Genomic DNA, 57,671 nt, shown 5'->3' on the forward strand with positions numbered 1-57,671 from the left:
TGATGGCAAATAGTGTTTCTAAGAACAGAATAAGCCGAGCAGAGACAGCACTACTGCTCGGTATCAGTCTCCTGTTTTTTGTGTACGGCATGGCGCAGTGGACGAACACTATTACTTATACTCCGCCCCCCTTTGCCTATTTTCTTGCAGGGATTCTCGCCCTGCTTTGGAGTGTGTCGCTCCACCGTCGAACGTAAACTGACTCACCTCTACTGACCATCTCGAAGGTCCGAAGACCGGGCATGAGAACCGTTGTATGACACCTTCACCTATAGTAACAATTGAAACGATACAGGCGGTTAGCGTTCGTTCGCGTCGATGCGTTCCAGCAGCCGCTCAGTTTGCTCGATGAACGCGTCGTCGGTCCTGTCGCGCGGTCTGTCGAGGTCGATCCTGATACGGTCCCGGACCCAACCGGGCGAGCCGTTCAGCACCAGTACCCGGTCGCTCAGCGCGACCGCTTCCTCGATATCGTGGGTGACAAACAGGACGGTCTTGCCCGTCTCCGCCCAGATGTCGAGGAGTTCACCTCGGAGGTGGCGGCGGGTCTGGGCGTCAACGCTCCCGAACGGTTCGTCCATCAGGAGGACCGCAGGATCGACGGCCAGCGCCCGAGCGAGCCCGACACGCTGTTTCATTCCACCTGATAGTTCAGATGGGTAGGCGTCGGCGCGGTCGGAGAGCCCGACGAGGTCGAGCATCTCCGCCACGCGGTCGGCTCGCTCGGACTCGTCGATGTCCTGCTCGACGAGTCCGAACTCGACGTTCTCGCGCACCGTCAGCCACGGGAACAGGTGGTACTCCTGAAAGACCATCGCCCGGTCCGGGCCGGGACCGGTTATCGGGGTCCCGTTCGTGCGCAGTCGACCGCTTGTCGGGGTTTCGAGGCCGCCGATAAGCCGGACGAGGGTCGTCTTGCCACAGCCCGACGGCCCGATGACGGTAACGAACTCCCCGGACTCAACGCGGAGAGACACGTCCGCCAGTGCGGGCGTTGTTTCACCGGCTGCCGTTTTGTAGCGTTTGCTGACGTTCTCGACGACGATTTCCGGTGTCGATGTGGTCAGTTCTTCCGTCATTGCCACGCCAAGAGATAGGTTTCGAGGCGGCGGACGCCCCAGTCGCTGACGAGGAACACGGCGCTGATCGCCAGCATGTAGGCGACGCTGCGCTCCATCGCCAGGTTGTTCGCGCTGGTGATGATCTCGTATCCGACTCCCGGTGCGCCAAACAGCTCCGCCGCGATGACCATCATCCAGCACTGTCCGACGCTCGTTCTCAGTCCGGTCAGGAGTTCGGGGAGCGCGTCCGGGAGGACGACCCGCCGGACCAGCCGTCGGTCGCTGTCCACGCCGAGCGTCTCCGCCACCTCCATCAGCTCCCGTGCGGCGTTCTCGACGCCGCTGTATGCGTTGTAAAACGTGATCCAGAACGCCCCGATGAACACGATGAACGCCGCACCGAGGTGGCCGAGGCCGAACCAGAGGATCGCGAAGACGATCCAGGCCAGCGGTGGAATCGGCCGCAGTACCCGTGTTACCGGCGTGAGAGTGTCATCCAGTCGGCGGCTCCAGCCCATCGACACGCCGAGGACGGCCCCCGCTGAGACGCCCGCGGCTACCCCCGGGACGTAGTGGGCGAGGCTCTGGCCGAGATGGACGAACAGTGCGCCGCTGGCGAGTGCTGTCCAGAGCGCCGTTCCGACTTCGATGGGGCCGGGGAGGAGATACGCGGGGCGCGTACTCGCGGCGAGCCACCAGAGTGCGAGGAACGCGCTCGTTCCGAGCGCGCCCCGTACGAACCGAGCGAGGTCCGCCCGTCGAGTGACCGGATTCCCCCAGGCTCTCTCGGCAAACTCCGCGAAGATCGAAGCGGGGTCGAGCTCGGTAGCCATCCTATTCAGATACGTCCTGATACAGCGAGGGTTCGAGGACAGTATCGGGTTCGACTGGATCCGATAACTGCCCCAGCTCCCGCATCCGCTGGATACACACCGCCGTTCCGTTGCGAATGGCCCTCGGATCGGAAACGTAGTTCGATGCGTCTGACTGGACGGCCCGCGTTGCCACGTCAGTCGACAGTCGGTCCCCGAGCGCCGCGCTCACGGCCGCAGCCGCGTCTTCCGGACGTTCGGTAATGAGTTCGGTCGCACGCACGTGCTGTTCGAGGACACTCCGGGCAACAGCCGGGTTCTCGTCCCAGAGTCGGTCGTGCATGAACATGATGCCACCGGGTGCCCCGTCCATGAACGATCCCGACGTAGTGAGGCGGCTGAACGGGGCGTCCTCCGCTTCGAGGGCGGTCGGAATCGGCTCCATAATGAGTGTCCCGTCGGCGTTTCCGGACAGCAGCGCGCGCCTGACCGGCCCCGCCCCGGCCAGGTTCTCGATTTCGACGGGGTCGGTCCCCACGCCGAGTTCTTCCTCCAGCCAGTGTCGCAACAGCACGTTCGCAACGCTTCCCTTCGGGAACGTGCTGAATTTGAACGGCCGGCCCTCCTGCTCGCGGAACGCCTCGAACGCCTCGGCGCCGCGGTCGTTCCACAGGTCCGCGAACGGCTCCGTCGTGAGTACGACGAAGCCGCCCGTCTGGTTGGCGGCCGTGACCTTCCCGGGAAGTCCCTGGTGTTTCATCCGGATCGCCGGTGTGATTCCAATGAAGGCGATATCTACGTCGCCGTCTGAGTACGCGGAAACAATGTTCAGCCCCTGGTTTGCGAAGTTCGTCGATTCTACGTCCGGGCCGATGTCGTCCAGGTACCCGCGCTCGTTCATCACGAGGTACTGCAGGAACGGAAAGATTGGCTTGTACGCGACCGAGAGCGTTTCGAGCGAGGAGCCACCGAACACTGACGTACAGCCCGAGACGCCGCTCAATGCTGCCCCGCCCGTGAGAGCCAGGAAGCGCCGTCTTGTGGTTGCAGCTCGGTTCCCCGTTTCTTTAGGCTGGCCTAAATCCATCATCGGGAGTCGGATGGCCTCCCAAATAAATCTAGCTCCGAATATGGTTCAGTACCGGGCCACGATGGGGACACCGGGCGGGTTTCAGTACCCACGGCTTCGCTCACCCGCGACAAAGCACTTACAACCGGCTACGGAACCGTCATCTATGGTCCCTTCCCGTCCCGCCCGCGATCAAATACCCGCCCTGTTGCTGGTGCTGGCCGGTCTCGGTAGCGTGTTGTTCGCCGGCGTCCAGATGTACGACCTCTCTCGGACGCAGTACACGTACTCGATTTCCGACCCGGACCGCGAGATCTACCGGTACGGAGAACTCTCGGCGGGCGGACAAGAGTTAGTCCGGACAGCACACAACGCCTCTGGTGAAGTGGCGGTATCCGGCGACGGCCTCGATGCGGCGACGGCGTTTCCCGCGAAGTACGGCCCGACTATCGTCGCATACGAGGGGAGATACTACTGCATCGATGTCGACAGTACCGAGCGCGGCGATGGGGGTACGGTGACCAGCGACAGGGAGTGTGAACGGCTCACGTTCGGAAACGGACCCGCCGTACACGACTTCGGCTCCCTGTCACCGGAAGCCCAGGACGTGGTCGAGCGGACGCTTGAAGCCCCGGACAACGAGGTTTCTATCTCCGGTGAGTCGCCGCCGGAGTTCGAGAGCGGTGCCGATGCACCCTCACTCAACAACGGCATCTACCTGATCCAGTACCAGGGCGAGTACTATCGACTCAATGTCTTCAGCAGGGGCGGCTTGGGCGTCGCACTCCTGTTTCAGCTGCTGTTTTTCGGCGGCTTCCTCGGACTGTGTCTCGCTGTCGTGGGCGCAGTCAGCTACACCCGCCGGCAGGTGTGGCTCCCAACCATCCTGCTGGTCGGCTTGGCGCTGGTTCTCGGGCTGTTCGCTTCCCGAAACGCCGACCTGCTGCCCCTGGAGTTTGTCCTGTTCAACCTCGGTATTGGTTTCGTCGTCATCACCGGTGGGGCCGTGATCGTCTGGTTGCTATACACCCGCTTGCGGTAATCCATTTGCGAACGGTGATTCCATCGCGGTTTCCGAACAACTTTTCCTGATTAGTATCGGTACTGGGGTATGGACCGTCGTACTGCGAGGGTACTAAACGGCGTGCTAGCGCTGTGTTGTCTCACGCTCATTGTCGCCGCAGTGTACCCGTTCACCACCGCGAGCCCGCACTCGGCAAACCCGTCGGACAGCCGGTTTACAGTGCCGGAGTCCGACGAATACCGGACGACGGGAGCGATCGTAGTGGACGGAGAGACAGCGTTCGGATTCGAGGGCGCTGTGGCCGCTGACGGTGGGCGCTACCAGTTCGTGGACGAAGGTGACGTGCGCACCGAACAGTACCAGGCGTCGGCGGACAGCCCGGTGTACAGTCGGATTGTCGTCGAAGATGACGGTCGTATCGCCCACCGTCGACAGCAGATCCAGAGCGACACCGACCACGAACTCCTTCGAGAGAACCGGAGTGAGGGGACCGTCACGTTCATCGTCAAGGGGGGCGCTGAGGATATCGCGGACGATGTCGCCGGCACGGCATCGGTGGTCGTCAGGAGTTTGTACGTTACCGGCTACGAACGCACAGCATCCGAACAATCCGGAACGGTCGTCTATGAACCGAAAGACGGGTGGTACGAGGGTGCAGAGCCGTATCGGGTAACGGCGGCTACGGGCGAAGTGCGGACGGCCTCGAACACGACCGCCGTTCGCTCGGCGACAGTCACGTGGGACCAGACGATTCCCGCGGGAACGTACGCGGAGTTCGCCATGGTCAGACTGACGAGCGACGCCCCGCGGTCGTACGACCTCGCCTTCGAGTTCGATCCCGGCGAGACGACAGTACAGGAGCCCGCCTGGGTCCCCGACACGGGAACCGAATCGTAACACGACAGACTGGTGAACGGGTCTTGGCTCCAGGATTGGATCGTATCAGTCTAGATGGAACTGGCACAGGTCATATATTCAGTAGCGACTGCTGTCTGCGAAATCTTTTTACCAGATATAGATGAATATTATATTCAATTATGTCAAATAGATCTGGAAACCACGACGGGTCCGCGGAGTCACGCAGCGAGACACGGACCATAGACCGGCGGACGTTGCTCGCGTCGGGGTCTGCCATCGTCGGTAGTACGATGCTAGCGGGCTGTAGCGGTGACGGTGGCGGAGGCGACGGCGGGGATACTGACAGTAGCGATGGCGGCGATAGCGACGGCGGCGGCAGCGAAACGACGAACATCGCAATCGTATCGAGCCCGGCGGGGTTCGACGACAACGCGTTCAACGACCTCGCGCTGGAGGGGCTCCAGACAGCCGCCGAGGAGTACGATATCTCCATTAATCAGGTCGAAGAGACCGAGCAGTCCCAGTACCAGTCCGTCCAGGCCGAACTCGCACAGAGCGGCGACTACGACCTCATCGTGCTGGTGTCGTACAACCACACGGAGGCGCTGTCCCAGAACGCGCCGGAGTACGACGACCAGTACTGGATGCTCATCAATGACCACGTCGACGAGCCGAACGTGGCGGGGTACACCTGGGCGAACCACCAGATGTCCTACCTTGCGGGCGTGCTCGCAGGGACGATGACCACGGAGGAACTGTCCCACGACGACAGTTCGACGACGCCGGACAGCGCTCAGGTCGGGTTCGTCGGCGGCGTCGACGGGTCGCTCATCAACGCGTTCGAGCGGTCCTACGTCGCCGGCGCGGAGTGGGTCAACGAAAACGTCGACGTAAACGTCGGGTACATCGGCAACTACACCGACACCGACACCGCGGCCGACATCGCCAGTTCGCAGTACAACGACGGTGCGGACATCGTCTATCACGCCGCGGCCGCTGCTGGCCGGGGCGTGTTCGAGGCCGCACAGGAGAACGGCCGCTTCGCTATCGGCGTCGACGCCGACCAGTCACAGACGCTCCCGGACTTCCAGGACGTGATTCTCGGCTCGGCGGTCAAGTATATCAACGAGGGGACCCGCGAGGTGGCCATCGGCGTCGCCGAGGACAACTGGTCGGAAGTCTCGGGCGCGAACACGCTGGGCCTCGAAGACGAGGCCGTCGACTGTGTCATCGGGCAGGCCTTCCAAGACCAACTGCCGGACGCCGTCGACCAGAACATCTCAGAGGCCAAGCAGGCTATCATCGACGGCGATATCGAGGTGCCCTGTACCGCCGCCGGCTGTAACTAATCACCCCTTCTCCCATCCGATGGCAACTCATTATCACCATGGCAGAGAGTGAGCAGGACGACGACCAGACGGTGCCGGATGTCCGACTGCGCGGGATAACCAAGCGGTTCGGCGATGTCGTTGCCAACGACGGCGTCGACCTCACGCTCGAAAAGGGATCTGTCCACGCGCTGCTCGGGGAGAACGGGTCGGGCAAGACGACGCTGATGAGCGTCCTCTACGGCCTGTACGATCAGGACGACGGCGACATCTTCGTCCGCGGGGACCGCCAGGCGTTCGACTCGCCCCGGGACGCCATGGACGCCGGCATCGGCATGATACACCAGCATTTCCAGTTGGTGGAGCCGATGACCGTCCTCCAGAACATCGTCCTCGGCCACGAACCGACCGAGCGCGGGCTGGTCGACATCGAAAGTGCCCGCGCGGATGTCGAAGCGATAACCGAGCGTTACGGGTTCGACATCGACGAGTATCTCGACGTGCCCGTCCGGGACCTCGACGTGGGCGTTCAGCAGCGCGTCGAAATCGTCAAGAGCCTTTATCGGGGCGCTGAGATCCTGGTTCTGGACGAGCCCACGGCCGTCCTCACGCCCCAGGAAGTCGAGGGGCTGTTCGACGTGATGGCTGAACTGACGGCCTCGGGCCACTCGCTCATCTTCATCACGCACAAGCTCGACGAGGCGCTGACTGCCGCCGACGACATTACCGTGTTGCGCGATGGCGAGGTCGCCGGGACCGTCGACGCCGCCAACGCCACCGAACAGGAACTAGCCCGGCTGATGGTCGGCCGCGAGATAGATTTCGACCGGAAGCCACGCGAGACCGCCATCGGCGACTCCGTCCTCGAAGTCACGGACCTGCATGTCAGCGGCGACCGGGGGCTCAAACAAGTCCGCGGCGTCGACTTTGCCGTCCGCGAGGGCGAGATACTGGGGATTGCGGGCGTCCAGGGCAACGGCCAGACAGAACTGGTCGAGGCGCTGACCGGGCTTCGACCGGTCGAGTCGGGTACCGTCAGATTCGACGACGAGGACATCACTGGGACGAGTCGCCGGGACCGCATCGAGAAGGGAATCGCCTACATCCCGGAGGATCGTCAGGAGGAGGGCATCGTGATGGACTACGACCTGATACGGAACTCACTTTTGGGCTTCCAGACGACTGAACCGTACGTCGAACGGGGCGTCATTGACTGGGCCGCCGTCCGGGACCACGCCGAGGGCATCGTCGAGGAGTACGACGTACAACCGCCGGATGCGACGACGGAGGCAGCGTCGCTGTCGGGCGGCAACCAGCAGAAGTTCGTCGTCGGCAGAGAGATAGAACACGAGCCGACGGTGATGGTCGCCTCCCACCCCACGCGGGGCGTGGATATCGGGTCGATAGAGTTCATCCACGACCGCCTGCTGGAACTGCGAGACGCCGGTCTCGCGGTGGCGTTCGTCTCCTCGAAGCTAGAAGAGATTCAGACGCTCTCGGACCGTATCGCCGTCATGTACGAGGGGGAGTTCGTCGATATCGTCGACCCCGAGGCCGTCACCGAGGAGGACATAGGCCTGCTGATGACAGGGGCTGCCCTCGACGGGTCGGCGGACCGACCGGCTGCCAAGGACGGTTGGAGCGACGGCGGGAGGCCGGCCAGTGACCGGGGTGATGAGTCGTGAGCGGTGCCGGCTCGAATCGGGCTCGCGCTCTTTTAGATCGGATCGCTGACCAGATGTTGAACGCCTCAGTCGGTGAACGCATCGCCATCGCGGCCGCGTCAACGACGCTGGCGATACTGATCGGCCTGCTGGTCGTCGCATTTGCGGGCTACGACCCGGCGCAGTTCCTCGGAAACGTCGTCGTCGGAGCGTTCGGAGACGCGAACGCGCTCGCACGGACGCTGAAGTTCACGACGCTGTTCATCCTGACGGGGGTCGCCGTCGCCATCGCGTTCCGGGCGGGCGTGTTCAACATCGGCGTCCAGGGCCAGTTCGTCGTCGGCGGATTTGCGACCGTCGTCGCCATTCTCCAGCTAGCGCCGTTTCTCCCGACGGGGGCCACCGGCGGCGTGTTGCTGATGCTCCTCGGGACCGTTGCGGGCGTCATCGCGGGCGGCGCATACGGCGCACTTCCGGGAATTTTGAAGGCCTACGGCGACGCCAACGAGATCGTCACGACCATCATGCTGAACTTCATCGCGACCGGCGTCGTCGGCTATCTCGTCGACGGGCCGTTCCGCGGCGAGGGCAACCGTGCGCCCAACACAGCACGAATACCCGAGTACGTCTCGCTCCCGCGAGTCGTCTTCGACGTGCCCGACTTCTCGGTCGTCGGCCTCGCGGTGACGCTTGCAGTCGTGGTCGGCATCGCGTGGGTGCTGGCACGAACGCGGTTTGGATACGATATGGTGACCAGCGGTCATCAGGTAGCCGCCGCGGCGTTCTCGGGGGTGAACGCCAAGCGGACCGTCGTCGCGACGATGACCCTCTCCGGGATGGTCGCCGGCGTCGCGGGCGCACTCTTTGCCATCATGATACAAGGCTACTACAGCGACCCCGCCGGTATCGGGACGTACGGGTTCGATGCCATCGCAGTGAGCTTGCTCGCAGCTAACAACCCACTCGGTGTCGTGCCCGCGGGCTTTCTCTTCGGCGCACTCGATTCGGCCGGGAGCCACATCCGGATCAACAGCGACGTGCCGGTCCAGCTGATCGACGGCATCATCGGTCTCGTCGTCCTGTTTGTCGCCGTGCCGGAACTGTTCCGCATGGCCGCCGAACGCACGGGGCTGGGTGGTGAGAACTGATGGATCTCAGTGACCGCGGGACGCAACTACGGCTCGGAGCGGCAGTCGGGACAGTCCTGCTGGTGCTCGCAATCGCACTCGCGCGTGGCTGGCCGCTTGCGGATATCGTGACTGTCGGCTTCGTCGAACGGACGCTCCAGGCGGCGACGCCAATTGCGCTGGCGTCTATCGGCGGCCTCTATGCCGAGAAAAGCGGCGTGTTCAACATCGGCCTCGAAGGGTTCATGATATTCGGGGCGGCCAACACCGGCGCACTCGTGTGGATTATCGGCGGTGAGTCACCAACCCAGGCGGACCTGTGGGTAGCGATGGGACTCGCCGTCGCGCTCAGCATCGCCTACACGGTGCTGTTTGCCGTTTTGCTCATCCGGTACAAGGCCAATCAGATCGTTGCGGGGCTGGCCGTCTGGTTCATCGGGCTTGGGTTCGGCCCGTTCACGGCTGTCCTCGTCTGGGGGAACCGCAACAGTCCAGGACTGGTGAGTATGACCGACGTGACCGTGCCGGGCCTCGCCGAGATACCGGTCGTCGGCCCGGTCCTGTTCGACACGTCGCCGCTCGTGTTGCTCACGATACTCGTCGCGGTCGCGGCCTGGGTGTTCCTGTATCGGACCCGCTACGGCTACTGGCTACAGGCTGCCGGCGAGAACCCGGAAGCGCTGGACACCGCGGGTGTCAATGTCAACCGCGTCCGGTACGCAGCGGTGATTTTCTCGGGCGCGATGGCCGGGCTTGCCGGTGCCGTGTTGCTCGCTCACGCGGGGTCGTTCACGGGGACCGGCCAGACGATGGTCAACGGCCGCGGCTGGATCGGCATCGTCGCCTATCTGTTCGGGAACTACAACCCCCTCGGAGCGGCCGCCGCTGCGCTGCTTTTCGGCGGTCTCGATATGCTTCAGATTCAGTTCCAGACTGTCGGGATTCAGTTCCCGAACCGGCTCGTCAATCTGTTCCCCTATGCCGCTGTCGTCGTCGTGCTTACGGTCTGGAGTTCAACGCGGATGCCGTCGGCGCTGGGCGAGCCATACGAGAGTGAAGACTAAGCGGTGCAGAGACCGGGCGGTGCGGGACGTGGGGTCGAGTCCCACAGCTACAGTAACTCCCTCGACGGCCTGAAAGTACCACGTCTGACGTGTGTATGGCCGGTTTTATTTCCGTCGGTGCGAACGTTCCGGTAGCATGGCAACCTACGACGCGTTTGACCAGAACGTCGAAATCAACGGGCAAACAGTCCTCACGATAGTCGAGGAGGCGATGGGGACGTTCTCAGACGAGTACCGTGACCGGGCGCTGGCGGCTCTCGCTGCGGAGGGGATCACCGACCCAACGGCCGACGAGTGGTATCCCCAACATGCCTGGCTGAACGCGTTCGAAACGATTGCCGAGGACCTGCAACCGCACGTCCTCGACCGGCTCGGCGAACAGATACCACGCGTCGCCGACTGGCCGAACGACTTTGATACTGTCCCGGAAGGCCTCCGGTCTATTGACGAGGCCTACCAGCGCAATCACCGAGGTGGGGAAATCGGTCACTACCGGTTCGAATCCGTCGGCGAACAGACTGGCGAGGTGACCTGCGAGAATCCCTATCCGTGCCCGTTCGACCGCGGCCTCATCCGCGGTGTCGCCCAGCAATACGCTCCGGTCGACGCGTTCGTCTTCATCGAAGAAACGGGCGAGACATGTCGCCGTAACGGGGCCGATACGTGTGTTTACACCGTGTACTGGTAGGCCAGCACGGCATGGTACTGGGGCGAGACTACCGCTCGTAATTCTCAAGCGCTTCACGGAGTTCCCCGGCGGAGTACTCCGACGTGAGTTGGACGATCTCTTGTAGGTCTTCGTACGTCTCACGGAGGTTCCGAACACGCTCTTGCTCACGGGCATCAGCCGGCAGCTGCTCTTCCGCTCGGCGAACCGTTCGGAGCGTCGTCTGTATTTCTCGCTGTATGTACTGCTGGAACACGTCCTGTAAGATGAACCAGACCTCGCGTTCGGCCTCGAACCGGACTCGCCTGCCACCCCCCTCCGACGACCGGCGATGAATGAGACCGATACGTGACAGCGTCCGCGTGACGTTGCTGACCGTTGATTTCGCGTATCCCGTTTCCTCGACGAGTTCAGGGATAGAGAGCGGGGCCGCGGCGAAGTACAGTACGCCGTAGATGCGGCCGGCGCTTCGGCTGAGCCCGTACACTTCGGCTGATTGCTCCAGCGATTCGATGATGCGTTCGCGTGCGACCGCACTGTCATCATCACTCATGTGTCCGAGATGTGGTCCCTGTTTGCCGCGTGCCCTGCTGGGTCATATCTTCGTCTATACGTTTCGTAAGTATTAAATCGTTTGATTGGTTTGTTCGGAATGAGCCGAACAAACGACACCGCTCGGTCACACCCTCCACACAACCCATGGCAAGTGTCTTTCCTCACCACCCGCCGGTCGATTACGCGCCTCGACAGCAGACGGATATCGTAGTCGATGGAACCGAACCGACTGACGTGCTTCAGAGCCTCTCCTCGGAGGCCGCCCAGGAAATACTGGGTGCGCTCAGCGACGAACCGCAAACCGCATCGGATATCGCCGACTCCGTCGACCGGTCACTCCAGAGCGTGTCCTATCACCTCGACCGTCTCTGCAAGGCTGACCTCATCGAGCCCGCTGAGACCTGGTACTCCGAAAAAGGGACGGAAATGACCGTGTACGCCCTCGCAACGAAACGCCTCGTCGTGGAGTTCGGTGACACCGCTGACCAGTCCATCTGATGGCACAGGCTGTGACGAGCGTCGCCTGGAGCGGGTCCTTTCAGCCAGATTGGGCTACTTCGGCTCCGCTGCCGAAGCGGAGACAAACAGACCTATTCGAATCCCGGGTGTACGCCGAATATGGACGAGAATCCGGGCATGGAACAGTCGACCGCCGCGGTGCTGGACCGAGTGTCGAAGGCCCTCGGTGCCGATGCCCAGGATGTGACGGAGCTCGACGGCGGGCAAGTGGGGTCGGTTTACCGTGTCTCGTTCAACGATCAACAGGACGTAGCCGTGAAAGTCGACGACTCGCCGCTCGGTATCGAAGCGGGGATGTTGCAGTACCTCGACCGTGAGACTCGACTCCCCGTTCCGGCAGTGCTACACATCGAACAGGACCTACTCGTGCTGCCGTTCATCCGCGGCGACGAGCAGTTCGACGAGCGGGCCGAACGCGACCTGGCGCGCCACGTCGCGGCACTCCACGATATCTCGGCACCCGCGTTCGGCTTCCCGTTCGATACTCTCTCGGGGCCGTACAGCCAATCGAACCCGTGGACGGATTCGTGGGTCGAGTTCTTCCGCGAGCGTCGACTGCTGCCGTTCGCGAGAGCTGCGCGGGACGAGGGGAGTCTCCCCGAAACCGAGTTCGACCGAGTACGGACACTGGCGGACACGCTTGACGAGCGGCTCGTCGAACCGGACTCGCCGTCGCTACTGCACGGCGACATTCACCCCGGAAACGTCATCGTGTCAGATGGGACCGTCCAAGCGGTGCTCGACCCCGCGATTTACTTCGGTCATGATGAAGTCGACCTGGCATACCTGGAACTCTCGGAATCCATCAGTGACGCCTTCTACGACGAGTACCGCCGGCATCGCGATATCTCGGACAGCTACTTCGCGGAGCGGCGCGACGTATATACTGCCTTTCACGCCCTGGAGAACGTCCGGTTTTTCGGCGACGATGTGGGTCCGCGCCTCGACCGGGCGCTAGACCGGCTCGGACTGTGAAGATGTCCGTCCGTATCCGTGTCAGTCAGTGAGTGAGATGTTCTGCCGGAGATCGTCTTCGACTGCTTCCAGCGTCCGGCCCTTGTCTCGGGGACGAAACGATGGACGAACACCAGTCCGACGAGACTGCAGAGACCGAACAGCCAGAACGTCGCAGATGTGCCGCCCCCAATTCGGACCGTCGGAGTGGTACCGGGCAGTGTCGGTTGCTCGGTTATTCGTCGACCCCGTCGGTGATAATCGTCGCAAGCTGATCGCGGTCGAACAGTTCCGCTTCGGTGAACTCCTCTGGGAAGTACCGCTTCGCGTACCGCTCAATCATGAAGAGATTGTGCAGCGGGCCGGTGTAGATCGGCCCGCCGCGAAACACCCGTTCATTCTGAACTGCCGTCAGCTGGCTCCCCACTTCGTGGTCTTTCATGTACGCGAGGACGGATTTTTCGAACTCCTCGCGGGATTTCCCTTCGCGGTGATAGCGAAGCAGGAGTGAGTCCGGGTCGATCTCCAACAGCGTCTCATAGTCAAGCGACTCGGACCCGGAGTAGCCCTCGATTCCGGTGTCAGAGAACGCGTCGGAGATACCGAGGGTGTGGAAGTGCTCCTTGTTGGCCCCGTTCCCGCTGATGCGATACGGCGTGAACTCCTCCGGTTCCTCGCCGGCGAACATGAGCGCAGCGTTCGGTCGCTCATCCGGTGCCGGGAGACGGGACTGGACCGTCTCGACCATCTCGTCGTGGATCGAGCGGATCGCCTCGAAGCGGGCCTGTTCCTGCACCACTTCGGCCACCTTCTCGAAGGCTTCGTACAGGCTGTAGTATCGGTAGTCGTGCCAGTCGTCGGTCCGTCGGAAGATGAGGTTGCCGAAAAACGGCGCGACGTTTTCCCGGACTTCCGTGAGGTCCGACTGGTCCCACGCGCCGAGCCAGTCTATGAGTGCGTGTGGGTCAATGAGATGCAAGTCGGCGTCCATCTCGTAGAACGGCTCCTTCGAGACGCCGTCGTTCCAGAGCTGTGTGAGGTCGTCGAGGTCGATGGACACCCCATCGAGTTCCTCGTAGTGCAGCGTCTTGTACCGGCCGCGGTACCAGATCGACTGCACCGCGTCGCCGTGACCGAGCGCGACAAGCATGTCGATGTAATCAGCGGTGAACGGGGCGATTGTCTCGGGCACGGTGTCGAACTCGACAGTCCCGACCGGTTCCATCGTTACCGAATACGAGCCGTCAGAAGTCACAGCCTCGGTGTCAGTGGCGCTGGCCTCGGTGTCGGAATCAGCTTCGGTAGCGTCGGTTGTCTGGGACTGTTGACCGCTCTCGCCCGCACACCCAGCGAGCAAGCCACCACTGACGAGTGTTCCGGTGCCTTTCACGACTTCTCTCCGCGTCGGCCACTCGAACGTCTTCGTCTCCGGGTCGCTCATTCGAAATCACCCGTGACGATGTCGGCGACCCGCTGCCGGTCGAAGAGTTCCGTGTCGGCAGTCACCTCACCGAAGATGTCGGGATAGAGCTGTTTGGCCGCCCGTTCGGTCAAAAACAGGTTGTGGATCGGTCCCTGCCGGAGGTAGCCACCGCGGTAGACGCGTCCGTTCTGTACCGCAGTCAGTTGGCTGCCGACAGTGTGGTCCCGCATGAACTGCAGGACGGTCTCGCGGAACTCGGCCGCTGACTTCCGCTCGTGGCCGCGAACGAGAATAACGTCCGGATCGACTTCCAGAAGCGTCTCGTAGTCGTACTCGCCGCGGTTGGTCGTACTGAGGTTCTCGATATCGGTCCCGGCGAGCGCGTCAGTAACGCCGAGATCGCGCCATTGCTTCTTGCTCGTCCCGTTGTCGTTGAGTCGATAGGGGGAGAACGACTCCGGTTCGTCGGTCCCCTCGAAGGTCAGAAGGACGTTCGGGCGCTCCTCGGCCGGCGGGAGCTGACCCTGTAGCTCCGCGATGTAGTCGTCATGTAGCTGTTTGAACGCCTCGTATCGCTCCCGTTCTCGGAAGACTTCCGCGACTTTTTCGAAGGCCTGATACAGCGTGTAGTACCGGTAGTCGTGCCACTCGTCGGAGCGACGGAAGATCAGATTCCCGAGGAACGGGGCGACGTTCCCGGCGATTTCAGCTACGTCCGACTGAGACCAGTCGAACCAGTTGATGAGCATCTGTGGGTCATAGAGGTGCACGTCACCGTCGAGTTCGTAGAACTCCTCTTTCGTTCGGACCTCCGGATTGGCCTCTATCGTCTCCTGATCGACGGTAACACCGGGGAGGTCGTCGTAGACGGACGTGTAGTAGCGGTCCCCACCCCCGATACCTGCGAGGCCGTCGGCCTGCCCGAGAGCCACGCCTATATCGGCGTAGCCGCCGCTGTAGGGAATCCATCGCTCGGGACCCGTCTGGAACGTAACCTCGCCCACCGGTTCCATCGTGACGGAGTACGATTCATCCTCGGTCGCCGATGGGGTCCCGGTTGTCGTCTCTGACTCGGTTGCGGTGGCGTCCGTGGCGGAATTGCTCGAACACCCGGCGAGCAAACTGCCGGCGACGATTGCCCCGCCGCCCGTGATGTAGTCTCTGCGTGTCGGTAGGCTCTCCGCCGTCCCGTTGGTGTCGTTCATGCGTTCGCTCCGTTGATGATCTCCGCAAGCCGCTGTCGGTCGAATAGCTGTTCGTCGTTGGGAATCTCCGGTAACGGCTCGCCGTCGACGTAGCCCGGCCACTTGCCGAACTGCTCGGGATACAGCTGCTTTGCGGTCATCTCCAGGCCGAACAGCGTCATGATGGGACCCTGGTGCCAGGCAGCACCGGATGCGAACACGCGGTCGTTCTGCACCGCAGTAAGCTTCTGCCCGACAGGATGGTTCGAAATGGTCTCGCGTATCTCGGCGACGTTTTGATACGATGTCGTTCCGGACATCACGAGCAGAACGTCGGGATCTGCTTCGGCAAGTCCCTCGTAATCCATGTCACCGATGGCGTTCTCCCAGTTCAGCCCAGCGAACGCGTCTTTCGGTTGTAGTGGCCAGATGTCGGCCCGCCAGATGCCCGGCTCACTCGTCCGGAAAGTCTGGAACGCTCCATCGAGATGCCAGACCCGTGCCACCGTTGGCCGGTTCTCTTCGGGCGGAAGTCCTGACTTGATCCGGTTCATCAACTCCTCGTGGACGGCCGCGATCTCTTGGTAGCGCTGTTGTTCCTGGAACACCGCGGCAATCTTCTCGGCCATCTCCCAGACGGTGTAATACTCGTAGCCGTCCCGGGTGCCCTCCGGCGGATCGACACGGCGGGTACTGTAGTAGTTCCCGAAGAAGGGCCCCAGATCCTGTGTAATATCCTCGATATCATCGCTGTTCCATCCGTCCTGACCGGCCAGCAATACGGGGTCGATAAAATGGACATCAGCGTCTATCTCGTAGAATATCTCCTTGTCCGTCCCGTTCCCCGGGTTAGGGTCAGTCAACCTTTCCCAGTCGATTGAGACGCCGTCGAGTTGGTGGTAGTAGTTGTTCATCCCGGAACCGAACATCCCCGGCGCGTACAGGGACTGTAACGCGTCTCCGTGTCCGACCGCAATCGCCATATCGGCGTACCACGGGTAGAAGCCCATCGCAGTCTCGGGAACAGAATCGAACTCTACCTCCCCCATCGGACTCATCGTGACCGTATACGACTGTTCAGTAGCGGTCTCCTGAGTTGTTCCGGATTGTGTCGTGCTGTCCGGTGACTGCGATGCCGATTCATCACCTGAACACCCGGCGAGGAGGCTGCCCCCGACAACTGCTCCCCCGTACTTCATGTAATCCCGTCGGGCCAATAGCTCGTACTGCCGGCGTTTGTCTGGAGTCACTATTCAAACACCCCGTTAATTACATCGGCAATTCGTTGGTGGTCGAATAGCTGCTCGCTCCTCTCTTGCAGTGTCTCAATCCCGTTCCATGCGCCAAACCGGTCAGGATAGAACTGCTTCGCCACAACCTCCGTCTGGAGGAGGTTAATGATTGGACCCTGATAGGATGTACCGCCCCGGTAGAGTCGATCATTTTGCACCGCAGTTAGCTGCTTCCCGATGGGATGGGAGCGTAACACGTCCATCCGTTCCTCGAACTCGGCCGTAGAGAGGTCCGAGAAGCCATACGGAAAGACCAGAATATCGGGATCAGCCTCCAGTAGCTGTTCGTAGTCCCAGCGGGCGTGCCTCCCATCTATGTGAGACCTGAATCCGTCGATAACCCCGAGATCTTGATACTGCTTCTTTCCGTTCCCGCGTCCGATGGGATACGCATCCAGCGCCCCCTGTTCGAAGTCCGAGAACGCCGATATGAGCCCAATCTCTGGCCGGTGCTCCTGTGCTGGGAGGGTCGACTGGATGTCGGAAATGAAGTCATCGTGGACGGCTTTAATCGCCTCGTATCTGTCTCGCTCCTGAAAGACATCCGCAATTTTTTCGAAGGCATCGTACAGCGAGTAATACTGATAGTCGTGCCAGTCCTCTCCGTGGCGTCGAATGTAATTCCCGATGATTGGTCCAACATTCGTAGCGATTTCGTCGAACGCTTCGGTCGAGATACTGTCGTGTTTCAGACTGACAAAGTTCGGGTCGAGCAGGTGGACATCCGCATCGACCTCGTAGAACACCTCCTTGTCGAACCGCGTGTCGTAGAGCTGCTGTACGTCGTCGAAAGACACGTCAACCTCTGGGAGACTATCGTAGAACTGGACCGGCCAACTATCTCGATAAACAAGTGCCTGCAGTCTATCGAGTTGGCCCAGCGCGATTCCCATATCACCATACGTGCTATAGTATGCCATCCACGTCTCGGGAACAGAATCGAACTCGACATCGCCGGCCGGTGCCATTGTCACCGTGTAGGATGTGTTTTCCGGAGTCGTCGTCTCGGTTGCAGTCGAGGGGGGCGTTGTATTCGAACCCTCACCGGAACAGCCGCTGAGCAGTCCACCACCGATGACTGCTCCGCCGTATTTCATGTAGTCCCGTCGTGTTGGTGACTCCTGATTCATGTCATTGTTAGACATAATAATTAGGCTGACCTAAAATTATTTAACTGCTTCGGATTTTAGGCGCGCCTGAAAACGGATGTTCGGAGATGGTTCGACCGGCTATCCGGGTTAATGGCCGCCGTGAGCATTGCGATTTCCGTGCTGTTCTACCAGGGCCAGACCTGACCCGTCGCCGCAGCGAGTGGGAAGGTCGACTTCCTCGGCGCTGATGGGAGCCACAAAACGGTCTCGGGGAACGTACAACAGTAAAGTGTCCTTGCTGTGGAGACACTAGTATGGCTGACGAGGAGATCGACGACGTTGACAGGGCTATTCTGTACGCGCTACAGGAGGACGCGCGTAACATGTCGTCCGGAGACATCGCGGAGCGAACCGGTACGTCGGACAGCACCGTCCGCAAGCGCATCAACCGCCTCGAATCCAGCGAAGTCATCAAAGGCTACAGCGCTGATGTCGACTACCAGCAGGCGGGCTATCCGCTCCGAATGCTGCTCTACTGCACCGCATCGATATCGGATCGCGGCGAGTTGATCCCCGAGATATTGGAGATAGACGGCGTCATCTCCGTCCAAGAACTGGTCACCGGCGAGCAGAACCTGCTGGTGACGGCCGTCGGTGAATCCGACAGCGATATCACGCCGGTCGCACAGGCCCTGCTCGATATGGGGCTGACGGTCGCCGACGAAGTACTCGTCCGGAGCCACGAAACGACGCCCTTCGGGAATTTCAACAACGGCTAACCGACTGTCCAGGTCTGTATCGAGGACTCCGTCCGTCGCGCCGACACCAGACCAACGAGGGAGAGCCGATAGATCGGTTCAAGTTCCTCCCCCAAGCGATGTATCGCAAAGATATAGCTACAGAACAGTCCCCATACCGATCCGGTCATTTCTACAACGGTATCGAACAGTTCGGTAACCGTAGCCGTTTCAGGACGCTCTTGGCTACCGACTCCGAGTCGCCCCGAATGACTTCGACACCGGACCCACAGATCCCCGTTTGACAGGGTATCGGCCGATTCGACGCATCTCCGGGGCCGTGGTGTTCGTGCAGGACCCTCGCTCCGAATGTAGCTTTAGAAAACATAATGTTCTATAATATACTTTTTTAGGAACGATTTGGTAGTATAGAAATATTTAATAATCAGTCTGTTCGTTGTATGGGTGAACACGACCGATACCGGTTACCCACGTCCTGGGTTGCTGTGATGGGTCAGACACGAAAACGATGTCAGGACACAACTCAACTACGTCGGTTGGATCACTCCCGGACACGACGGCGGAGTCACCGCTCGTGCCCGCTGTACTCACGTGGCTCGTGTGGTCGATGTTGGCCGCGAGCATCGCTGTGCTTGCTGTCCGAGTCCGAACAGGGTTCGCGTGGGATGTACCCGGTGTGATCGCAATCGATGGGCTGACTGTCCTGATGTGGGTGGTCGTCACCTTCTTCAGCGGTATCGTTCACAGCTACTCTCGCCGCTACATGGCGGGCAGTCGCGTCAAAACGACCTTTTTCATCACCGTGTTCGGCTTCACGGTGGTCGTGATGGGGCTCGTGGCGGCCGACCACCTCGCCCTGTTCGGGCTGCTGTGGTTGTCCATGGGGCTGTTGATGGCGAAGCTCATCGGTATCATCAGCGGCTGGGACCAGGCACAGGCCGCCGCGGCGGTCGCCCGCACGTACTTCCTCGGCAGTAGCGCGCTCCTCGGCATCGGACTGACAGCGCTGTGGTGGACAACCGGTGCGACAACGGTTTCCGGCGTCGCCGCGGCCGCCGACACGCTCAGTGGGCCGGTGTGGCTGGTCGCCGCTGGCGCGCTCGTACTCGCGGCAATGATCCAGTCGGCCCTGATTCCGTTCCATAGCTGGCTCCTCTCATCGATGACCGCACCGACGCCCGCCTCGGCCCTGATGCACGCCGGGTTCGTCAACGCCGGGGGCATCCTGCTGACCCGCTTCGCACCGGTCATCACTGTCGACTCGACGCTCATGCTCGCAGTCGTCGCCGTCGGTGGAGCCAGCGCCATCGGCGGGAAGCTCCTGAAGTCGGTCCAGACGGACATCAAGGGCAAACTCGGCTGCTCGACGGTCGGCCAGATGGGCTTTATGATCATGCAGGCGGGCCTCGGATTTTTCGGGGCCGCTATCACCCACCTCATCCTGCATGGCTTCTACAAAGCCTATCAGTTCCTCAGCGCGGGCGGACAGGTCGAACACACCGCGCCGAATGAACAGACACCACACACTGTGGGGCGCTTGCAGAGCGTCGTCGGTCTCGTCGTGACGCTGCTGACCGGCCTGGCCGGCGGTGCGCTGTTCGCAACGCTGACCGGAAAAGGTCTAAAGGTCGACGCCGGGCTCTTGCTGACCTTCTTCGTGGTCTTTACCACGCTCCATGCGGCTCGTGACGCGGTCCAACACACGTCGCTTTCGACGGCGGTCCGGTACGGGGCCGTTCCGCTGGTTTTCTTCCCAGCGATCACCGTCTACGCCGTCGTGTACGAGGCGATATCCGGGCTCCTATCGGAGCTCCCGATGGTGACGGCACCGACCGAGCTGACCCTGCTCCACGCCGCCATCGCGGTCGCCTTCGCCGGTATCTACATCGGAATCGAGACCGGGATTCACGAGCGCAGCCAGCGCCTCTATGTAGCGCTTTTGAACGCCGGTCAGCCGGCAGCCGACACTGTACTGACTACAACGGAGGACTACAATGAGTACTGAACCCGCCATCCACGATAGTATCGACACCGCAGCGACCACCGTCGGCTCTCTCTGGCCGATCCACTCGTTCGTGACAGCGAACCCACTTGCGGGATTCGAGGATCGGCCGTTCAGTGAAGCGATCACGCAGGCAGCCGACTTGCTGGGTGGCCGTGGCTACCCCAGTGCCGAGACGTTCCGTGCGGCGCTGAAGCGTGGTCAGATTGACCCGGAGGTCCTCGACACCGAGCTCTCCGAACTTGACTACGAAGAGGACCCCGAGGTACTGCTCGACCACATGGCCAACGCGACCGACGCCACGGAAGGCGATTCCGAGTCTGCGACGGACCGCGTCGACAAGGTGCTGACGAAGTGGCTGTCGGCGTTCCTCGACGAAGGGAGCGCCCACTGGTCGATGCCGAACCGCGAGTCGGGATTCTACACCGCCTTCCGCGGTGTGGCCGAACACGACAGCGAAATCCCCGAAAGGGGGGTCCTCACTGACCTGTCTGCGTCACCGACCGAGACCATCGAGGCAGTGCTTGCACCGTACCCGGAGAGCCAGTGGGAATCTATTTTCGAGGCGGAACTGGCCGCGCTCCCCGGCTGGACGGGCCTCATCAAGCAGCGTGCCGATTCCGGGGGCGAGTGGCAGTCGGCGTACCCGATTTCACTATCGGGGTATCTCGCGGCGCGGCTGGCACTGCTGGATGCCGTCGACGCGGACATCACCCCCTCGAAAGACAGCATCGACCCGGAGCCGACCGCCGAACTCGCCGGGGCGTTCCTGCGTGCCTGGGAAGCGACCTACCGCGGTGACCTCGTCGAGAACGTCGCCGCGGAGAGTCAGTCGCTGGCCGACAGCGACAGTTCAGGTCGCCCGGACGCGCAGTTGGTCTTCTGTATCGACACCCGCTCGGAGATCATCCGCCGCCACATCGAGGCGACGGGCGACTACGAGACCCACGGGTACGCCGGCTTCTTCGGCATCCCGATGGAGTACCAGGGGTACGACGCCGACGTGTCGGTCGACGCATGCCCGCCGATCCTCGACCCCCAGCACCACGTCACCGACGTTCCGACCGACGACGAGACCCAGGCGAGCCACGACCGCTGGTCGAGCATCCGTGAGACGGCCGACGAAATCATCGAGACGCTAGAGGCCAACGCCGCCACGGCCTACGGCTTCGTCGAGACCGCCGGAAGCGGCTACAGCCTCGCGCTCGCGGCCCGCACACTCGTCCCCGGCCGCGTGTCCGACCTGTTTGCCGCGGCTGATGACCACGTGCCCGACGAACACGAGTTCTGTGAGCCACTCGTCCACCACCAGCATACCTACACCGGCGACCTGCCGGTGGGACTGACCACTGAGGAGAAAGTCGAGTACGCCGCCATCGCATTCGATCTGATGGGCTGGGAGGAGTTCAGTCGCCTCGTCGTCTTCACCGGACACGCCAGCGAGACGGCCAACAACCCCTACGACGCGAGCCTCGACTGCGGTGCCTGTGCTGGCAACCCCGGCGGCCCGAACGCCCGCGTGCTCGCAAAGATCTGTAACGAGGAGACCGTCAGGGCCGAACTCCGCGACCGCGGCTTCGAGATTCCCGAGGACACCGTCTTCCTCGCCGGCGAACACAACACGACGACCGACGACATCGAACTGTACGACGGCGACGTGCCCAAAAGTCACGCCGACGACCTTGCGCAGTTGCGCGCTGACCTCGCCACCGCCCGCGAGAACGCGGCTGCCGAGCGCACAGAATCGATGGGAGTCGACGATACCGCGGCGGTCAGCGAGACGGAGCGCCGTGCTGCTGACTGGGCCGAGACCCGCCCGGAGTGGGGGCTGGCCGGCAACGCCGGCTTCGTCGTCGGCCCCCGTGAACTGACGAGCGACCTCGACCTCGACGGCCGCGCGTTCCTCCACTCGTATGACTGGTCGACCGACCCCGACGGTGACGCGCTCGAAGCGATACTCACCGGTCCGATGGTCGTCACCCAGTGGATCAACACCCAGTACTACTTCTCGACGGTCGACAACGCTGTCTACGGGAGCGGGTCGAAAGTGACCCACAACCCCGTCGGCAACATCGGCGTCTACCAGGGCAACGGCGGCGATTTGATGACCGGCCTCCCGTTGCAGTCGCTCATGGCTGCCGACGACGAGCCGTACCACCAGCCGCTCCGCCTCTCGACGGTCATCCACGCGCCGGTCGAACGTGTCACAGAGGTGCTCGCTGCCAACGAGGAACTGGCAGAACTTCTCGACAACAACTGGCTCTCGCTGACAGTCGTCGACCCGACGCAGGACCACAGCGCGTTCCAGTACGAGCGCGACTTGGAGTGGTCGCCCATGTCCGAGTTGGCCGAAGCCAACACAGTGTCACCGACGGCTCCAGCGGTTGCAGACGATTAAACCGACTGCGAACTACTGGGCTTACAGACGCACTCGGATTCCGAGAGAACTCAACTGCGAACGGGGATGTTCGCTTCAGATATCCCCGTTGATGGTGTCCGCGACGCACTGGCGGTCATCTGCCTCGTGATTGATGGGTTTGATACCATAACTACCAGATTTAATGTCCGTGAATCCGGAATGAGTTCCTAATAGGCGAGTATGTGAGAAGAAGTCATATGGAGTTAATCTATATGGTAGAAATATATTCTGATATCTACTTTTATACAAATATAATTCGCCAATATAGTATCTTATCCTTGAAAAGAGATAGTAATAGCACTCAGACAGCTACATCCAATCCATTCCCCAGGGATCAGAATGAAGCGAGCAATATCGGGATCGAATCTTACACGTCACTGGGACCGCACTCGTAGAGTCGTTCGCCGTCGTGTGTCCTGACGGTGACAGTGTCGTCGGTCGGTTCGAACGTCGGAGCTTGCTCCCACGCCGCCTCGCTGTTGGGAGTAGCCATAACCGCCGACGCGAACCAGTGTTCGCCGGCGTCGTGGGTCGCCCGAAGCGTTGGTACGACAGTCCGCGAGTGGTTGAGGTTCGTGTTGGGTTCCTCGGCCACAACGACCGGGGTACGGTCGCTGAACCCGTCGGTGATGCCGCTCAATCCGTTTGGATACCGCGCGAGTGCTGTTCCAGACGCAGTTTCGTGGGTGAACTGCGTCCGGTCGTCATCACCGCTCCTGTCCAGGGCAAACCCGCCTTCCTCGCTGTATATCGTTCGGTTTGCTTGCAGCCGATGGACGCGTGCGTGCCACGGGAGTGCCGGTACGAGCCAGGTCTCGACGCTCACGCCGTCCCACGGCTCCCACCGGGATGTCAACGTTGTCCCGTCGATGGCTGTCGCCGCCAACGATGCGGGAATCTTGTACTGGTCGCCGTCGAGACTGAGCGCGAGTGCGCTGTCGTGGGCGGCCTGTCCAGGGCCGGGCATTCGACCAGCCACAGAGAAGCCGAACGCAGTGGAATACGCGAACTTCGTGTACTTCTCTCGGCCGTGGACGCTGTCCTGTGCGAGCGAGAGCGCGAACAGGTGTTCGTCGCTTCGGCAGATGACCTTCTTCGCTTCGGGTTGTACCGTCGTCTCGGGACGGTCCGGTAGCGGCTCCTCGTCGGCCTGCCAGAACGGGTGGTCCCGGTCCAGCGCCAGCGGGAGAAACGCCTTCATCGCCCAGTACGGCGAGTTCGGGGAATTATACGATTCTGAGGGTTTCAGCGTCGGGTACCGGTAGCCGACCGACAGCAATCCCCCATCTGTGAATATCGGCTGGTTCAGCCACCACCGGACGTTTCGGGCCCAGAGGCCGCGGATGACGCCCCACGGAAGCGGGTCCAGGTCAGCGAACGCTAATCCACCCCAGAACGCCGCCTGCGCGAACCGATACGTCAGGCTTCGACCGTACGGAAGTGCCCGTCCGTACTCGTCGAACCAGTCGATGTGCTGGGTCGCAAACTCTTCAGCTCTCATGCGGAATCGGGCCGCACGCTCGGGGTCTTCGTCACCGGCGATAGTCGCATAGAGGAGGCCATAGAGGTGCATCGCCCACGGGATGTAGTAGTCGGTCGGGCTCTGGCCCTCTTCCGGGCCGTCGGTGTACCAGCCGCCCCCGCGATAGAACGTTTCGAGTCGGTCGAGCGTGGCCTGGGTACACTCCCAGTCGTGGCGTGCGCCGACCGAGCGGAGCCCCATGTTCACCATCACGCGGAAGAACAGCCAGTTACAGTCGTGGAGTTCGGCCTCGTTGATCTGGTTCAGCCACGTGACGAGGCGCTCTCGCTCCCCGTCCGAGAGCGGGTCCCAGAGATGCTCCGGCGTAAGCTCGAGGCCGACGCCGATGGCGGCCATCTCGACGAGTTTCTGCGAGTAGTCGTCCGCGCTGCCCCAGTACTCCTCGTGGGACGGGTCTGTCCCGTTGACCAAGCCAGTCCGAAACAGCGGCCAGCGGTCGTACTCGCTGTGAACCCCCAGCGGAACGAGCCCCCACAGCGGCCGGGCGAACCCTTCGAGTTCGGCAGAGCCGTCGGGGAAGTGCGCCCCGGTCGCCGTAGGTCTCACCCGCGCCTTCCCGGAACTGAAATGCGGTACCAGCGGTTCGACGAGTTGTGTCACTGCCCGTTCGAAATCCTGTCGCGTCCGGAGGGGATTGCCGTCGACTGGATTCATCTACCGGGTACACTGATGTCAACACACAATAATTTTCCCCTCCGGTCGTCCCTCGGTTCTGTGCCGAACTGACTCACCAGTACCGCGACCAGTGCTGGGTCGCACGGACGAGTCCCTCGACGTAGAAGTAATCACCCCAGATACAACACTCGTCGTAGTCCCCGTCCGTCGGGTCGTAGGCCCCTTCGGTCAACAGGCCATTCGAGTCTCGCTCCTCGGTCGTGTAGTCCGCCGCGAGACTACCGAGGGTGGCGATGGCGGCGTTCTCGTAGCCGCGGGCACGGGTATCCGCGAACGGGAGTTGCCCGGCGAGCTCATCGAGTCCACAGGCCGCAATCGCCGCCGCGGAGGTGTCGCGGTAGCGCTGGTCGACGGGGGCATCGAAGTCCCAACAGGGGACGTGGTCGTCCTCGACGTTCGAGAGGTAGTAGTTAGCCAACTTTGCGGAGAGTTGGGCGTACGCGCCCTCATCAGCGTACTCCGCGGCGACTGCGTACCCGTATATCGCCCAGGTCTGCCCGCGGGACCAACAGGAGTCGGCGTCGTAGCCCTGTGCCGTCTCGCCGCCAAGTGGCGCTCCGCTTTCGACATCACACTTGAATGTGTGGAACGTCGAACCGTCGGGGCGAACGACGTGCTGTGCGTTCGTCCGCGCGTGTGTCTCCGCGACGGAGGCGTACGTCGAATCGCCCGTTGTCTCACTCGCCCAGAACAACAGCGGGAGGTTCATCATCGAATCGACTATCATCCGACCGCGCTCCCAAGACTCCTCGTCGGATTCGTGGTCGCCCCACGCCTGAATGAGCCCCGGCGCATCCCAGAACCGCTCGACGAGACGGTCGGCGGCGGTCAGTGCGGCCGAGCGGTACTGCTCGTTGCTCGTAAGCCGGTAGCCCGCGATAGCGGACAGCGTGTAGAGAAACCCGAGATCGTGTGTCTTGACCTCCCCGCTTTCCAGTCGTCGTTCGAAAGTTTCGAGTTGCGTTTCCGCGGCGCCTCGAAACCGATCATGACCTGTTACTTCGTATGCGAGCCAGCACAGTCCCGTCCAGAACGACGTCGTCCACCCGCTCATGTTGTTCGTCGAACTGTAGACGAGATTCTCGCTCGATGGGGCAGGGAACCGGTCGTAGAACTCGTCCAAGTTCTCATCAATGCTATCAATAGCATTCGACAGTGCGAGTTCGAGGTCGGTTCGGTCGACGACCGGCGGCGTGGTGTAGCGGTCTGGGAGTCCCGTATCCCCGACGGCGTGTAGCAGGGCTTCTGGAGCGCGGCTCATGTGCGAATCTGTTCCGTTCCTCCTGACATAAATCCATCGTCAGACCTCATTGCCTTCGAATCCTCACGTTACTGCCAGGGAGCGTCCTGCTGAGACAGCGCAGTCTCGGAAACACATCAAAGCAATATTGTCGGATATACGTCCATTATTGAGTCATACTAGCTCAGCAGAACTGAATTCATATCATTGGAGAGTTAATATCAGCACAAATATGAACTATAGAACCACTGTTGAACGATATTTTCGGATTGCTGAATAATAGTCATCTATACTGTCGACATTTACCACGGTTTTGCCTATCGTGTTATAGTAGCCATTGAAAATCTATGCACATCTAATCGCACGATGGGAGTGCGATCAGTATGTAGATCGTTTCAATTGCTACTATAGTTCCGGTCGCTACTGATCCGTTGCAGTGGCACACGGTCGATACAACTGCTCCCCCGTGTGACAACAACGGTGATGAACACTTGGTCTCGATAGTAGAATACCGGTGTAATAACGAAAGTACGTCCGTTATATTGTCGTATATGAGTTCTTCGCTGTCACTGTCGGAGACCCAACGGCGATAGTACGCGATACGTCTAATTTCCCACCTACGCGCTTGCGTATGCGATTCTTGGCATCGTGTGATTTCGAGGCCGATTTTGAGTGTTTCGTCAGCGGGAGTATAGTCAAAGTATTCATTTCAGATTTGCATAGTACCGATAGATATCGGACTATCTAAACAGAATATAGGCTAATCTACGCTGGTACCTACAAATATATCATTAAAATGAGTGAGTGTGTATCTATAACTAATATATTTGAGCATATAGAAATAAGATTTGCTTATAATTATATACGTTCTGATACAGGAGAGAAGACAGAGACTCACCATAGAACGCTCCGTCCCTATCGGCGGACGCTAAAAGATTAGCGCGGCGTGAGACCGACACCGTCAGCGAGCAACTCGTGGGAGCAGAGTGCGTCAGCGTGGTCGCCGACGACGTGCTGGATCATCACTTCGTCGACCCCGACTCGGTCAGCGAGTTGGACGAGCAGATCACTGAGTGTCTCCGGGCTGCCGGAAATCGCTCGCGGCCACTCACCGGCGTCCAACGTGGCAGGCGTCGGGTCGGGGACGGCTCCGAGTTCGTCGATAGCCTCCTCGACCGACGGGGTCGTGCCGACGACCCCCCGCTCCATCCGCTTGAACGACGCTTCGGCCACGGCGCGGAGCCGCGCCGCTTCCTCGTCAGTCTCGGCACAGACAGCGTTGACGGCGACCATCCCCTGTGGCTCGTCGACCCCGCCGGCCAATTCCGACGATTGAAACTGGTCCCGGTACGCCTCGAAGGACCGGGTAGCCAGTTCCGGTCGAATGAACGCAGCAAAACAGTAGCGCAAGCCGAGTTCGCCGGCCAGAGCGGCACTCGACGGACTGGACCCGAGAACCCACGGAACTGGCGTCTCCGCATCCGAGCGTGGGATCTCCAGATCGCTATAGGCGTGGCCGTCGGGATAGCTATCGTAGAGGTGCGAGACGACGGCCTCGATTTTCTCGGCGTGGTCTTCGTCGGGGTTCCGAACGCGGCGGTCAGTCCCGAGTGCCTGGTCGACGGCCGGAGAACCGTTCGCCCGTCCAAGCCCCGCATCGATCCGTCCGGGAGCCAGCGCATCGAGGGACCCGAACAGTTCCGCGACTTTGAACGGGCTGTAATGATTGAGCAGGACCGCGCCCGATCCGAGCCGGATCGAGTCGGTTTCGGCGGCAAGATGTCCGAGCAGCACTTCTGGAGTGGTCCCTGCAAGAGTGTCACCCATTCCGTGGTGTTCTGCCACCCAAAATCGAGAATATCCGAGTCGCTCGGCCTGCTGTGCAGCTTCGACAGTGTTCGCGTACGCATCCTTCCCAGTGCCGTCATCCGGGACCGGAGAGAGATCGACGATAGAGAGGTCCATATCCGCCCACAATGGTTGCGGGCTATAACCGTTTGGCTAGCAGCAGTGTGTGGGTGTCTCCACACGTCGTCGCCATTCTAGTTGTCTCTCTCTTAGTATGGCAGAGGTATGGCATATATAGAGACGTTTTCGATAGCTTTCAGTTCATATTAGCCCCGTAATAGCTGGACAACACATAATTTTAGCCCTATATTTGCTATACATCCTATAAAATATGATTACAATACGGAATAGTGTTTATATAGGTCTAAATCTGGGGTATTTGGTTATGTACTATCCCTGACCGATCCCGCCTATTAGTCAAAACATCATATAAATCTCGGAATTCGGGGGGTTATACAATACTTTTAAATACTACTATATTTGTCTTTTATCACTTCTGGCACCATGGCTTTTCGTGTGGCATTAGTCAGGAGTCCAGGGAAATCATGCCCTTGACCACAGTTGGTTCCATCGCCCGGTGGAACGCATCGTCGATGTCTTCGAGTTCGGACTCGAAGTCGATGATGCCTTCGACATCGACCTCACCATCGGCCAGCAGGTCGATAGCCGCGTCGTAGGTGTTCTTGTATCGGAACGACCCGTGGACATCTATCTCGTTGTCAATAACCTCCAGCACGTCGAAGGGGACCTCCGCCTCGCTGGCTAACCCGACTAGGACAACTGTCCCGCCTCGACGGACCGCGTCAATCGTGGACTGAATTGACGGTTCCGCGCCGGACGCTTCGACGACGACATCGGCACCGACACCGTCCGTATACTCGGCAACCGCCGTATCGAGGTCCGTTTCGGTGACATCGACAGTCAGGTCCGCGCCCCGCTCTGTGGCGAAGGCCAGTTTTTCCTCGACGACATCGGTCAGAATCACGTCCGTCGCGCCGGCGGCACGCGCGGCCTCCATCACCATCAGCCCGATCGGTCCGGCACCGGTTATCAGCACCGTATCGCCGGTTCCCACACTGCCGCGACGGCAGGCGTGTATACCGACCGAAAGCGGTTCACACAGCGCCCCCTCAGCGGTTGAGACAGAATCTGGTAGCTCGTAGGCGAAATCGGCCGGCCACGAGACGTACTCAGCGAACGCGCCGTCATGGGGCGGTGTCGCCATGAACCGGACCGCCTCACAGAGGTGGTAGTCGCCGCGCTTGCAGTGGGCACAGCGGCGGCAGGGAACGCCGGGTTCGAGGGCGACACGGTCGCCCGGTTCGTGGTCGGTGACGTTCTCGCCGACTTCGACGACTTCACCGGCGCTCTCGTGGCCCAGAACGAGCGGGTCCTCGACGACGTAGTCACCGATACGGCCGTGTTCGTAGTAGTGAACATCGGAGCCACAGATCCCAACGTCTCGGACGGCAACGAGTACGTCATCCGGCCCGGGCGACGGTCTGGGTCGGTCCTGCAGTTCGAACTCAGTCGGTTCTACCAGTACAGCACTTCGCATACGTGAGCACACGTGACAAAACCATAAAAATACACAGGGTGGCCGTTCCGTTCGGTCACCACTCCGCGACGCTCCCGTCTTCGTGGTGCCAGACCGGGTTGTACCAGTTGACCTCTGTCTGTGCCAGTTCGCGGATATGGGCCTCGTCGATATCGATACCGAGTCCGGGGCCGGTCGGTCGTTTGACGTAGCCGTCTTCGAACCGGAACGTCTCCGGGTCCTCAAGGACCTTGAGCCGCTGGCTCGTCGTCGGATCGTGGAGGTCTAGGTCCTGTTCGTGCAACACGACGTTCTGTGTGCAAAACCCGACCTGCAGACTCGCCGCGAACGCAACTGGGCCGAGCGGGCAGTGGGGGACAACGGCCACGTCGAACGCTTCCGCCATCGACGCGACCTTGCGCATCTCGCTGATGCCACCGACGTGAGTCACGTCAGGCTGGATTATCGATACCGCGTCATCGACGAGGAGTTGCTTGAAGTCATAGCGCGAATAGAACCGTTCGCCGGTCGCAATCGGCACACTCGTCTGCTCGGCGATACTGGCAAACGAGTCGTCGTGTTCGGGGAGCAGGGGCTGGTCAATGAACATCAGATCGAACGGTTCCAGTCGCTCGACGAGATCGGTGGCCATCGGTTTCGAGACGCGGCCGTGGAAGTCGACGCCGACGAGGGCGTCGTCACCGACAGCGTCGCGGATTGCCGCCACGCGCTCGACCGCATGGTCGACGGCGTTGGGCGTTTCGATGGGGCGGAACTCCCTGGCAAAGTTGAATTTAAATGCTCTGTACCCGCGTTCCCGGTCCTCCTTCGCGGCCGCGGCCACGTCTTCGGGGTCATCGCCACCGAGCCACTGATAGACGAGCAGTTTGTCGCGGACGTGACCGCCGAGCAGTTCGTGCACCGGTGCGCCGTAATGTCGCCCCTTGATGTCCCAGAGCGCGTGGTCGATGCCCGCGAGCGCGCTCATGAGTATCGGGCCGCCCCGGAAGTAGCCGCTCTGATAGAGCTTTCGCCAGTGGTACTCCGTCCGAAGCGGGTCAGCCCCGAGGAGGTACGCCTCGATAAGTTCGGTAACTGCGGCCCGAACCGTCTCTAACCGACCCTGAACAATCGGTTCGCCCCACCCGACGATCCCCTCGTCAGTCTCTAGCTTCAGGAGCAACCACCGCGGCGGCACGGCGAACAGTTCGAAGTCGGTGATTTGCATGGCTATGTTATCTGCGAGGGAGTACTTGTAATGACTGGCTCCAGACATCGGTCCACCGGAGACTGTGACAGAGAATGGCGTACATTTATGCTGGAGGCTGCCGGAGCAGTGAGTGTACGCATGAGTGTACTGGAGAGTTTCTCCCTCGATGGAGAGACAGCTATCGTCACCGGTGCAGCACAGGGTCTGGGCAAACAGATGGCGACCGGTCTCACGGAGATGGGGGCCGATGTCGCTATCGCGGACGTAAATAGCGAGAAGGCGGAGCAGACGGCATCAGAACTTGACGGCGAGACGGACGTTATCGCGACGGAGGTCGACGTGACGGACGAAGCCTCAGTCGAGGCGATGGTCGAAGACGTGACCGACCGTTTGGGACCGATTGATATACTGATCAACAACGCCGGCATCGTCGAAAACTCACCGGCGGAGGAGACGAGCATCGAATCCTGGCGGCGTGTCGTGTCGGTCAACCTCGACGGCGTCTTCCTCTGTGCCAAACACGTCGGCCAGCAGATGCTCGACCGAGGAGAGGGGCGCATTATCAACATCTCCTCGATGTCTGGCTTCGACGTGAACGTCCCGCAGAAACAGGCCAGCTACAACACGACCAAAGCCGGCGTCAGAATGCTGACCCAGTCCCTGGCCGTCGAATGGGGCGATCAGGGCGTCCGTGTCAACGCCATCGCACCCGGGTACATGCGAACCGAACTCGTCGACGAAGTGCTCGAAGAGAACCCGGAGATGGAGGAGACCTGGCTGGAGAACACGCCGATTGGTCGGCTGGGCCGACCGGAGGAACTGAAAGAACTCGTCGTCTACCTCGCGTCGGACGCGTCGTCGTACATGACGGGGTCGACCGTCGTGATGGACGGTGGCTACACCTCGCGGTGAGGTGTCAGGCCTCGGACGACGGATCGTCGGTTAGTGCGGCCAACCGGTCTTTTGTCTCGACCCATTCGCCAGCAGCGCGTGGCTCGTAGGTCGTCGTCTCAAACGCTGACTCGACCAACTGCCGCCCGGTTTCGATGTCCGGGACTGTTCCGGTGGCGACGGCCTGCGTGAGGACGTTGCCCACTGCCGTCGCTTCGACCGGCCCAGTCGACACCGGACGGTCGGTAGCGTCCGCGAGTAGCTGACAGAACAGTTCGTTTCGGACGCCCCCACCGCCGAGAACGATCCGCGACGGCGGGTCCTCGGCGATTGCTGCGAGCGCGTCGAGTTCCAGCGCCGTCTTCGCGGCAAGACTATCGAGGAGACAGCGGACGATACCGCCCTGGCCTGTCGGGACCGGCTGGTCCGTTTGGCGGCAGTAGGATCGAATCTGATCGGGCATCGGCTCGTCGATGCCGAAGGTGTCGGCGTCCGTATCGACGAGCGCGGTCCGTGGTGGGGCCTCCTCGGCGGCCGCCAGCAGTTCCTCGTAGTCGACCGGCTTGCCCGCCTCGCGCCACGCTTCGCGGCATTGTTCAAGCAGAAAGAACCCGTTGATGTTCTTCAGGAGCCGAACGGTTCCGTCGACGCCGAGTTCGTTCGAGACGGCGTGCTCGAAGGCGGCGTCAGTCCGGACCGGCTCGTCGCGCTCGATGCCGAGAATGAACCACGACCCTGTGTTGAGGAAGGCGGCGTCTTCGACCATCGGGAGGCCGGCGACGGCCGCCGCGGTGTCGTGGCTCGCCGGCGTCACGATTTCCGGCGTCGAAGTCAGGCCCGAGACGATGGCGTCGTCGACAGCGCCGAGGGCCTGACCGGGTTCGGACAGGTCGGGGAGCAGGCCCGTCGGAACCGATAGCTCGTCGAGCAGGTCAGTGGCCCACGTTCGGCGCTCCGGGTCGACCATCTGTGTGGTCGAAGCGATCGTCACTTCGCCCGCTGGCTGTCCCCCTATCCGCGCGGAAAGGAGCTGTGGCATCATGAGCAGGCCGTCGCTCCGTTCGAGGAGTTCCGGCTCGTGCTCGGCGATAGTGTGAAGCTGCCACAGCGTGTTCGGCGTGTTCCAGTTCGTGATGCCGGTCGCGTCGAACAACCGCCGCTTCCCGACGGCATCGAACACTCGTTCGCGCGTGGCCGTCGACTCGGGGTCGCGGTAGGAGACCGGGTCCCGGAGCAGTTCGCCGTCGGCCAAGAGCCCGAAGTCGAGCCCCCACGTATCGATACCGACCGTATCGAGGTCGTCGGCGTAGTCGTCAGCGGCCCGAATCCCGTCTCCGATGTGGGCGACGAGCGCATCCACGTCCCAGACGTAGCGGCCGTCCCGTTCGACGGGTCGGTTGTCGAACCGATGGACTTCCTGCACGGCGAACGACGACTCGGTCACCTCGCCGAGAAACACCGTCCCACCGCTCGCGCCGATGTCGATAGCGACGTGGTTCATGGGTCAGTCGGGAGAGTCACTGCCCGTAGCTGTCGAGTTTGTCCGCCAATCGGTCGATCTCTTCGTCCGGGAGGATTTCCGGTTCGCCGATGGCTCGGGCCTGGTGATGGATGCGTGCGCAGTACTCGACCATCAGCGCGACCGTGTAGGCGTCATCCAGCGACTCGTCGGCTGTCAACACGCCGTGGTTGCGCAACAGCGTGGCGTTGAACGACTCGCCCAGCGCGTCGACAGCGGCCTCGCCGAGTTCCTCGGTCGCGTGAGTTCTGTATTCGGCAACTGGAACCTCTGTCCCGGTGAACGAGAGGAGGTAATGTGAGGCCGGAATCGCCTCTCCGAGCGAGGCAAAGGTCGTCGCGTACGGGGAGTGCGTGTGGACGACGCCGCCGACCGCGGGTCGCTCACGATAGACAGCCAGATGCATCGGGAGCTCCGTCGACGGCTCGATATCGCCTTCGACGACAGTGCCGTCCGTGTGGACGACCGGAACGTCCTCGGGCTCGATCTCCCCGTAGGGGATTCCCGACGGGCTGATCGCGATATGGTTCTCGTCGAGTCGGGCACTGAGGTTTCCACCGGTGCCGGTCGTCAGGTCGTCTTCGAGCAGGCTGCGGCCGTAGTCGCAGATAGCGGTACGCGTCTCGTAGTGTGAAATGTCTTGATCTGTCATCTGTTGTGTGTCGTGTGTTGTTGGGTGACTGCGGCGAGTGAGGACAGCTAGGGGCTCGTCTTCACTCGGCGGGCTTCATCTGTTCTTCGAGGGCCAGCTCGGCATCCTCACCGAGCTGGCGCTGGTGGATCGTCTCGCCGCTGGCGGGATCGAACAGGTGGACATCCTCGTCGGGAATCTCCACGTAGACGTGCTGTCCTTCGCTGATCGGGCGCTGGCCATCCGTCTCGACGATAAACGTCTGGTCGTGGCTCTGTGACCGGGCCTGCAGGTAGACGTAGGAGATGCTTCCCATCGGTTCGACGACATCGACGACGGCCTCGAACTCGTGGCCCGAGTTCGCCCGGTCGTGAAGCGTCATGTCCTCGGGCCGGATACCGAGGACGAGTTCGTTTCGGCTCCCGACGGCGGACTGCATCTGTTCGGTCAGGTCGAAGTCGAAGCCGTCCGCCCGGAGCGTGCCGCCCTCGACCGCCCCCTCGAAGAAGTTCATCGATGGCGAGCCGAGGAAGCCGGCGACGAACTGGTTGGCCGGCCGGTAGAAACACTCCAGTGGCGTTCCAACCTGCTGGAGTTCCCCGTAGTTGAGGACGACGAGCCGGTCGCCCATCGTCATCGCCTCGGTCTGGTCGTGGGTGACATACAGCGTCGTCACGTCGAGGTCGTTCTGGAGCCGGTTGATCTCGGTCCGCATCTCCGCCCGGAGCTTCGCATCCAGGTTCGACAGGGGTTCGTCCATCAGGAACACGTTGGGGTCCCGGACGATGGCCCGCCCGAGCGCGACGCGCTGCTGTTGTCCGCCGGAGAGTTCGCCCGGCCTGTCGTCTAACAGCATGTCGATATCCATCATCTCGGCGGCCGAGGTGACGGCTTCCTCGATCTCGTCGTCGGACATGTCCGTGGACATTTTCAGTCCGAACGACATGTTCTCCTCGACGGTCATGTTGGGGTACAGCGCGTAGTTCTGGAACACCATTGCGATGTCCCGGGCGCGCGGGCCGAGCTGATTGACGAGGTCGTCACCGATGTGGATGTCGCCTTCCGTTTGCGTTTCCAGCCCCGCGACGATGCGCATCAGCGTCGACTTCCCGCTCCCGGACGGCCCGACGAAGACGATGAACTCGCCGTCGCGGATGTCCAGGGAAACGTCGTCGACCGCAACGATCGATTCCTCTTCGTCGCCGAACCGTTTCGTAACGTCGTCGATTGTGATACGAGCCATTAGCGTGCCTCCGTGTCGCGGCGACTGCTCCCCGCCGCAGGGGTGTGGTTTGCGGGCGATACCTGTTGCGGTACAGATCCTGGAGTCATTCCTTGATCACCACGCCGAAGCTGAGTCCGGCTGCGAGGTACTTGTTGACCGCGATAAGGAAGATCACGACGGGGACGATCATCGCCGTCGAGGCGGCCGCGAGCATCCCCCACTCGATCGAGCGGGAGCCGATGAACGAGTAGACGAACAGCGTCACCGGCACGGCTTCGAAGCTCGTCAGCACGAGCCCGAACAGCAACTCGATCCAGGCGAAAATGAAGCTGATGATGGCGACCGAGAAGATCCCGGGCTTGGCCGCCGGGAGGACGACCTTCCTGAAGCCCTGGAACTGGGTCGCGCCGTCGACCCGGGCCGCCTCCTCTAGGGTCTCGGGGATGCCGTCGAAGAACGCCTTCATCACCCAGACAACGAGCGAGAGGTTGATGCTGACGTACATCAGGACCATCCCGATGCGCGTGTCGAACAGGTTGAGCTCCCGGAAGATGATGAAGAAGGGGAGCACGACCGCGATGGGCGGGAGCATCCGCGAGGAGAGTATCCACACGAGCACGTCCCGCTCCATCGGGATGTCGTACCGCGAGAGGACGTACGCGGCGGGCACGCCGATCAACAGCACGAGGACGACCGACGCCGACACCATAATCAGGCTGTTGGCGAAGGCCTCGACGAACCCGGAGTCCTGAAACAGTTGGATGTAGTTGTACACCGTCGGCAGGAAGATCCAGTCCGGCGGCAGCGAGTTCGCTGTTCCGGGCGGCTTCAGCGACATCGAGGCGAGCCAGTACAGCGGGAACAGCACGATGAACGACCACGTCAGCAAGATGGTGTGGCGAACGGCCGTGACGAGTGTCTCCCGCGTGTCCTTGTCGAGGCGCTGTGACGCGGTTGCAGAGTCGCCGTCTGTCGTTGCCATCAGTCCCACACCCCCTCGAAGCCGACCTTCGCAATGATGATGTTACACAGTGCAACGACGAGGACGAGGTAGACGATGGCGATGGCTGCGGCCACCGTTATTTGGTTGTTGATGAACATCTGTTCGTAGATGTTGATGCTCACGAGCTGGGTCGCCGTCCCTGGTCCACCGCCGGTGAGCCCGTACACCACGCCGAACGTCCGGAACAGGTCGATCAGCCGGATGAGCGTCGCAACGAACACGACCGGCTTCATGTAGGGGATGATGACGTGGACGTAGCGCCGCCACATCGGCGCGCCGTCGACGCGTGAGGCCTCGATGAGCGTCTTCGGGACCGACGAGAGGCCGGCGTAGAAGATGATGAACATGAACGGCGTCCAGTTCCACGCGTCGAGGAGAATAACCGTCAGCAGCGGAATGTCCGAGAGGAAATTCGGCGCTGCGAACGGCGTACCGGTGTTTATGACGTAGGGAATGATGCCGATCTCGCTGTTCAGCATGATCCGGCCGATAGTCGCTAGCGAGACGGGTGCGACGGCCATCGGAATGATGAACAGCACCCGATAGAACGACTTCGTCCGGTCGGAGCCGACGCCGGCGACGAGCGCGGCCAGGACGAACCCGAGGACCGTTTCGAGGAGCAAGGCGCTGACGACGACGGTAATCGTAATGACGAACGAGTGGATCGCGCCGCCGCGGGTAAAGGCCGTCTCGAAGTTCTGCAGGCCGACGAAATCGGCCGCGAATATATCGAGTGTCGGCTCCGCGATCAGGCTGAGATACAGGTCGTAGGCACCGGGGAAGAAGGTGATCATCACCATCACCGCGACCATCGGAGCCATGAACCAGTACGGGAGGTAGTCGTTCCACAGGTCCCGGAGCCTGGCGAAGGTCGATTTGGATGTCGTTTCCGTTTGCGTTGGTGTACTCATTGGTGAGGTAGTGTTGTGGCTCGGATAGGACTGGGTTTCAGTTGCTGTAAATGTCCTCGGCAATGGTCGCAGCCTGCGTCATCGCGTCCTCGGCGGACTTCTGGCCGGCGATGGCGCGCTGCAGTTCCTCGGAGTAGCGCTGGCCCCATTCCGGGTACTTCCGGTCGAAGGGGTCCGGGGCCGCCGCCTGCAGCGATTCGAGCGTGACCTGCGCGAAGTTCTCGCCCACCTGCGAGCGGAACTCGTCGTTCTCCCAGACGGACTGGCGGACGGAGAACGCGGCGTCGCCCTCGATGTGCATCCAGGTGTTGGTCGGCTGCGAGGACGCCCACACCATGAACAGGAACGCCTGCTCAGAGTTCTGGGCGTTTTTCGACGTGGAGATCTGCCAGTTGAACGCGTTGGGCGAGAACTGGCCGTCTTCCGGACTCGGCACCTTTGCGATACCGATGTTGTCCGCCACCGAGGAGTCAGAGCCGGTGAGCCCGGGCCAGAAGAGGTTCGCATCGGAGACGATGTGGCCGGCACGTCCCTCCTGCATCGTCGAGAGCACGTCCGACCAGGTCTGGGTCGAGGCCCCTTCGGGACCGTAGTCCTGCAGCAGGCTGACGTACCATTCTGCGGCATTGATGACGCCGTCGGAATCGAGGCCGGAATCGTCGGGGAAACTGTCCCACAGCTGTGCGCCGTTCTGGCGCAGGAACGTGTTCAGGACGTAGATGTTCATCCCGTATCCCTTGTCGCCGCGGCCGACGGTACCGACGACATCCGACTCGTTCTCGTGGATGGTCTGTGCGTTCTGGCGGAACTCTTCGAGCGTCTCCGCGACCTCCAGGTCGTGTTTGTCGTAGAGGTCCGTGCGGTAGAACTGCGTCTGAACCTCGACAGTGATCGGCATCCCGGTCCAGGTGTCGCTGTAGCCGCCACCGTGGGCCTGCCACCGCGATGCTTCAAAGAGGTCGTCGGTGTTGTACCAGTCTTCGTCGAAGAGGCTCTCATCCTCGAAGAACGGGTCGAGCGGCTGGATCCAGCCTTCCTCACGGAACTGGTTGACGACCTGGTCCATGTAGAAGACATCGAACTGTCCAGCCCCGGTGCTCACGTCGGTCTGGCGCTTGGTTCGGAACTGCTGTTCCGGCAACACGTTCCAGACGACATCGATGCCGGTCAGCTCCTCGAAGACCGGGACTGCTGGCTTGATGGCTGAAACCCATGGGTGCTGGACGGCACCAATATTGATCGAGGAGCCTTCGAACTGCCGCCAATCGATATCGGCGTCCTCGTACTCGCTCAGAGGAATCGCCAGCTCACCGTCGCCGCTACTGGTGCCGTCGGTACCGGTCCCGCCGTCGCTGCCACCACTGGAACCGTCACTCCCGCTACCGTCGCCACCGTCGCCGCCTCGCGTACAGCCCGCGAGACCGCCGAGTAGTCCGACACCTGTCGCTTTCAGAAATTTCCGCCTGTTGGGTCTGGTCATGTCAGTTGGCCTCACCCCGTACCGAATTACCGATAGATAATAAAGGTAATCATCTGTAACGTAGAATACCCATCTCGGTCGGAGAAGATAGATGTAAAGCAGCGGTCGAAGCCCCGAGAAGTCGGTTTTGGACCGCGTGCGGGGAACCGTGGCAAGATTTTAATATGCGGTCCGAAAACATCGATAGTACGGATCGACGCCGAGTCCGCTGTGTACGCTCGCCGTTCAACTCGACGATGCGGCCGGTGACGGCGGACGACGGCACAACCTACTCATGACCCGAGCCACACCAATGCACGGCCGAAGTACCGATGCAGTGACGACCACGCTCCGCCACAGGGAGGACGACTGATGCGTGCAAGCACATTGACCGATGTCGGCGAGATTACTGTCGAAGAGCGGGATCGACCGGACCCAGCGGACGACGAGGTCCTCGTTCAGGTCGGTGCCTGCAGTGTCTGTATGACCGACTATCACATGTACCACGGCACCTTCGCCGCCGAAACGCCGCTTGTCTTGGGCCACGAGGGGGCCGGAACCGTCGCGGAAGTCGGGTCCGATGTCGACAGCTTCTCCGTCGGAGACCGCGTCGCCATCAACCCCACCGTTCCCTGTAACGCCTGTTCGTACTGCAAGAAGGGGGAGACGCACCTCTGTGAGAACAACACGAGCATCGGCGGTGCCGGTGACACCATCCTCGACGGGGCCTTCGCCGAGTACGTCCGCGTCCCGGCTATCAACGTCGAGGACATCGGCGAGATGTCCTTCGAGCGGGCCGCCCTCGCCGAACCACTCGCCTGCTGTGTTCACGGTGTCGAGCAGGCCGATATCAAACCGGGCGACAGTGTCGGGATCATCGGTGCGGGACCCATCGGCCTGTTACTCCTGCAGGCGTTCCGCAACGCAGGGGCTGCCCCAATCGTCGTCTCCGAACTCGACGACGAACGGCGCGAACTGGCCGCTGACCTCGGTGCGGACGCGGTTGTCGACCCCAACGAGGAAGACCCGGAGACGGCGATTCCCGAAGCGGCCGGCGGGCCGGTCGATGTCGGTGCTGAAGCAATCGGGCTCGTCCCGACAATCAAGCAGGCCAACGCCGTGACAGCGCCCGGCGGCTTGACGCTCATCTTCGGCGTCCCCGATCAGGAGGCGACGATGGAGATCAGTCCCTTCGACGTTTTCTTCGACGAGGTCGACTACCGGGGGTCGTTCTCACTGACGACTGAGGACTTCGAGCGAGCGGTGACAATGCTCCAGCACGACCGCATCGACGCCGAGCGGCTCATCACGGAACGCATCGGCCTCGATGACCTTCCGACGGCCTTTGAACGGATGGGTAACGCCGAGGGGCTGAAGAAAGTCGTCATCCCGGGTGACGGCGAGTAAGCGAGTTCCACCATGTCGATACGGCTGCTGACAACGCTGTCGTCGTTGTGCTTGGCGACAGAGCCGGTACGGGTGCAACAGACGGATTCGAAGCCCCAGCCGCTGCCGTGTCAGCACTTTGTAGAATAGGAAACGATACTACCACTTCCGAAACGGTCTGGCTAGCCTGATAGTGATTCTTGTAGCGATTTACCGGTACGGGCCGACCCTCCAGGGGCGGCGCTATCCGGAAATAATCGACAAGAATCACTATGAGTCCTGTTTACCTCGGATTGTGATCTAACTCCGAGGCGTGATAGCGTTCTGTAGAGAAGAACAAGTAAATTCCGCGGGCTGTAGATCGTAATAACCCAATTAATGCTGATAGATGGTGAACAATTTCCTATGTGGATAGTTCACATGAGAATATTTGTTCTGTTCTGATGAACAGCCTTTTTATCTGTCCGGTTGTATGATCGGTAACATGACCGACGAACCCAAATATGCTGTCGAAGCGACCCAGACATCGTTGGCTATTCTCGAAGCGCTGGTAGATTCGAACGATCCCGTTGGCGTCACGGCGCTCGCGGATATCGTCGGCGTTTCAAAGAGTGTCGCCCACAACCACCTTTCGACACTGCGTGCGGCCGGGTACGCAGTCAAGCGGTCGGACCGATACGAGGCGTCGCTCCGGCCGTTGGCTCTCGGTGAGCGAACGCGTGACGGGTTCGGTTTCTATCAGGCGGCCAAACAGCAACTGGACAATCTCGCGGCGGCGACAGGGGAGACTGCGACGCTGTTTGTCCTCGAAGAGCGGGGCGGGGTGCCGGTGTCGATCTCCGAACCCGAGGGCGGCTGGTCCGCGCCGTTCCATGCGGGCGAACGACTGCCACTCCACGTAAACGCCCCGGGAAAGGCGATTCTAGCGTCACTAGCGAGTGATCGCGTGGATAGGATACTCGACGAGACGGATCTCGTGGCCCCGACAAGCGCGACGATCGTGGACCCAGCGGAACTCACCGACGAACTGCGCCAGATCCGCGATGACGGTGTTGCGTTCTGCAGAGGTGAACAATACGAGGGGATTATCGGCGTTGCTGCCCCGCTCCCGCAGATCAACGGTAGCCGGACTGCCGCACTGGGTGTCTGTGGTCCCGTTAACCGTCTGAACGGACGATACCTCCGAGAAGATATCACTGGACAAGTTCTCAGCACGACGAAGTCCATACAGGTCGACCTCACAGCGAATTGAGCGGTCGAAAACCTGGTTCGAAATCATAACGTGTGTACCACTGTTATTCCCCGCATCTAGCACCCCACCCGTTTGACTGCACAAGAGCTGCGTGGTAGTCCAAGCATTCGAAGAGAGTAGCGCCAGTTACGAAGTCGGTGTCCCTGCCAGGATGCCTACCGCCAGCGTAAAACTACCGACGGACGCGGGTCCGATTCCACAACAGGCCCAATTCCTTTAAATAGAACAGTATTTTGCATAAATGTACTTGCTCACTCCAGGATCAGTGCTGCCCTCACGGACGACACATCCCAGCATGCACAATGAACAGCCGAATGGTACGGTAGAGACAGTATATCGTCTGAAACCCGAACTCGCTTACAGAACGGTAAAAAATAGATTCTGGAAGCCTAAGACCAGAGTTGTCGTATCGTTCTATACAATAGAACGACGGTGATATCAGTAACCACTGGCATGTGTTCGGTAGCCCGTTCGATATCGTCACAGCGGGAGACCTACCGCGGAAGCGACAGAGGTCGATTCTAGTGACAATTGTTATACCATCGTGTCCAGAATCAAAGCGTATGTCACATCGAGTTGCTGTTATCGGCACCGGTACCGATCCAGATGACCCCGACCAAGACGGCTACGCGATGGCGTATCACCACGCCGCGGCCTACGAGAAACTCCCCGCGTGTGACCTCGTCGCGTGTGCTGACATCGTCCCCGAGAACGCCGAAGCGTTCGCCGACGAGTTCGATATCCCGGACGAGAACGTCTTCGAAGACTCCGACGGACTGCTCCGGGAAGTCGAACCCGACATCGTCTCCGTGTGTGTGCCCCCGTCAGTCCACGCCACCATCGCAATCGACTGTATCCGTTCAGGTGTCGTGGAAGCGGTTCACTGCGAGAAACCGATGGCCGACAGCTACGGCGGGGCACGCATGATGGCACAGGAAGCCGCCCACCACGACGTGCAACTGACGTTTAACCATCAGCGGCGGTTCAGTGACGCGGTCAGAACGGCGAAGGAACTCCTCGATACCGGCGAAATCGGCGACCTCGAACGGATCGAGTTCGCGGCCCCGGTCGGACTCTTCGATTACGGCACACACTCGTTCGACCTCTGTAACTACTTCAACGATGAGGTCCCGGCCGACTGGGCGATGGGGCAGATCGACTACAGCGAGGAGAACGTCCTCTTCGGGACGCACAACGAGAACCAGGCCGTCGTTCTCTGGGAGTACGAGAACGGCGTCACCGGTCTCGCAACGAGCGACAGCACGGACACCGGCGGTCCGACGAACGCGGTCGGCTGTCACCACCGATTGATCGGTACCCACGGGACTATCGAACTCGGGCCGTCCGGCGATAACGACGAGAGTCTGCCGACGCTGCGAATCCGCCGTGCCGGGGACGAGGAATGGGAATCGGTCCAGACCGAAGACGGGCTACACGACTGGGCATTCATCGACCGCGCGATTGCCGAATCCGTCCGCTGTCTCGAAGCCGACGAGGAACCGGAACTGAGCGCGGAGAACGCGCTGAACGCGACCGAGTTGATCTTCGCCGCCTACGAGTCATCTCGCCGACGCGGTCGTGTCGACTTACCGCTCGATATCGATGACAACCCGCTCGAAGCGATGGTTGACTCTGGAGCCCTGTCTCCTGCCCCGACCACGGGAGAGGAATGAATGCCGCGCGTATCAGTCTGCCTGGAGATGGTGTACGACGACGAGCCGTTCCACGAGCGAATTACCCGGGCCGCCGAGGCGGGGGCCGATGCCGTCGAGTTCTGGGACTGGCGCGGGAAGGACATGGACCGTCTCGACACCGTCGCAGCGGATGTCGATATTCCCATCATCAGCTGTGTCGCAGGCGGGACGTTGACTGACCCCAACGTAACTGACGAGGCCGTCGAGACGCTACGCGAATCGATTACGATGGCGGGGGACCGAGATATCCCGACACTCATCGTGACGACCGGGCCAGACCAGGAAGAGATCCCACGGACGACCCAGCACGAGACCATCGTCGAAACCCTCTCCCGTGTCGCGTCCGACGCCGAATCGGCAGGCGTGACGCTCCTGCTGGAGCCGTTGAATACGGCAGTCGACCACCCCGACTACTACCTTGCGTCATCCGACGAAGGCTTCGAGATTATCGACGAAGTCGACTCGCCGAACGTCGGGTTGCTGTACGATGTGTATCATCAACAGATCACCGAGGGCAACGTCATCCAGACCATCACGGCGAACATCGACCGAATCGGGCACATTCACGTGGCAGACGTACCCGGACGGAACGAGCCCGGCACCGGCGAACTCAACTACGAGAACGTCTTCGCGGCGATAGACCGGACGGAGTACGACGGCTACGTTGGATGTGAATTCTCGCCGGTCGGCGATGCCGATGCAGCCATGGCCGACGTGCTGGACTGGCGTTGACGGGAGTGGCGCGGACCTGCCGGCCACTCGTCGCTCTCACTTGTTCCGTGACACGCGCTCGACGAACTCTTCGGGCAGATCGCTGATTTCGCCGGCCTGTACCTTCCAGAGGTTCGCATAGAGCCCGTCCTCGTCTAGCAAGGCTTCGTGACTCCCCCGCTCGGCGATTTCGCCGTCATCAAGGACGAAAATCGTGTCCGCGTCGCGAATCGTCGATAGCCGATGGGCGATAACGACCGTCGTTCTGTCGACGGTTATCTCGTCGAGTGAACGCTGGATGAGCATCTCAGTCTCGGTGTCGACATCGCTGGTCGCTTCGTCCAAAACGAGAATCTCGGGCTCCGAAAGGACGACGCGGGCGAGAGCGATTCGCTGGCGCTGCCCGCCGGAGAGCTTGACGCCTTCCTCGCCGACCGCAGTTTCGTACCCGTCGGGGAGTTCGGTGATGAACTGATGCGCCTGTGCAGCTTTCGCGGCCGCCACAACGTCGGCATCGCTCGCGTCGAACGTTCCGTATGTGATATTCTCCTTGACAGTCCCCCCGAAGAGGTAGTGCTCCTGACTGACGTAGCCGATAGTGTCACGGAGACTCGACAGCGTCACGTCGCGGACATCGTGGCCGTCGACGCTGACTGACCCTTCGTCCGTCTCGTACATCCGCATGAGCAATCGGACGACAGTGGACTTGCCCGCACCGGTGGGGCCGACGAACGCGACAGTCTCGCCCGGGTCAATGTCGAACGAAATCCCGTTGAGGACGTACTCCTCGTCGGGTTCGTACCCAAAGCACACGTCGTCGTACTCGACATGGCCCGCAACCGCGGTCAGTTCTGTCGCATCCGGCAGGTCTTCGATGGCGACGGGCATGTCCATGAGGCCGACGACGCGTTTCCCGGATGCGCGTGCGTTCTCATACTGCTCGATGATGACGGCGATCTGCTTGAGCGGCCCGGTGAACCGCTGGCTCATGAACAGAAACGTTACCAGCGAGCCGACGGTGAGCGAGCCGCTGAAAAGCGGCGGCGGCCCGACGACGACCCAGTAGCCGCCGATGAGAAAGGTCGCCGCGAACGACAGGTTCGTAATGAGGTTGCTTCCCGGGTGGTACAGCGTGTTCAGCTTGATTCGCTCCCAGTTGGTCTCGAAGTAGCGGGCAGAGACAGCCCTCACGCGCCCGGATTCGTATGCCTCGGTCGTCATCGTTTTGATGAGGGTGATGCCGCCGAGATTGTTTTCGAGCCGGGTGTTCATACCGCCGACGCTCGACCTGATAGCGTCGTAGATCGGCTCGACACGCCGCATGAACCACAGCGTGAACACCGTGAGCAACGGCACCGCTCCCAGCGTGACGACTGCGAGCTGCCAGTTCAGATAGAGGAGTATCGCGGTGCTTCCGGCGAGTACCGTCCCGATGCGGACCGCCCTGGTGAGCGCGTCGTCGAAGAACTGCTCGAAGTTGGAAATGTCGTTGTTCAGGATGCTCATGAGTTCGCCCTTCTCGTGGCCGTCGAAGAAGCGAACGTCCAGGCGCTGGATCTTGTCGTACGTTGCCGTGCGAACGACGTGCATCAGATGGTGCGTGAAATAGTCGACGGTGAGCATCCGGACCGTCGCGAGCAGACTCGTGAGCAGGTAGCACCCGAAAATGATGCCAAAGGAAAACCACAGCTGTCCTACTCGCGTCGGTGGCACTGCTCCGGCAGGGACGAGCGGCAGTTCGTACGGTATCGAATCCGTGAACACGGCGTCGATGGCGACACCGAGGATGAACGGCGGCACCAGCGACGCCGCACGCTCGAACAGCCCGGCGAGGAGCCCCACCGAGAACCACCCGCGACGACTGTGGCTGAACTGCGTGAACAGACGCAGCAGCGGCCACTCGATCACGTCACGGTACTGCTCCAATCGGTACTCGCTATCGGGCACTGTTCCAGTAACCATCGCGTCCGGTCGTGCAAATAGTTTGGCCCGTCGGGGACCGATAACTTCTCTCTCGCTGCATTAACGACCCCGCACTGTCGCGTAGCTTTTTCAGCCGGGGCCCCGTTTGCCGGCACAGATGGGAGACAAGTTACAACAGGGGCCGAATGCCGGTCGAACGCTACCGTCGGAGTGCGAGCGATACGAGGACCCGGAAACCGGCGCAACGATCACCCGGTTGACCACGGAGCCAACGGCCGACAGTCGACACCTGTACTTCACCGAGCCGGGCTGGTACGACAATGGTCGTCGACTGCTCGTTCGCTCTGACCGCGACGAAACACAGGACCTCTACTCGGTCGCGCTCGACTCTGGCACGATAACGCAGCTGACGGACCTCCCGGAGCCTATCAGCGGCATTACCCGTATGCCGACCGACCCGGTCGCGCTGTTCTGGTGTGACGACTTCCTCGCCGCACTCGACCTCGATTCCCTCGGGCTGAGGACACTGTACGAGCTTCCGGATGGATACAACGGAAGCATCGCTGCGGGGACGGCCGACGGAGCGCGGGTCGTCACAGCCCTCTCCGAACAGCTCGACATCGAGCGGGAGTCGGACGCCAGGGAGCAGTGGATCGCTGACCGCATGGAGGCAGGCCCACACTCGAAGGTCCTCTCGATTCCGCTAGAAGGGGGTGAGCCGACGGTCCACGTCGAGGATACCCGGTGGCTCAATCACGTCAACGCGTCGCCGACCCGACCCGAACTCGTCACGTACGCCGAGGAGGGGCCGTGGGAGCGAGTCGAGCGTATCTGGGCACTGAATCTCGAAACCGACGAGACGTGGCCGGTCCGTCCGACCGACGATCACGAGGCCGTGGGACACGAATACTGGCTCGCCGACGGCGAGACAGTCGGGTACCACGGCTGGCGGGGCAGCCGCGACGACCCCGACCCGTTTTTCGGTCATATCCGATACGACAGCACGCAACAGAACGAGTGGCCGGCACCGGATATCTACACCCACTTCCACAGCAATACGCGCGAACTGGTCGTCGGCGATGGCACGTATCGCGGCGTGCCGTTCGTTCTCCTGTGGCGGTGGGCCGAAGATACCGACGGCTACACAACACCCCGAAAGCTCGCCGTTCACGGCTGGAGCGGGGATGACGACGTTCACCCTCACTCGCGGATGCGTCCGGACGGGAGGCACGTCGTCTTCGATAGTTCCCGGGGCGGAACCGGCAGCGATGTCTACCTCGCTGAAATTCCCGAATCAGTCGACGAGCTACCGCGATTCACCGGAGGGCGTGACTAGCTTAGTCTCGACAGCCCGGTTTATTGTCTCCGGGGTTCTGGACCGTCCAGAGCTGGTTCTCGTGGCTATCTGTCCAGTTCGACGGTCACCATTACCGGTTTCAGAACGCGCCAGTCGCCGCATCCGCGCCGGTATGCTTTTCCTGACTGCGAGGGCCATTGCAGACAGGAGCGATAATGTCACGCAATCAGCCAGTAGACTTGCGAACAGCGTACGCGCAGAACCCGGTCGGAATCGACGAACCGGCCCCAAACCTCCGATGGCGGGTCGACACTGAGCGCCGTACTGCGAGACAGACGGCGTGCAGAGTTATTGTCACGTCGACCCCGGACCGGCTCTCCCCACGGACAGTGGATGTCTGGGACAGCGGCAAGCAGTCGACGGGGCGACCGTCAGTGACGTACGGCGGTCCCGCTCTCGAATCGGGAACTGTCTACTACTGGGCGGTTCGCGTGTGGGATGAAGCCGGCAAGCCAAGCGAGTGGAGCGAACCCGCTTGTTGGGAGACGGGGCTTCGCCACGCCGACGACTGGCAGGCATCCTGGATCCGTCGCCCCGAAGACGGCTCGTTCCAGCGCGGTCAGTTCACCTACGTTCGCCGGCCGCTCACTATCGAAACGGAAATCGACCGGGCGAGAGCGTACGTCTCCGCCAGCCACCAGTACGAACTCTCGGTAAACGGCACCCAAGTAGACCGTGGGCCGTCGTTTTCCTATCCGGACTATCAGTACTACAAGACGGTGTCACTCACTGATGCTCTCGTGACTGGCGAGAACGCAGTTGGAGCGCTGGTTCACTGGAGCGGCGAGGGGCAGGGCCGACCGGCCGCGGAACCGGGGTTCATCTGTCAGATCGAGTTGCGGTTCGCCGATGGGACCGAACGGACCGTCGTCACTGACGGGTCCTGGCTCGTCCGAACGGCCGAATGGCGGGAGGACGCGCCATTACGAAACGACGAGATCGCCGAACCGGTCGAGCGTATCGACGGACGGGCGGAACCGAACGGTTGGTCCGAACCGGGGTTCGATACGGAAACGTGGGAGGCCGCGGCTGTCGTCGGGACGCATCCGACAGAGCCGTGGACACGTCTCGTCGCACAGAACTGTGACGTGGTCCGGTCACCAGTCGAACCGGCGTCGATAGACCATCTCGGTTCCGGTTCGTACGTCGTCGATTTCGGACGCATTTATGCGGGTATCCCAGCGGTTCGATTCGAGGCGGGGGACGATGGTCACCGTGTCAAACTCAAAGCGGGCTATCGACGCGACGACGACGGAACGGTCGCAGAAACCGACGGCACGCAGTGGACCGACATGAGTTACGAGTACGTCCAGCCAGAGGGCGAAGGCTGGTTCCGACCGTTCAACTCTCTCGGCATCAGATACCTACAGATCGACGACCCCGGCGAATCCCTCGATACCGACCAAGTGCGCCTGCTAACACGGAGGAATAGCGTTCCCGATACAGGGGCAGCGACGTTCGAATCCGCGAACGAAACCGTCGACAGCGTCTTCGAACTCGCTCGGCACTCCGCACTGTACGGCTGTCAGGAGCAGTTCGTCGACACGCCAACCCGCGAGAAGGGGCAATTCCTGCTCGACGCGTTTAACATCTCGCAGACGACGACCCACGCCTTCGCGGAGCGGCGGCTGACCCGGAAGGCAATTGCGGAGTTCATCCGGTCACACTACCGCTACTGGGCGTGTGAGGGGCGACTCAACGCAGTGTATCCGAACGGCGACGGCAAGCGAGATATCCCGGAGTTCACCGTCTCGTTTCCGGAATGGGTCTGGCAGTACTATCGTATCTCCGGTGACCGCCAGACACTCGACGTAGCGTACCCAGTCGTGCAGTCGGTCGCAGCTTACGTCGAGCGCCACGTCGATGGTGACACCGGACTCGTCATGCACCTCTCCGGCGGCGACAACAGTTGCTACGAGGAGGGTATTATCGACTGGCCGCCGGAAATGCGCTACGGCTACGACCGGGACTGGGCGGCGAGAACGACGGTCAACGTTCTCTGTGCGGGCGCCCTTGGTCGGGCGGCCGACATCGCAGCCGCGCTTGACCGGCCGGAATGCGAGCAGGCTCATTATCGTGACAGACGGCGTGATCTCCGAGATGCAATCGACGCGCACCTGCGCCGGGGCGACCGGTACGTCGATGGCTGCGACGCGGCCGACGCGAGTACATCAACCTCCCAGCACGCCAGCGCCCTGCCACTGGCGTTCGACCTCGTCCCTAAAGCGCACGTTGACACCGTCGCGGACCGCGTGGCTGCTGACGGCATGAAGATGGGGCCGATGACAGTCAGGTGGTTACTTGGGGCGCTTGCGACGGCGGACCGACCCGAGGCAGTCGTGGATCTGGTGACGGACGCTGAAACCGACGGCTGGGCGAACATCCTCGCACAGGGTGGCACGTTCACCTGGGAGAGTTGGCGGTGTCGAGACCCCTCCCTGCCGGCCGACCACCGGCACAACCGTAGCGAGTCCCACGCAATGGGGTCGACAGTGCTGGTGAGCATTTTACGGACGCTCCTGGGTGTTCGCCCCGACGGTATTGCCGGTGAGCATGTCGAAATACGGCCACCCGCTACGGGGCTGACATCGGCCTCCGGTCAGATGCCGACCGAACGAGGAACCGTCGAGGTCGCATGGACTCACGAGGCGAACGAGACCCCTGCCGACAGCCCGAAATTCCGGCTTGAGACGACCATCCCATGGAACACATCGGCGACCGTCGCGCTTCCGACACGGGAACGAGATGCCACCGTGACCGCAGATGGGGAACCGATCCAGAGCGGGATGAGAGCAACGGCGCTCGCCGACGGCATCACGAGTGTCCAAGATGGCAAGCGGTTCGAGGTCGATCTTACATCGGGGACGTACCGGTTTGCGGTCGAATAAGTCCGAAATCCTCGAACACTCCCCGCTGTCCCACTCAGTCTTCGAGTAGCGGGCGCAGTTCCCCGGCGAGGTTTTCACCGATCGTACTCATGGCGTTGTCCCCCGGGTGGACAAGGTCGGTTGTGAGTCCCTCGATAGTCGGGAGCAGGGCCGGCCCTTCGAGAAGGGAAACGTTCTCGTGGGGTGTTTCAGCAACTGCCTCGCGGAGTTCCGCACGGAACCGCTCACACATCGCCTCGGGGTCCTCGCTCTGACAAACGTCTCGGGCGTTCCGGAAGATAGTGATTGCGACGACTGGCTTGTCGGGGTGGGCGCTCGCGACTCGGTCAATCATCGCCTCGGCGCGCTCGCGGAACGTTTCAGGGGGGAAGGTCCCAACCATGTTCACCGATATGGACAGCGTGGCAATGTCCCAGTCGTCGCGCTCGGCGATGTGGTCCGCAATCGCGCTATCGCAGTAGGCCGTCCCACACGAGCCGAGGTTGACCAGGTCGGCGTCGAGCCGCCGGGCCGTCTGGCTGACATAGTTCAGGTGCTCGCCCAGCGGGGCCTCGCCCTCCGTTATCGAGGTGCCGTAGGCCAGGTAGCGTCGGTCGGGAAGTTCATCCTCGCGTGGCGGACGGACATCGCCATCGAGACCGTGGTAGACCATCGGTCCACCGCGGTGCTCGCCCGGTAACTGGATCCGACAGACCCGCGGATCGAACGCGAGGTCGTCACGGGCCGACGGGTCGAGGTCGGCCAGTTTCTCCGGCGTTTTGACCTCGATTGTCGTCGGCGACTGCCCGACATCGACTTCGGTCGCGCCCTGAATCGGTCCCCAGAAGACCCGGACGGTGCCGACGCTGGCACTCCCGCCGGGAAGTGTCGAGAGTGTCACCCTCACAGGCCCTTCTGGGACGAACCGGAGTTCGACGCCCGCGGGGTGGCGCATGCGCGACTGCGCGCCCTCGTTGAGGTCCGTCCGCACCGCTTCCGGAACTCGCTGGAGGAGCTTTCCGTCCCGTCCCTCGACGGACCGAACCTCGCCAACATTGTGGAACTGGATGCCATCGTGGTGCATGAGCGTACCGTAACACGACACCATTATCAATTATTGGGTCCATTCGCCGTCGTCCAGTCTCTCTACCGAGCGGACTCCAGTTGCTATCGGGTGATTTGTTCGTGACTGTTGGGACTGAGAACTCCGGACACGGTGGTGTTACCCTTCCAGCACCGCGGCGCTGTCGAGATTATACGCCTGTAAATACTCGCGTTCGAATTCGGCGAGGTCAGCGAACAGTTCGCGGGCCGCATCGCGCTGGATCGTGACGAGCGGATCATTGAGAAACGCCTGAAAAGCGAGATCAAGGTCCCCTGCGAAGCCGGCTTCGACGAGCGTTTCCTGGTTGTTTACCGTACGCATGACCATCGAGCGGACTTCACGCGGTAGCTTTCCGGCAGTGATCGGTGCGACCCCGCCACCGGTGACGACGGCGTTGGTCTCGACGACAGCCCCCGCTGTCAGGTCGGGTGTCTGCCCTCGGTTCGGATAGTTGACGTGCGTTTTGATCGGTTCGATGCCGACCAGCGCCCGCATGATGTCCACGACTTCCTCGCCGGACTCGGTGAACTCGAAGTCCGCCGCATCGCTGATGTGTCGTTGCATCTTCGCCGGCCCCTCGCCGCCTTCGGTGCGCGCGGAACTTGGCGTCAGCCTGATACCCCAGCGGTGGATCTCATCGGGCTCGTCGATGTCGAGATACCAGGGAACGAACTCGGCGAGGTGTCGATCACCCGCGGCGCCGAGCAGCCCGAACCGGTCGTACAGATCGAACGCGATCTGCTGGTGGTTTATCCAGTATGACTCCCCGCGCAACTCGCCGGGTTCGAACTGCGGCAGCGGTTTTTTGCTTTCGAGTTCGCGGTCCAGATACTGGAAGACATCGTGGTCGTGCCAGTAGGCTTCGTCGACCCACGTGAAGTGATTGATTCCCTTGACGTTCAGATTGATCTCGTCGGCGGAGACGCTGTCGGCTTCGTCGATGTACCTCTCAGCCATGTCGGCCAGCAGTCGCTGGGTTTCGAACACCTCGTGACAGAGTCCGATAGCGTTGATGTCGGGGAATTCCTCGTACAGCGTCCGCGTACAGACCGTCATGGGGTTCGTGTAGTTGATCACCCATGCGTTCGGACACTGTTCGCGGACCGCAGCGGCGATCTCGCGGTACTGCGGGATCGCTCGCATCGAACGGAAGATACCGCCGGGCCCGACTGTATCCCCGACGGTCTGGTAGATACCGTACTCCTGTGGCACGTCGAGATCGTGGACGAACGTCTCTTCGACCGGGTCCTGAATCGAGCAGATGACGAAGTCGGCTCCGTCGAGCGCGTCGTCCATGTTCTGGCGGGCTTCGAACGTCCAGTCACCAGTGGCTTCAGAGCGGTTTGCCAGACCGTTTGCCAACTCCGCGTTCTGCGTGGCCGCTTCGTAGTCAATATCGTAGAGTGTAACCTCCCCTGCGAGGTCGGTACACTGGAGGAGGTCGTTGATGAGCGTGTGCGCCCAGCCGTGACTACCGCCGCCGATATACCCGATTGTCACCGATGTTGGTGATCCGGATGACCCACGTTCTCCGAGTTGGTGCATATGAACGTCACACACACCGGAGGACAAAGTAGTTGGCGTCATGCCTGCGGTAGCCGATAGCGGCAGCGATTATCGGGTCTGGCGACCGATAGCCATCATATCCGAACCAATATCTGGTAACATCTCGGTCGCGTATCTGTGTCTCGGTAGCCCACACTATCAGTGGCAATGGTAGCATAGCCCAGGAGTTGAACTAGCGAAAGTATACGATATACACTTCTTTCCGATAATATCGGATGAATTGGATTCAAGCGATGCAGCTCATTTCTCTACAGAATAGGTGTTTCTGTGTGACTATCGCCTACTCTATTGTATATAGTTTACACACGTATGTCTGTAACCTTTCCTCTGGAGGGGTCCGGCAATATCGAGGGGCTTTCCGATACTACCGGATTATGATCGTGGAATATCTACTACGAATATGCTGTACTCTATACAGCTCGGAAACTAAAAACACATATACAGCCCCTCAATTCATCAATTACAACAGTTACGGACAAACAGTCTCGAGCTGGTCTGGTATTCCAGAGTCTACTAAGGCGTTTTGTTGTACTGGATTTGGACGTTTTATAGTTACAGACACAATTCGCTGTTGGGCACCGACATTTGTAGCAACGCTACAGGCGGTCACGCAGATCCACTCGACAACCCGTAATAATCGACCGAGTCGACTGGGATTCTCCGAGCCATCGCAGTCGTTGTGGTCCGTCGCCGATATCTGCGAGAGCGGCGAACAGTTCTGGTACGTCGAACAGGGATATATTACAACAGGAATCCCGAAAAGGGGACCCTGACTCGGACAGTTCTCCCGATGTGTCGAGTCCGATTTACGCTTGATGGAAATGGCTACTCAGTAGGTCCCCTACTGTGGACAATACACTTATTTGAGTGACTGGTAAACACGGGAGCATGGAGAACGCGTTAGTCGTCATTGACGACACTGACACCCACCGGGAACTGCTCGCTGAAGCCGGACAACTCGCTCACGGTAGCGGTGCGGAATTGACCGTTCTCTCGTGGATAACGCCGGAGCAGGTCAAGGAGACGGCAGACAACCTGGAAGTGATAGAACAGGTCGAGGGAACGTCTTACAGTGACCCCGGTTCGGCTTCGACCGCAAAGCAGTTCGCGCGACAGTTCGCGGAAGATGTCTTCGCGTCCGTCGATGATTCGATCCAGTTCACTGCGGAGGGCATCGTCAGTACGGAGAGCGACATTGCTGATGACATCATCGCTACTGCGGAGCGGCGCAACTGCGATCACGTCTTTATCGTCGGTCGTCGACGTTCGCCGACCGGAAAGGCCCTGTTCGGTGACTTCGCTCAGCGAATCCTGCTCAACTTCGACGGCACTGTGACACTCATGATGGACTGACCGGCCGTCGTCGTTGGGCTCTCGTGCAGGCGGACAGACCGAGATACTGGAGTCGTCTAAATGCTGCTCACGGACTCGTGGTGAAAGGTCCCCGACTACATCGGAATGGGCTATCGCGAGGGCGAACAGAGCTATTTCTGGCTGGCCCGAGACAAGCCACCGCGGCGGTACCGCCGTCGGCGTTCACTGGAGCGGTATGACGGCATATCTCAGGTATTCGGTACCTGGATAGCGCGTTCGTGGCGCCGACACAGAAACCTTTGTGATAGCTGGGATGGAACTGTCCACAAGATGCCTGACGAAACGTTCACCACCGTACTCTGTCGGTTCCGTCGTCACTTCCGACTGCTGTTTATGGTATCAGTGCTGTCGTTGCTCATCCTCGGGACCGCTCTGACGGCCATCGAGAGCGGGTCTAGCACGTACGTTATCACTGTTGTCCAGATCGTCACGTTTCTCGTACTCGGGTCGCTCTCGTTCGGGCTGATGGTCCTCTGTGCGCGAAGTAACGAGTGAGCGAGCGAAATCGAGAGATCATGGAACTCACCACGAGCGTACCTCTTGAGGGTCTGTCGTGTCACTGCTATATGCAATCTAGGAGAAAGTTATATATGTACCGATTGTAACAGATAGTCCGTGGGAAACATGGTCAATAATAGTCCATTGAATAGGCGGAAATTTATCGGGGCGAGCGGCGGAGCACTGGCGACGGCACTGGCTGGTTGTATGGGTGGCGACAGTGGGGGTGGCGGGGAGGCCCCCTCTCAGTTCGTCACAGCTTTCGAGGGCGGCCGTCCGCCGACAGAGGTACACTTCAATCCGTGGAATCCAGCGAACTACGCCCAGACATACAGCATCTACTGGCTCCAGGGAACGGTTGTCGCACACGGCGACGGCTCAACCTCCTCGGAGTTCTTCGAGACCCTCAGTGTCGACGGGCGGGAGGTGACCATCGAGTTCCCGACCGATTGGACATACTGGAACGGGAACGACATCACGGCCGAGGACTACTACGTCGAAGCGGAGATCGACCGCTACCAGGACCCTGAAGGCTCTCCGATCAAGGGCCACGAACTGGTCGACGAGTACACCGTCCGTCGGATCTACAAGGACGATATTGCACCGACCGTCGCGAAGTTGAACGCGGGCTACGGAATGGCAGCGCCTAAGTCCGTTTTCCGGGAATATCTCGAACGGTACGAGGACGCCACTACCAAGAGCGCCCGCGAGGATGTCACGAACGACCTCCTCCAGATGACGATTCCGACCCAGGAGTTCGTCGACCAGGGTCTCGGGAGTACACTGTTTCGGATAGAGGATTTCAACTCCTCGGAGACGCTGGCGGTCAAACAGGAGGACCATCCGTGGTCCGACCGGACGAACATCGAGGAAATACGTGTCCTCCCGAACGTCGAGTCCGGGACGCAGGTCGAGCAACTCGAAAAGAGCAACGAGCTCGACATGACCCAGTACATCACCGAAAATCAGCGGTCAGATTACCCCGACAACCTCCAGAACGTCTACAAACTGAGTCACTACAACTGCCAGAAGTACCTGTTGAACTGGAACAACAAACATCTCGGGAACAGAGCGGTTCGACGGGCCATTATTTCTGCGATCGACATCCCTTCCATTGTGGATGCAGCGGCCCAGACCGGGATGCTTGCGAGTCCCACACAGGTCCAGACGGGTATTCGAGAGACCATCGAGGAGATGTATCTCGGGGAAGACTTCACTGACCAGCTCATCCAGTACCCCGTCGAAGCCGACGCGGAGACGGCACGCGGATACATGCAGGACGCCGGCTATTCGATGGACGGCGACACCTGGGTCGGACCCGACGGCGACACCATCGTCTTCGACATTATTACGCAGTCGTCCGTTTCGCAATCCCAGCCGACGAAAGTGTTCAGTGACCAGTTGAACGATTTCGGGATGGAGACGAACATGAACGCTATCGGCCAGGACTACTACTCGAAACTACAGGAGTGGGAGTTCGATATCGCCTGGATATGGCACGTCGCGCTGCCGTTCTGGCACCCGACGGCATACTTCTCCAACAACTTCTATGGCGTTCTCGCCGGCGATCCCGACAGCGGAGAGGACACCGGGCCGACCGGCGTTCCGTTCACGACAGAAATCCCCGGTGAGGTCGGGGCAGCGGAGATCGGGAGCGACCCCGTCGAGATTAAGCCGGCGCAGTTGATGAACAATCTCGTCGGTGCGTCCTCAGAGCAAGAGACGATCGAGATGACACGAAAGCTCGTCCGGTGGTTCAACTTCGACCTCCCCTCTATCGTTCACTTACAGGAGAACCGCGGCTTCGGCGGCGATGTCGAGAACTTCGATTTCCCCGATCCGGAGGAGGCTCGTCTCGACCGGCCGAACCCTGGACCCTGGGCGCTGACGACTGGACGGATCTCGAGCAACTAACACCGCCTGAAACGATGCAAGCCAACGCCCCCAGACCCATGCCAGAGGAGACCCATGAGCGGTAATTACTTCGTGAAACGCGTCGGACAGGCGGTGTTGACGTTTTTCGCGACGGTGACGCTCACGTTTGTCCTGTACCAGATGATGCCGGGCGGGCCGGCCGAGGCACTCCGAAACGTCATCCTCCAACAGCAGATGGGGTCGGGAAACACGATTGATCCGGCCCGGATCGAACAGCTGGTCGCTCAGTACACGAATCTGGAGAGTGACGCACCGATATACGTCCAGTATTACCAGTACATGAGCAGCGTCTTCCTCGAACAGGACCTCGGCGAGTCGCTCTATGAAAACACCGCCGTGACGACGCTCTTGGCCGACCGGATCCCGTGGTCGATGCTCATCAGCGTCTACGCGATGGTGATCGGATACACCGGGAGTATCGTCCTCGGCGCGGTGATGGCCTTCAAGGAGAAATCCCGGTTCGACTCGGTGTCGTCGGTCGTCGTCATCGGCCTGAACTCCACGCCGTACTACGTCGCTGGTATCCTGTTCATCTTCTTTTTCAGCATCCGAAACGAGTTCTTTCCGACGGGCGGCCGGGTCGGACTCGGCGTCGAAGCGGGATTCAACGTTGCGTTCATGCAGAGCATCGCCCACCACGCTGCGCTCCCGATACTCTCGATGAGCGTACTCGGCCTCGGCGCTGCGCTGACGATGCGTGGCAACTCTGTCCGCGTCCTCGGAGAGGACTATCTCCGGGTCGCTGAACTCCGGGGGCTCCGAAATTCCCGGATCGCAACGCAGTACGTGGGACGGAACGCCGTGTTGCCGATGTATACGCAGTTCATGATCGGTATCGCCGGGGTTCTCAGCAGTTCCGTCATCGTCGAGCAGATCTTTTCCTACCCCGGCGTGGGGATGCTGGTCTACGAGGCGATACAGGTCAGAAACTACCCCGTCCTCATGGGGTCGCTCATCGTGTTCACGCTCGTGACAGTTGTGGCGATCCTCATCGCGGACCTCACTTACGGGTTCATCGATCCACGAATCTCGGCCGGAGGGGACAATGAGTAACGATCAGGAGGGGCTAGAAACGCTTTTCGACGCAGACATCGACCGGGAACCGGTCCCGCGGTCCCAGCGGCTCAAACGGCAGTTCGACCTCTACGTCGCTGCCCCCTGCCGGGTAGCGATGACTGACTGGCGCGCTCTCGTCGGGACCGTGATTGTTGCCGTATTCTTCCTGATGGGGACGCTCGGTGTCTGGCTCGTCGATAAACCATCAAGCGGGGACGCCCCCGTACTCGAACCACCGTTCCAGAACTTCGACTACATTCTCGGGACGGACACCTTCGGACAGCCGATCGGGGCGCAACTCATTCACGCGACACCGGACATGTTCAAGATGGTCATTGCCGGGGCTGTCGTGAGCGTCGGTTTCGCGGCACTGGTCGGGGTTGT

General features: G+C 61.0%; 47 protein-coding genes and 1 pseudogene (1 of these 48 running past the window's edge). 25 read left to right on the forward strand and 23 right to left on the reverse strand.

Features of this window, described 5'->3' with window-relative positions; genetic code table 11:
- A partial coding sequence (locus tag Harman_RS21815) for a hypothetical protein (protein ID WP_235007267.1) occupies window positions 1-197 on the forward strand: 197 nt, incomplete at its 5' end.
- Window positions 198-299: 102 nt separating this feature from the next.
- Here the strand turns inward: Harman_RS21815 and Harman_RS18790 are convergent.
- Genes Harman_RS18790 through Harman_RS18800 form a run of 3 tightly spaced genes read right to left on the reverse strand, consistent with a single transcriptional unit; the run spans window position 300 to window position 2,960 of the window.
- Entirely contained in the window at window positions 300-1,079 is a 780-nt protein-coding gene (locus Harman_RS18790; protein ID WP_137685237.1) for an ABC transporter ATP-binding protein, read from the reverse strand.
- Window positions 1,076-1,894, reverse strand: a complete 819-nt coding sequence (locus Harman_RS18795) for an ABC transporter permease (RefSeq protein WP_137685238.1) — start codon at window positions 1,892-1,894, stop codon at window positions 1,076-1,078. Before Harman_RS18795 ends, Harman_RS18790 begins: the two co-directional genes overlap by 4 nt.
- A 1-nt stretch (window position 1,895) precedes the next feature.
- On the reverse strand, window positions 1,896-2,960 hold the full coding sequence (locus Harman_RS18800) for an ABC transporter substrate-binding protein (RefSeq protein WP_137685239.1): 1,065 nt from the start codon (window positions 2,958-2,960) through the stop codon (window positions 1,896-1,898).
- 148 nt (window positions 2,961-3,108) lie between these two features.
- Here Harman_RS18800 and Harman_RS18805 point away from each other — a divergent pair, with 148 nt between their 5' ends.
- The 7 genes from Harman_RS18805 (at window position 3,109) to Harman_RS18835 (ending at window position 10,695) form a co-directional block, all read left to right on the forward strand.
- Window positions 3,109-3,984, forward strand: coding sequence for a hypothetical protein (locus Harman_RS18805; protein WP_137685240.1), 876 nt, complete (start codon window positions 3,109-3,111; stop codon window positions 3,982-3,984).
- A 69-nt stretch (window positions 3,985-4,053) separates the two neighbouring features.
- A complete protein-coding gene (locus Harman_RS18810; RefSeq protein ID WP_137685241.1) occupies window positions 4,054-4,863 on the forward strand; it encodes a hypothetical protein in 810 nt (269 codons plus the stop codon).
- 215 nt (window positions 4,864-5,078) lie between these two features.
- Window positions 5,079-6,173, forward strand: coding sequence for a BMP family lipoprotein (locus tag Harman_RS18815; protein ID WP_137685296.1), 1,095 nt, complete (start codon window positions 5,079-5,081; stop codon window positions 6,171-6,173).
- Window positions 6,174-6,211: 38 nt separating this feature from the next.
- Window positions 6,212-7,837, forward strand: a complete 1,626-nt coding sequence (locus Harman_RS18820) for an ABC transporter ATP-binding protein (RefSeq protein WP_137685242.1) — start codon at window positions 6,212-6,214, stop codon at window positions 7,835-7,837.
- A 53-nt stretch (window positions 7,838-7,890) separates the two neighbouring features.
- On the forward strand, window positions 7,891-8,964 hold the full coding sequence (locus Harman_RS18825) for an ABC transporter permease (RefSeq protein ID WP_137685243.1): 1,074 nt from the start codon (window positions 7,891-7,893) through the stop codon (window positions 8,962-8,964).
- On the forward strand, window positions 8,964-10,007 hold the full coding sequence (locus Harman_RS18830) for an ABC transporter permease (protein ID WP_137685244.1): 1,044 nt from the start codon (window positions 8,964-8,966) through the stop codon (window positions 10,005-10,007). The genes Harman_RS18825 and Harman_RS18830 overlap by 1 nt, the downstream gene beginning before the upstream one ends.
- Window positions 10,008-10,143: 136 nt before the next feature.
- Window positions 10,144-10,695, forward strand: coding sequence for a hypothetical protein (locus tag Harman_RS18835; protein ID WP_137685245.1), 552 nt, complete (start codon window positions 10,144-10,146; stop codon window positions 10,693-10,695).
- Window positions 10,696-10,723: 28 nt separating this feature from the next.
- Here Harman_RS18835 and Harman_RS18840 read toward each other — a convergent pair whose 3' ends face one another.
- Entirely contained in the window at window positions 10,724-11,227 is a 504-nt protein-coding gene (locus Harman_RS18840; RefSeq protein WP_137685246.1) for a GbsR/MarR family transcriptional regulator, read from the reverse strand.
- 146 nt (window positions 11,228-11,373) lie between these two features.
- Between Harman_RS18840 and Harman_RS18845 the strand changes: the two genes are divergently transcribed.
- Window positions 11,374-11,727, forward strand: coding sequence for an ArsR/SmtB family transcription factor (locus Harman_RS18845; protein WP_137685247.1), 354 nt, complete (start codon window positions 11,374-11,376; stop codon window positions 11,725-11,727).
- A gap of 120 nt (window positions 11,728-11,847) precedes the next feature.
- The gene (locus Harman_RS18850; RefSeq protein WP_137685248.1) at window positions 11,848-12,723 is read left to right on the forward strand and encodes a fructosamine kinase family protein; all 876 of its coding nucleotides are present in this window, start codon (window positions 11,848-11,850) and stop codon (window positions 12,721-12,723) included.
- Between the two features lie 21 nt (window positions 12,724-12,744).
- Here the strand turns inward: Harman_RS18850 and Harman_RS22170 are convergent.
- The 5 genes and pseudogenes from Harman_RS22170 to Harman_RS18875 all read right to left on the reverse strand — a co-directional run.
- Window positions 12,745-12,893, reverse strand: a pseudogene (locus Harman_RS22170) (MFS transporter); the annotation flags it as partial.
- A gap of 44 nt (window positions 12,894-12,937) precedes the next feature.
- Window positions 12,938-14,143 (reverse strand): ABC transporter substrate-binding protein, encoded by a 1,206-nt coding sequence (locus Harman_RS18860; RefSeq protein WP_137685249.1) that lies wholly within the window; start codon window positions 14,141-14,143, stop codon window positions 12,938-12,940.
- The gene (locus Harman_RS18865; RefSeq protein WP_137685250.1) at window positions 14,140-15,330 is read right to left on the reverse strand and encodes an ABC transporter substrate-binding protein; all 1,191 of its coding nucleotides are present in this window, start codon (window positions 15,328-15,330) and stop codon (window positions 14,140-14,142) included. Before Harman_RS18865 ends, Harman_RS18860 begins: the two co-directional genes overlap by 4 nt.
- The gene (locus tag Harman_RS18870) at window positions 15,327-16,559 is read right to left on the reverse strand and encodes an ABC transporter substrate-binding protein (RefSeq protein ID WP_235007268.1); all 1,233 of its coding nucleotides are present in this window, start codon (window positions 16,557-16,559) and stop codon (window positions 15,327-15,329) included. Before Harman_RS18870 ends, Harman_RS18865 begins: the two co-directional genes overlap by 4 nt.
- Window positions 16,559-17,746 carry an ABC transporter substrate-binding protein gene (locus Harman_RS18875; RefSeq protein WP_200831001.1) on the reverse strand — a complete coding sequence of 396 codons (1,188 nt, stop codon included), beginning with the start codon at window positions 17,744-17,746 and terminating at the stop codon, window positions 16,559-16,561. The genes Harman_RS18870 and Harman_RS18875 overlap by 1 nt, the downstream gene beginning before the upstream one ends.
- 260 nt (window positions 17,747-18,006) lie before the next feature.
- On the opposite strand from Harman_RS18875, the gene Harman_RS18880 reads away from it, so the two are divergent.
- The 3 genes from Harman_RS18880 (at window position 18,007) to Harman_RS18890 (ending at window position 22,850) form a co-directional block, all read left to right on the forward strand.
- Window positions 18,007-18,471 (forward strand): Lrp/AsnC family transcriptional regulator, encoded by a 465-nt coding sequence (locus tag Harman_RS18880; RefSeq protein WP_137685251.1) that lies wholly within the window; start codon window positions 18,007-18,009, stop codon window positions 18,469-18,471.
- Window positions 18,472-18,958: 487 nt separating this feature from the next.
- Window positions 18,959-20,455, forward strand: coding sequence for a proton-conducting transporter transmembrane domain-containing protein (locus Harman_RS18885; RefSeq protein WP_137685252.1), 1,497 nt, complete (start codon window positions 18,959-18,961; stop codon window positions 20,453-20,455).
- Window positions 20,445-22,850: a DUF2309 domain-containing protein gene (locus Harman_RS18890; protein ID WP_137685253.1), complete on the forward strand. Its 2,406-nt coding sequence runs from the start codon at window positions 20,445-20,447 to the stop codon at window positions 22,848-22,850. The genes Harman_RS18885 and Harman_RS18890 overlap by 11 nt, the downstream gene beginning before the upstream one ends.
- 388 nt (window positions 22,851-23,238) lie before the next feature.
- Here Harman_RS18890 and Harman_RS18895 read toward each other — a convergent pair whose 3' ends face one another.
- The 5 genes from Harman_RS18895 to dgoD all read right to left on the reverse strand — a co-directional run bounded on the left by Harman_RS18895 (window position 23,239) and on the right by dgoD (window position 30,942).
- On the reverse strand, window positions 23,239-25,068 hold the full coding sequence (locus Harman_RS18895) for a DUF2264 domain-containing protein (RefSeq protein WP_137685254.1): 1,830 nt from the start codon (window positions 25,066-25,068) through the stop codon (window positions 23,239-23,241).
- Window positions 25,069-25,141: 73 nt separating this feature from the next.
- A complete protein-coding gene (locus tag Harman_RS18900) occupies window positions 25,142-26,350 on the reverse strand; it encodes a glycoside hydrolase family 88 protein (RefSeq protein WP_137685255.1) in 1,209 nt (402 codons plus the stop codon).
- A 915-nt stretch (window positions 26,351-27,265) separates the two neighbouring features.
- Window positions 27,266-28,294 (reverse strand): LLM class flavin-dependent oxidoreductase, encoded by a 1,029-nt coding sequence (locus tag Harman_RS18905; protein ID WP_137685256.1) that lies wholly within the window; start codon window positions 28,292-28,294, stop codon window positions 27,266-27,268.
- A 409-nt stretch (window positions 28,295-28,703) separates the two neighbouring features.
- Complete coding sequence (locus Harman_RS18910) at window positions 28,704-29,735, reverse strand: NAD(P)-dependent alcohol dehydrogenase (RefSeq protein WP_137685257.1); 1,032 nt, start codon at window positions 29,733-29,735, stop codon at window positions 28,704-28,706.
- Between the two features lie 55 nt (window positions 29,736-29,790).
- A complete protein-coding gene (gene dgoD, locus Harman_RS18915) occupies window positions 29,791-30,942 on the reverse strand; it encodes a galactonate dehydratase (RefSeq protein WP_137685258.1) in 1,152 nt (383 codons plus the stop codon).
- Window positions 30,943-31,062: 120 nt separating this feature from the next.
- Between dgoD and Harman_RS18920 the strand changes: the two genes are divergently transcribed.
- Window positions 31,063-31,836 carry an SDR family NAD(P)-dependent oxidoreductase gene (locus tag Harman_RS18920; RefSeq protein WP_137685259.1) on the forward strand — a complete coding sequence of 258 codons (774 nt, stop codon included), beginning with the start codon at window positions 31,063-31,065 and terminating at the stop codon, window positions 31,834-31,836.
- Window positions 31,837-31,840: 4 nt separating this feature from the next.
- Here the strand turns inward: Harman_RS18920 and Harman_RS18925 are convergent, their stop codons facing one another.
- From Harman_RS18925 to Harman_RS18950, 6 genes are all read right to left on the reverse strand, one after another.
- A complete protein-coding gene (locus Harman_RS18925) occupies window positions 31,841-33,316 on the reverse strand; it encodes a rhamnulokinase (RefSeq protein WP_137685260.1) in 1,476 nt (491 codons plus the stop codon).
- A 16-nt stretch (window positions 33,317-33,332) separates the two neighbouring features.
- The gene (locus Harman_RS18930) at window positions 33,333-33,986 is read right to left on the reverse strand and encodes a class II aldolase/adducin family protein (protein WP_137685261.1); all 654 of its coding nucleotides are present in this window, start codon (window positions 33,984-33,986) and stop codon (window positions 33,333-33,335) included.
- A 61-nt stretch (window positions 33,987-34,047) separates the two neighbouring features.
- Window positions 34,048-35,208 carry an ABC transporter ATP-binding protein gene (locus Harman_RS18935; protein ID WP_137685262.1) on the reverse strand — a complete coding sequence of 387 codons (1,161 nt, stop codon included), beginning with the start codon at window positions 35,206-35,208 and terminating at the stop codon, window positions 34,048-34,050.
- Between the two features lie 85 nt (window positions 35,209-35,293).
- The gene (locus Harman_RS18940) at window positions 35,294-36,172 is read right to left on the reverse strand and encodes a carbohydrate ABC transporter permease (protein WP_137685263.1); all 879 of its coding nucleotides are present in this window, start codon (window positions 36,170-36,172) and stop codon (window positions 35,294-35,296) included.
- Window positions 36,172-37,104: a carbohydrate ABC transporter permease gene (locus Harman_RS18945; RefSeq protein WP_137685264.1), complete on the reverse strand. Its 933-nt coding sequence runs from the start codon at window positions 37,102-37,104 to the stop codon at window positions 36,172-36,174. The genes Harman_RS18940 and Harman_RS18945 overlap by 1 nt, the downstream gene beginning before the upstream one ends.
- A gap of 37 nt (window positions 37,105-37,141) precedes the next feature.
- A complete protein-coding gene (locus Harman_RS18950) occupies window positions 37,142-38,584 on the reverse strand; it encodes an ABC transporter substrate-binding protein (protein WP_137685265.1) in 1,443 nt (480 codons plus the stop codon).
- A 351-nt stretch (window positions 38,585-38,935) separates the two neighbouring features.
- On the opposite strand from Harman_RS18950, the gene Harman_RS18955 reads away from it, so the two are divergent.
- The 4 genes from Harman_RS18955 to Harman_RS18970 all read left to right on the forward strand — a co-directional run bounded on the left by Harman_RS18955 (window position 38,936) and on the right by Harman_RS18970 (window position 43,627).
- Window positions 38,936-39,970 (forward strand): galactitol-1-phosphate 5-dehydrogenase, encoded by a 1,035-nt coding sequence (locus Harman_RS18955; RefSeq protein WP_137685266.1) that lies wholly within the window; start codon window positions 38,936-38,938, stop codon window positions 39,968-39,970.
- Window positions 39,971-40,433: 463 nt separating this feature from the next.
- Window positions 40,434-41,201, forward strand: coding sequence for an IclR family transcriptional regulator (locus Harman_RS18960; protein WP_137685267.1), 768 nt, complete (start codon window positions 40,434-40,436; stop codon window positions 41,199-41,201).
- Between the two features lie 563 nt (window positions 41,202-41,764).
- Window positions 41,765-42,874 (forward strand): Gfo/Idh/MocA family protein, encoded by a 1,110-nt coding sequence (locus tag Harman_RS18965; RefSeq protein WP_137685268.1) that lies wholly within the window; start codon window positions 41,765-41,767, stop codon window positions 42,872-42,874.
- Entirely contained in the window at window positions 42,875-43,627 is a 753-nt protein-coding gene (locus Harman_RS18970) for a hydroxypyruvate isomerase family protein (RefSeq protein WP_137685269.1), read from the forward strand.
- 36 nt (window positions 43,628-43,663) lie between these two features.
- Here Harman_RS18970 and Harman_RS18975 read toward each other — a convergent pair whose 3' ends face one another.
- Window positions 43,664-45,568: an ABC transporter ATP-binding protein gene (locus Harman_RS18975; protein ID WP_137685270.1), complete on the reverse strand. Its 1,905-nt coding sequence runs from the start codon at window positions 45,566-45,568 to the stop codon at window positions 43,664-43,666.
- Between the two features lie 118 nt (window positions 45,569-45,686).
- On the opposite strand from Harman_RS18975, the gene Harman_RS18980 reads away from it, so the two are divergent.
- Window positions 45,687-46,865, forward strand: coding sequence for an oligogalacturonate lyase family protein (locus Harman_RS18980; protein WP_137685271.1), 1,179 nt, complete (start codon window positions 45,687-45,689; stop codon window positions 46,863-46,865).
- Window positions 46,866-47,041: 176 nt separating this feature from the next.
- Window positions 47,042-49,774 carry a family 78 glycoside hydrolase catalytic domain gene (locus tag Harman_RS18985; RefSeq protein ID WP_137685272.1) on the forward strand — a complete coding sequence of 911 codons (2,733 nt, stop codon included), beginning with the start codon at window positions 47,042-47,044 and terminating at the stop codon, window positions 49,772-49,774.
- A 34-nt stretch (window positions 49,775-49,808) separates the two neighbouring features.
- Here the strand turns inward: Harman_RS18985 and Harman_RS18990 are convergent, their stop codons facing one another.
- Window positions 49,809-50,837 carry an SGNH/GDSL hydrolase family protein gene (locus tag Harman_RS18990; protein ID WP_137685273.1) on the reverse strand — a complete coding sequence of 343 codons (1,029 nt, stop codon included), beginning with the start codon at window positions 50,835-50,837 and terminating at the stop codon, window positions 49,809-49,811.
- A 138-nt stretch (window positions 50,838-50,975) separates the two neighbouring features.
- Window positions 50,976-52,403, reverse strand: a complete 1,428-nt coding sequence (locus tag Harman_RS18995) for a family 4 glycosyl hydrolase (RefSeq protein WP_137685274.1) — start codon at window positions 52,401-52,403, stop codon at window positions 50,976-50,978.
- Window positions 52,404-53,312: 909 nt separating this feature from the next.
- Between Harman_RS18995 and Harman_RS19000 the strand changes: the two genes are divergently transcribed.
- The 5 genes from Harman_RS19000 to Harman_RS19020 all read left to right on the forward strand — a co-directional run.
- Window positions 53,313-53,777, forward strand: coding sequence for a universal stress protein (locus Harman_RS19000; RefSeq protein ID WP_137685275.1), 465 nt, complete (start codon window positions 53,313-53,315; stop codon window positions 53,775-53,777).
- A 291-nt stretch (window positions 53,778-54,068) separates the two neighbouring features.
- Entirely contained in the window at window positions 54,069-54,293 is a 225-nt protein-coding gene (locus tag Harman_RS19005; protein WP_137685276.1) for a hypothetical protein, read from the forward strand.
- Between the two features lie 210 nt (window positions 54,294-54,503).
- Window positions 54,504-56,210, forward strand: coding sequence for an ABC transporter substrate-binding protein (locus Harman_RS19010; protein WP_200831002.1), 1,707 nt, complete (start codon window positions 54,504-54,506; stop codon window positions 56,208-56,210).
- A gap of 54 nt (window positions 56,211-56,264) precedes the next feature.
- Complete coding sequence (locus tag Harman_RS19015; RefSeq protein WP_137685278.1) at window positions 56,265-57,284, forward strand: ABC transporter permease; 1,020 nt, start codon at window positions 56,265-56,267, stop codon at window positions 57,282-57,284.
- A protein-coding gene (locus Harman_RS19020; RefSeq protein ID WP_137685279.1) for an ABC transporter permease crosses the window boundary here: on the forward strand, window positions 57,277-57,671 show its start. 592 nt of this gene lie beyond the right edge of the window; 395 of the gene's 987 nt are visible here — the first part of the coding sequence; the start codon lies at window positions 57,277-57,279; its stop codon lies beyond the right edge, outside the window. Before Harman_RS19015 ends, Harman_RS19020 begins: the two co-directional genes overlap by 8 nt.

The organism is Haloarcula mannanilytica (genome assembly GCF_005406125.1).
In the GTDB taxonomy this organism is placed as follows: Archaea; Halobacteriota; Halobacteria; order Halobacteriales; family Haloarculaceae; genus Haloarcula; species Haloarcula mannanilytica.

Excerpts from the sequence above, each read along its gene's own strand:
- Harman_RS18820 (WP_137685242.1), top strand. The coding sequence starts at position 6,212 with ATGGCAGAGAGTGAGCAGGACGACGACCAGACGGTGCCGGATGTCCGA.
- Harman_RS18895 (WP_137685254.1), bottom strand. The coding sequence starts at position 25,068 with ATGAATCCAGTCGACGGCAATCCCCTCCGGACGCGACAGGATTTCGAA.
- dgoD (WP_137685258.1), bottom strand. The coding sequence starts at position 30,942 with ATGCAAATCACCGACTTCGAACTGTTCGCCGTGCCGCCGCGGTGGTTG.
- Harman_RS18865 (WP_137685250.1), bottom strand. The coding sequence starts at position 15,330 with ATGAACGACACCAACGGGACGGCGGAGAGCCTACCGACACGCAGAGAC.
- Harman_RS18925 (WP_137685260.1), bottom strand. The coding sequence starts at position 33,316 with ATGAACCACGTCGCTATCGACATCGGCGCGAGCGGTGGGACGGTGTTT.
- Harman_RS18810 (WP_137685241.1), top strand. The coding sequence starts at position 4,054 with ATGGACCGTCGTACTGCGAGGGTACTAAACGGCGTGCTAGCGCTGTGT.
- Harman_RS18840 (WP_137685246.1), bottom strand. The coding sequence starts at position 11,227 with ATGAGTGATGATGACAGTGCGGTCGCACGCGAACGCATCATCGAATCG.
- Harman_RS18910 (WP_137685257.1), bottom strand. The coding sequence starts at position 29,735 with ATGCGAAGTGCTGTACTGGTAGAACCGACTGAGTTCGAACTGCAGGAC.
- Harman_RS18975 (WP_137685270.1), bottom strand. The coding sequence starts at position 45,568 with ATGGTTACTGGAACAGTGCCCGATAGCGAGTACCGATTGGAGCAGTAC.
- Harman_RS18795 (WP_137685238.1), bottom strand. The coding sequence starts at position 1,894 with ATGGCTACCGAGCTCGACCCCGCTTCGATCTTCGCGGAGTTTGCCGAG.
- Harman_RS18880 (WP_137685251.1), top strand. The coding sequence starts at position 18,007 with ATGGCTGACGAGGAGATCGACGACGTTGACAGGGCTATTCTGTACGCG.
- Harman_RS19010 (WP_200831002.1), top strand. The coding sequence starts at position 54,504 with ATGGGTGGCGACAGTGGGGGTGGCGGGGAGGCCCCCTCTCAGTTCGTC.
- Harman_RS18980 (WP_137685271.1), top strand. The coding sequence starts at position 45,687 with ATGGGAGACAAGTTACAACAGGGGCCGAATGCCGGTCGAACGCTACCG.
- Harman_RS18960 (WP_137685267.1), top strand. The coding sequence starts at position 40,434 with ATGACCGACGAACCCAAATATGCTGTCGAAGCGACCCAGACATCGTTG.
- Harman_RS19005 (WP_137685276.1), top strand. The coding sequence starts at position 54,069 with ATGCCTGACGAAACGTTCACCACCGTACTCTGTCGGTTCCGTCGTCAC.
- Harman_RS18800 (WP_137685239.1), bottom strand. The coding sequence starts at position 2,960 with ATGGATTTAGGCCAGCCTAAAGAAACGGGGAACCGAGCTGCAACCACA.
- Harman_RS18985 (WP_137685272.1), top strand. The coding sequence starts at position 47,042 with ATGTCACGCAATCAGCCAGTAGACTTGCGAACAGCGTACGCGCAGAAC.
- Harman_RS18860 (WP_137685249.1), bottom strand. The coding sequence starts at position 14,143 with ATGAGCGACCCGGAGACGAAGACGTTCGAGTGGCCGACGCGGAGAGAA.
- Harman_RS18845 (WP_137685247.1), top strand. The coding sequence starts at position 11,374 with ATGGCAAGTGTCTTTCCTCACCACCCGCCGGTCGATTACGCGCCTCGA.
- Harman_RS18920 (WP_137685259.1), top strand. The coding sequence starts at position 31,063 with ATGAGTGTACTGGAGAGTTTCTCCCTCGATGGAGAGACAGCTATCGTC.
- Harman_RS18850 (WP_137685248.1), top strand. The coding sequence starts at position 11,848 with ATGGACGAGAATCCGGGCATGGAACAGTCGACCGCCGCGGTGCTGGAC.
- Harman_RS18790 (WP_137685237.1), bottom strand. The coding sequence starts at position 1,079 with ATGACGGAAGAACTGACCACATCGACACCGGAAATCGTCGTCGAGAAC.
- Harman_RS18965 (WP_137685268.1), top strand. The coding sequence starts at position 41,765 with ATGTCACATCGAGTTGCTGTTATCGGCACCGGTACCGATCCAGATGAC.
- Harman_RS19000 (WP_137685275.1), top strand. The coding sequence starts at position 53,313 with ATGGAGAACGCGTTAGTCGTCATTGACGACACTGACACCCACCGGGAA.
- Harman_RS18935 (WP_137685262.1), bottom strand. The coding sequence starts at position 35,208 with ATGGCTCGTATCACAATCGACGACGTTACGAAACGGTTCGGCGACGAA.
- Harman_RS18945 (WP_137685264.1), bottom strand. The coding sequence starts at position 37,104 with ATGAGTACACCAACGCAAACGGAAACGACATCCAAATCGACCTTCGCC.
- Harman_RS18995 (WP_137685274.1), bottom strand. The coding sequence starts at position 52,403 with ATGCACCAACTCGGAGAACGTGGGTCATCCGGATCACCAACATCGGTG.
- Harman_RS18950 (WP_137685265.1), bottom strand. The coding sequence starts at position 38,584 with ATGACCAGACCCAACAGGCGGAAATTTCTGAAAGCGACAGGTGTCGGA.
- Harman_RS18970 (WP_137685269.1), top strand. The coding sequence starts at position 42,875 with ATGCCGCGCGTATCAGTCTGCCTGGAGATGGTGTACGACGACGAGCCG.
- Harman_RS18955 (WP_137685266.1), top strand. The coding sequence starts at position 38,936 with ATGCGTGCAAGCACATTGACCGATGTCGGCGAGATTACTGTCGAAGAG.
- Harman_RS18900 (WP_137685255.1), bottom strand. The coding sequence starts at position 26,350 with ATGAGCCGCGCTCCAGAAGCCCTGCTACACGCCGTCGGGGATACGGGA.
- Harman_RS18830 (WP_137685244.1), top strand. The coding sequence starts at position 8,964 with ATGGATCTCAGTGACCGCGGGACGCAACTACGGCTCGGAGCGGCAGTC.
- Harman_RS18930 (WP_137685261.1), bottom strand. The coding sequence starts at position 33,986 with ATGACAGATCAAGACATTTCACACTACGAGACGCGTACCGCTATCTGC.
- Harman_RS18825 (WP_137685243.1), top strand. The coding sequence starts at position 7,891 with ATGTTGAACGCCTCAGTCGGTGAACGCATCGCCATCGCGGCCGCGTCA.
- Harman_RS18990 (WP_137685273.1), bottom strand. The coding sequence starts at position 50,837 with ATGCACCACGATGGCATCCAGTTCCACAATGTTGGCGAGGTTCGGTCC.
- Harman_RS18875 (WP_200831001.1), bottom strand. The coding sequence starts at position 17,746 with ATGTCTAACAATGACATGAATCAGGAGTCACCAACACGACGGGACTAC.
- Harman_RS18890 (WP_137685253.1), top strand. The coding sequence starts at position 20,445 with ATGAGTACTGAACCCGCCATCCACGATAGTATCGACACCGCAGCGACC.
- Harman_RS18940 (WP_137685263.1), bottom strand. The coding sequence starts at position 36,172 with ATGGCAACGACAGACGGCGACTCTGCAACCGCGTCACAGCGCCTCGAC.
- Harman_RS18885 (WP_137685252.1), top strand. The coding sequence starts at position 18,959 with ATGTCAGGACACAACTCAACTACGTCGGTTGGATCACTCCCGGACACG.
- Harman_RS19015 (WP_137685278.1), top strand. The coding sequence starts at position 56,265 with ATGAGCGGTAATTACTTCGTGAAACGCGTCGGACAGGCGGTGTTGACG.
- Harman_RS18805 (WP_137685240.1), top strand. The coding sequence starts at position 3,109 with ATGGTCCCTTCCCGTCCCGCCCGCGATCAAATACCCGCCCTGTTGCTG.
- Harman_RS18905 (WP_137685256.1), bottom strand. The coding sequence starts at position 28,294 with ATGGACCTCTCTATCGTCGATCTCTCTCCGGTCCCGGATGACGGCACT.
- Harman_RS18835 (WP_137685245.1), top strand. The coding sequence starts at position 10,144 with ATGGCAACCTACGACGCGTTTGACCAGAACGTCGAAATCAACGGGCAA.